The organism is Liquorilactobacillus mali (genome assembly GCF_001437155.1).
GTDB lineage: Bacteria > Bacillota > Bacilli > Lactobacillales > Lactobacillaceae > Liquorilactobacillus > Liquorilactobacillus mali_A.
Genome location: NZ_JQAR01000017.1, coordinates 1,721 through 47,080, shown reverse-complemented (window position 1 = coordinate 47,080; position 45,360 = coordinate 1,721). Strand labels below are relative to the sequence as shown.

The 45,360-nt window shown below is 37.2% G+C and carries 55 protein-coding genes and 4 tRNA genes; 2 read left to right on the top strand and 57 right to left on the bottom strand.

Annotated features, from left to right (window positions below; translation table 11 throughout):
• Positions 1-215: 215 nt before the first annotated feature.
• The 46 genes from IV36_RS08075 to rpsJ all read right to left on the bottom strand — a co-directional run bounded on the left by IV36_RS08075 (position 216) and on the right by rpsJ (position 28,927).
• The gene (locus IV36_RS08075; protein WP_056991632.1) at positions 216-509 is read right to left on the bottom strand and encodes a DUF4176 domain-containing protein; all 294 of its coding nucleotides are present in this window, start codon (positions 507-509) and stop codon (positions 216-218) included.
• Positions 502-699, bottom strand: a complete 198-nt coding sequence (locus IV36_RS08070) for a hypothetical protein (protein WP_056991631.1) — start codon at positions 697-699, stop codon at positions 502-504. The genes IV36_RS08075 and IV36_RS08070 overlap by 8 nt, the downstream gene beginning before the upstream one ends.
• A 115-nt stretch (positions 700-814) precedes the next feature.
• Positions 815-1,252 carry a hypothetical protein gene (locus tag IV36_RS08065; protein ID WP_156648646.1) on the bottom strand — a complete coding sequence of 146 codons (438 nt, stop codon included), beginning with the start codon at positions 1,250-1,252 and terminating at the stop codon, positions 815-817.
• Positions 1,221-1,409, bottom strand: a complete 189-nt coding sequence (locus IV36_RS08060; protein ID WP_056991629.1) for a hypothetical protein — start codon at positions 1,407-1,409, stop codon at positions 1,221-1,223. Before IV36_RS08060 ends, IV36_RS08065 begins: the two co-directional genes overlap by 32 nt.
• Positions 1,410-1,588: 179 nt before the next feature.
• Positions 1,589-1,744, bottom strand: a complete 156-nt coding sequence (locus tag IV36_RS12055; protein WP_156648645.1) for a hypothetical protein — start codon at positions 1,742-1,744, stop codon at positions 1,589-1,591.
• Between the two features lie 6 nt (positions 1,745-1,750).
• The gene (locus IV36_RS08055) at positions 1,751-2,233 is read right to left on the bottom strand and encodes a hypothetical protein (RefSeq protein WP_156648644.1); all 483 of its coding nucleotides are present in this window, start codon (positions 2,231-2,233) and stop codon (positions 1,751-1,753) included.
• Positions 2,191-2,931: a T7SS effector LXG polymorphic toxin gene (locus tag IV36_RS08050; RefSeq protein WP_056991627.1), complete on the bottom strand. Its 741-nt coding sequence runs from the start codon at positions 2,929-2,931 to the stop codon at positions 2,191-2,193. The genes IV36_RS08055 and IV36_RS08050 overlap by 43 nt, the downstream gene beginning before the upstream one ends.
• Complete coding sequence (locus IV36_RS12050; protein WP_235810282.1) at positions 2,921-3,103, bottom strand: hypothetical protein; 183 nt, start codon at positions 3,101-3,103, stop codon at positions 2,921-2,923. The genes IV36_RS08050 and IV36_RS12050 overlap by 11 nt, the downstream gene beginning before the upstream one ends.
• A gap of 17 nt (positions 3,104-3,120) precedes the next feature.
• Entirely contained in the window at positions 3,121-3,342 is a 222-nt protein-coding gene (locus IV36_RS08045) for a hypothetical protein (protein WP_056991626.1), read from the bottom strand.
• Positions 3,343-4,130: 788 nt separating this feature from the next.
• Entirely contained in the window at positions 4,131-8,678 is a 4,548-nt protein-coding gene (locus IV36_RS08040) for a hypothetical protein (protein ID WP_056991625.1), read from the bottom strand.
• 294 nt (positions 8,679-8,972) lie between these two features.
• Positions 8,973-9,200: a hypothetical protein gene (locus IV36_RS08035; RefSeq protein WP_056991624.1), complete on the bottom strand. Its 228-nt coding sequence runs from the start codon at positions 9,198-9,200 to the stop codon at positions 8,973-8,975.
• Between the two features lie 975 nt (positions 9,201-10,175).
• Positions 10,176-10,568 (bottom strand): 30S ribosomal protein S9, encoded by a 393-nt coding sequence (rpsI, locus tag IV36_RS08030; RefSeq protein ID WP_003689359.1) that lies wholly within the window; start codon positions 10,566-10,568, stop codon positions 10,176-10,178.
• 12 nt (positions 10,569-10,580) lie between these two features.
• Positions 10,581-11,024 carry a 50S ribosomal protein L13 gene (rplM, locus tag IV36_RS08025; protein ID WP_056991623.1) on the bottom strand — a complete coding sequence of 148 codons (444 nt, stop codon included), beginning with the start codon at positions 11,022-11,024 and terminating at the stop codon, positions 10,581-10,583.
• A 126-nt stretch (positions 11,025-11,150) separates the two neighbouring features.
• Positions 11,151-11,918 (bottom strand): tRNA pseudouridine(38-40) synthase TruA, encoded by a 768-nt coding sequence (truA, locus tag IV36_RS08020; protein ID WP_056991622.1) that lies wholly within the window; start codon positions 11,916-11,918, stop codon positions 11,151-11,153.
• A 24-nt stretch (positions 11,919-11,942) separates the two neighbouring features.
• Positions 11,943-12,740, bottom strand: coding sequence for an energy-coupling factor transporter transmembrane component T family protein (locus IV36_RS08015; protein WP_056991621.1), 798 nt, complete (start codon positions 12,738-12,740; stop codon positions 11,943-11,945).
• Positions 12,733-13,608, bottom strand: coding sequence for an energy-coupling factor ABC transporter ATP-binding protein (locus tag IV36_RS08010; RefSeq protein ID WP_056991634.1), 876 nt, complete (start codon positions 13,606-13,608; stop codon positions 12,733-12,735). The genes IV36_RS08015 and IV36_RS08010 overlap by 8 nt, the downstream gene beginning before the upstream one ends.
• Positions 13,584-14,417, bottom strand: a complete 834-nt coding sequence (locus tag IV36_RS08005) for an energy-coupling factor ABC transporter ATP-binding protein (RefSeq protein WP_056991620.1) — start codon at positions 14,415-14,417, stop codon at positions 13,584-13,586. Before IV36_RS08005 ends, IV36_RS08010 begins: the two co-directional genes overlap by 25 nt.
• Before the next feature lie 462 nt (positions 14,418-14,879).
• Entirely contained in the window at positions 14,880-15,263 is a 384-nt protein-coding gene (rplQ, locus tag IV36_RS08000; protein ID WP_056991619.1) for a 50S ribosomal protein L17, read from the bottom strand.
• Between the two features lie 25 nt (positions 15,264-15,288).
• Positions 15,289-16,233, bottom strand: a complete 945-nt coding sequence (locus IV36_RS07995) for a DNA-directed RNA polymerase subunit alpha (RefSeq protein ID WP_056991618.1) — start codon at positions 16,231-16,233, stop codon at positions 15,289-15,291.
• Positions 16,234-16,318: 85 nt separating this feature from the next.
• Positions 16,319-16,708, bottom strand: coding sequence for a 30S ribosomal protein S11 (gene rpsK, locus IV36_RS07990; RefSeq protein ID WP_003689375.1), 390 nt, complete (start codon positions 16,706-16,708; stop codon positions 16,319-16,321).
• 25 nt (positions 16,709-16,733) lie between these two features.
• Entirely contained in the window at positions 16,734-17,099 is a 366-nt protein-coding gene (rpsM, locus tag IV36_RS07985; protein ID WP_056991617.1) for a 30S ribosomal protein S13, read from the bottom strand.
• A 25-nt stretch (positions 17,100-17,124) separates the two neighbouring features.
• Positions 17,125-17,238, bottom strand: a complete 114-nt coding sequence (gene rpmJ / locus IV36_RS07980) for a 50S ribosomal protein L36 (RefSeq protein WP_003689393.1) — start codon at positions 17,236-17,238, stop codon at positions 17,125-17,127.
• A gap of 34 nt (positions 17,239-17,272) precedes the next feature.
• A complete protein-coding gene (infA, locus tag IV36_RS07975; protein ID WP_003689399.1) occupies positions 17,273-17,491 on the bottom strand; it encodes a translation initiation factor IF-1 in 219 nt (72 codons plus the stop codon).
• A gap of 182 nt (positions 17,492-17,673) precedes the next feature.
• On the bottom strand, positions 17,674-18,327 hold the full coding sequence (locus tag IV36_RS07970) for an adenylate kinase (protein WP_056991633.1): 654 nt from the start codon (positions 18,325-18,327) through the stop codon (positions 17,674-17,676).
• Positions 18,328-18,429: 102 nt separating this feature from the next.
• Positions 18,430-19,725: a preprotein translocase subunit SecY gene (gene secY / locus IV36_RS07965; protein ID WP_056991616.1), complete on the bottom strand. Its 1,296-nt coding sequence runs from the start codon at positions 19,723-19,725 to the stop codon at positions 18,430-18,432.
• The gene (gene rplO / locus IV36_RS07960) at positions 19,725-20,159 is read right to left on the bottom strand and encodes a 50S ribosomal protein L15 (RefSeq protein WP_056991615.1); all 435 of its coding nucleotides are present in this window, start codon (positions 20,157-20,159) and stop codon (positions 19,725-19,727) included. Before rplO ends, secY begins: the two co-directional genes overlap by 1 nt.
• A gap of 46 nt (positions 20,160-20,205) precedes the next feature.
• On the bottom strand, positions 20,206-20,388 hold the full coding sequence (gene rpmD, locus IV36_RS07955) for a 50S ribosomal protein L30 (protein ID WP_056991614.1): 183 nt from the start codon (positions 20,386-20,388) through the stop codon (positions 20,206-20,208).
• Positions 20,389-20,403: 15 nt separating this feature from the next.
• Complete coding sequence (gene rpsE, locus IV36_RS07950) at positions 20,404-20,904, bottom strand: 30S ribosomal protein S5 (RefSeq protein ID WP_003689409.1); 501 nt, start codon at positions 20,902-20,904, stop codon at positions 20,404-20,406.
• Positions 20,905-20,925: 21 nt separating this feature from the next.
• The gene (gene rplR / locus IV36_RS07945; RefSeq protein WP_003689410.1) at positions 20,926-21,282 is read right to left on the bottom strand and encodes a 50S ribosomal protein L18; all 357 of its coding nucleotides are present in this window, start codon (positions 21,280-21,282) and stop codon (positions 20,926-20,928) included.
• Positions 21,283-21,329: 47 nt separating this feature from the next.
• Entirely contained in the window at positions 21,330-21,866 is a 537-nt protein-coding gene (gene rplF, locus IV36_RS07940; RefSeq protein ID WP_056991613.1) for a 50S ribosomal protein L6, read from the bottom strand.
• Between the two features lie 31 nt (positions 21,867-21,897).
• Positions 21,898-22,296, bottom strand: coding sequence for a 30S ribosomal protein S8 (rpsH, locus tag IV36_RS07935; RefSeq protein WP_003689414.1), 399 nt, complete (start codon positions 22,294-22,296; stop codon positions 21,898-21,900).
• A gap of 28 nt (positions 22,297-22,324) precedes the next feature.
• Positions 22,325-22,510 (bottom strand): type Z 30S ribosomal protein S14, encoded by a 186-nt coding sequence (locus IV36_RS07930; protein WP_003689416.1) that lies wholly within the window; start codon positions 22,508-22,510, stop codon positions 22,325-22,327.
• A 13-nt stretch (positions 22,511-22,523) separates the two neighbouring features.
• On the bottom strand, positions 22,524-23,066 hold the full coding sequence (gene rplE / locus IV36_RS07925) for a 50S ribosomal protein L5 (protein ID WP_003689418.1): 543 nt from the start codon (positions 23,064-23,066) through the stop codon (positions 22,524-22,526).
• Positions 23,067-23,093: 27 nt separating this feature from the next.
• A complete protein-coding gene (gene rplX, locus IV36_RS07920) occupies positions 23,094-23,405 on the bottom strand; it encodes a 50S ribosomal protein L24 (protein ID WP_003689421.1) in 312 nt (103 codons plus the stop codon).
• A gap of 33 nt (positions 23,406-23,438) precedes the next feature.
• Positions 23,439-23,807 (bottom strand): 50S ribosomal protein L14, encoded by a 369-nt coding sequence (rplN, locus tag IV36_RS07915; RefSeq protein WP_003689422.1) that lies wholly within the window; start codon positions 23,805-23,807, stop codon positions 23,439-23,441.
• Positions 23,808-23,875: 68 nt separating this feature from the next.
• Positions 23,876-24,142 carry a 30S ribosomal protein S17 gene (rpsQ, locus tag IV36_RS07910; RefSeq protein WP_003689424.1) on the bottom strand — a complete coding sequence of 89 codons (267 nt, stop codon included), beginning with the start codon at positions 24,140-24,142 and terminating at the stop codon, positions 23,876-23,878.
• A gap of 25 nt (positions 24,143-24,167) precedes the next feature.
• Positions 24,168-24,362 (bottom strand): 50S ribosomal protein L29, encoded by a 195-nt coding sequence (gene rpmC, locus IV36_RS07905; RefSeq protein ID WP_003689426.1) that lies wholly within the window; start codon positions 24,360-24,362, stop codon positions 24,168-24,170.
• On the bottom strand, positions 24,352-24,786 hold the full coding sequence (gene rplP / locus IV36_RS07900; RefSeq protein ID WP_056991612.1) for a 50S ribosomal protein L16: 435 nt from the start codon (positions 24,784-24,786) through the stop codon (positions 24,352-24,354). Before rplP ends, rpmC begins: the two co-directional genes overlap by 11 nt.
• Before the next feature lie 3 nt (positions 24,787-24,789).
• The gene (gene rpsC, locus IV36_RS07895; RefSeq protein ID WP_056991611.1) at positions 24,790-25,446 is read right to left on the bottom strand and encodes a 30S ribosomal protein S3; all 657 of its coding nucleotides are present in this window, start codon (positions 25,444-25,446) and stop codon (positions 24,790-24,792) included.
• 13 nt (positions 25,447-25,459) lie between these two features.
• The gene (rplV, locus tag IV36_RS07890) at positions 25,460-25,807 is read right to left on the bottom strand and encodes a 50S ribosomal protein L22 (protein WP_003689433.1); all 348 of its coding nucleotides are present in this window, start codon (positions 25,805-25,807) and stop codon (positions 25,460-25,462) included.
• Between the two features lie 14 nt (positions 25,808-25,821).
• Positions 25,822-26,103: a 30S ribosomal protein S19 gene (gene rpsS, locus IV36_RS07885; protein WP_003689435.1), complete on the bottom strand. Its 282-nt coding sequence runs from the start codon at positions 26,101-26,103 to the stop codon at positions 25,822-25,824.
• Between the two features lie 46 nt (positions 26,104-26,149).
• Positions 26,150-26,980 carry a 50S ribosomal protein L2 gene (gene rplB, locus IV36_RS07880; protein ID WP_056991610.1) on the bottom strand — a complete coding sequence of 277 codons (831 nt, stop codon included), beginning with the start codon at positions 26,978-26,980 and terminating at the stop codon, positions 26,150-26,152.
• A gap of 25 nt (positions 26,981-27,005) precedes the next feature.
• Entirely contained in the window at positions 27,006-27,290 is a 285-nt protein-coding gene (gene rplW / locus IV36_RS07875; RefSeq protein ID WP_056991609.1) for a 50S ribosomal protein L23, read from the bottom strand.
• A 1-nt stretch (position 27,291) separates the two neighbouring features.
• On the bottom strand, positions 27,292-27,915 hold the full coding sequence (gene rplD, locus IV36_RS07870) for a 50S ribosomal protein L4 (protein ID WP_003689441.1): 624 nt from the start codon (positions 27,913-27,915) through the stop codon (positions 27,292-27,294).
• Positions 27,916-27,938: 23 nt separating this feature from the next.
• Complete coding sequence (gene rplC, locus IV36_RS07865) at positions 27,939-28,568, bottom strand: 50S ribosomal protein L3 (RefSeq protein ID WP_056991608.1); 630 nt, start codon at positions 28,566-28,568, stop codon at positions 27,939-27,941.
• Between the two features lie 50 nt (positions 28,569-28,618).
• On the bottom strand, positions 28,619-28,927 hold the full coding sequence (gene rpsJ, locus IV36_RS07860) for a 30S ribosomal protein S10 (RefSeq protein ID WP_003689445.1): 309 nt from the start codon (positions 28,925-28,927) through the stop codon (positions 28,619-28,621).
• 265 nt (positions 28,928-29,192) lie between these two features.
• On the opposite strand from rpsJ, the gene IV36_RS07855 reads away from it, so the two are divergent.
• Positions 29,193-29,741 carry a cysteine hydrolase family protein gene (locus IV36_RS07855; RefSeq protein WP_056991607.1) on the top strand — a complete coding sequence of 183 codons (549 nt, stop codon included), beginning with the start codon at positions 29,193-29,195 and terminating at the stop codon, positions 29,739-29,741.
• A gap of 108 nt (positions 29,742-29,849) precedes the next feature.
• Here the strand turns inward: IV36_RS07855 and fusA are convergent, their stop codons facing one another.
• The 3 genes from fusA to rpsL form a co-directional block, all read right to left on the bottom strand.
• Positions 29,850-31,943 carry an elongation factor G gene (gene fusA, locus IV36_RS07850; RefSeq protein WP_056991606.1) on the bottom strand — a complete coding sequence of 698 codons (2,094 nt, stop codon included), beginning with the start codon at positions 31,941-31,943 and terminating at the stop codon, positions 29,850-29,852.
• Between the two features lie 110 nt (positions 31,944-32,053).
• Complete coding sequence (rpsG, locus tag IV36_RS07845) at positions 32,054-32,524, bottom strand: 30S ribosomal protein S7 (RefSeq protein ID WP_003689451.1); 471 nt, start codon at positions 32,522-32,524, stop codon at positions 32,054-32,056.
• A 29-nt stretch (positions 32,525-32,553) separates the two neighbouring features.
• A complete protein-coding gene (gene rpsL / locus IV36_RS07840) occupies positions 32,554-32,967 on the bottom strand; it encodes a 30S ribosomal protein S12 (protein ID WP_003689453.1) in 414 nt (137 codons plus the stop codon).
• A gap of 271 nt (positions 32,968-33,238) precedes the next feature.
• On the opposite strand from rpsL, the gene IV36_RS07835 reads away from it, so the two are divergent.
• On the top strand, positions 33,239-33,925 hold the full coding sequence (locus tag IV36_RS07835) for a prepilin peptidase (protein ID WP_056991605.1): 687 nt from the start codon (positions 33,239-33,241) through the stop codon (positions 33,923-33,925).
• A gap of 52 nt (positions 33,926-33,977) precedes the next feature.
• Here IV36_RS07835 and rpoC read toward each other — a convergent pair whose 3' ends face one another.
• From rpoC to IV36_RS07795, 8 genes are all read right to left on the bottom strand, one after another.
• A complete protein-coding gene (rpoC, locus tag IV36_RS07830; protein WP_056991604.1) occupies positions 33,978-37,646 on the bottom strand; it encodes a DNA-directed RNA polymerase subunit beta' in 3,669 nt (1,222 codons plus the stop codon).
• Positions 37,647-37,708: 62 nt separating this feature from the next.
• Positions 37,709-41,305 carry a DNA-directed RNA polymerase subunit beta gene (gene rpoB / locus IV36_RS07825; RefSeq protein ID WP_156648642.1) on the bottom strand — a complete coding sequence of 1,199 codons (3,597 nt, stop codon included), beginning with the start codon at positions 41,303-41,305 and terminating at the stop codon, positions 37,709-37,711.
• Between the two features lie 389 nt (positions 41,306-41,694).
• Positions 41,695-44,160, bottom strand: coding sequence for an ATP-dependent Clp protease ATP-binding subunit (locus tag IV36_RS07820; protein WP_056991602.1), 2,466 nt, complete (start codon positions 44,158-44,160; stop codon positions 41,695-41,697).
• 17 nt (positions 44,161-44,177) lie between these two features.
• A complete protein-coding gene (locus IV36_RS07815; protein WP_010078206.1) occupies positions 44,178-44,645 on the bottom strand; it encodes a CtsR family transcriptional regulator in 468 nt (155 codons plus the stop codon).
• A gap of 214 nt (positions 44,646-44,859) precedes the next feature.
• Positions 44,860-44,933: transfer RNA gene (locus IV36_RS07810), tRNA-Pro, on the bottom strand.
• A 97-nt stretch (positions 44,934-45,030) separates the two neighbouring features.
• Positions 45,031-45,120 (bottom strand) — tRNA-Ser (locus tag IV36_RS07805).
• Positions 45,121-45,165: 45 nt separating this feature from the next.
• A tRNA-Ile gene (locus tag IV36_RS07800) sits at positions 45,166-45,239 on the bottom strand.
• Positions 45,240-45,259: 20 nt separating this feature from the next.
• A tRNA-Met gene (locus IV36_RS07795) sits at positions 45,260-45,333 on the bottom strand.
• Positions 45,334-45,360 lie beyond the last annotated feature (27 nt).

The window sequence follows — 45,360 nt, the reverse complement described above, 5'->3', positions numbered from 1 at the left end:
GGTTTAATTTTACAGGGGAAAGGTATTCCCATTTACACAAACTTCTTGACACTCCCAGAAAAGTTATTATGATTAATTCCACATCAAAAACAGAATGTAAAAACAAACTATTAACCATATTATTTGTATTTATTGATTATGGTGAAATTTATTCGACTTACTCTATATGTAACGGACAGGGACTAAATAATATTGATAACACAGAATTTCTTAATCTATGCCCGCAACTTTTTGATTTCCAATCCAGCTTTCCATTTCTTATAAACCTTCATATAGTGTTCCTCTTTCTCATCTACAAAGCCTTTAAAAACAACTTGATCAATATTTTCATGATTGAAATAAATTGTATCTTTGGGATTGATTCCCTTAGGGTAACCAACTCCAACATAGTCGGTATAAACTGTTTCTCCATCTGATTCGAAAACAGCTCCTCGGCCGACAACCATTAACTTGGCTGTCCCCTCTTCTAAATATACAACACTGCCTAATGGTAATAATTCTTCATTCATGTGAATCCCTCTTTCTTTTATTTGCTTTTTTATTCAATCTTCTAGCTTTTCGTTTCCCGTACCATTCTTCATCTGAGAAATGTAAGGATTCCCTGAATTGTTCATCATACTTTGCAAAATAGTAAGTACTGGCGGTTTGTCTGAATACCATTTTGATAAAAATAACCACTGCAATCGACCAAACTAACACACCTCACCCATATATTAAGCTGTACAAGGATGCATCAAGCGGATGTCCTATCTTAAAAAGATATTGATTTAACACGATTACGACGAACATGCTTAAGAGGACACACCGAAGAGCTTTAGGACCCCGGTTCTTTTGCTGAACTCTCACTACTCACACCGTATAGTTCACTTTTTAAGCTATCTACACTTCCCCTAAATGCAGAAAAAATAAAGTAACATGCTAATAGGGACTGTAATATAAATCCGATTGGTCCAAATCCACCTAAGGTAAGTCCAAAACAAAACGGAATTGAAGCAGTATACAGAAGTAATATAAACGATACCACGGTAAGTGTTCCAAAAAATAACTGTCTTGCAAAACTTTTCTTGGGAAATATCAACAAAAAAGATATTAACATGTAAATACCCCAAACAAATAGTTCAATTGGCTTAATGAATATTCCAATTAGTCCAATCGCCTTAGCGGTATCTAATGAGATATAGTTAACATCTGAGGCTGTAAGACTAGAGGATGTAAAACCCTCAGCCATACCTATTCCAATTGCATAACTCATTATCCCAAAAAACTAATAACACCGCGCTACCAAATAATCTCTTAGAAAGTTTTAATGATGAACCGACTCCAATATTAAATGCATATCTATATATATTTTTCTTGGTTAATATCTTACCAATTTCTCCATAAGATGCTTTTAATAAATTTTTACTCATAACTTATGCTCCTTAGATTATTTGAGCCCTTGAAACTCCTCCAACTTTTAGAGAAAATTTACCAAAGATTCTCAATTTATCCCAACCCTTATCTAAATTATCTTCGAAGCCATTGTATATTTCATCTTTAAGTTTGGGCTTAACTATACCCAAACCAACAGCTGCACCCCAAGGACCAGCTAGTGCTGCACCAGCCAGTGCGCTCCCTCAATCGGACCAGCACTCTTCATTTGTTCAACTCCTGCATGAATTACCGATTTACCAGGATTCTTGTAGCTTTGGCTGCCTTTATCATTATATACTTGATAGGTACTAACTCCTGCGTCAATTGCCATTCCCGCTCAGCCTGCTTTAATGGCTAGCTTGCCTAAAGGCTTTATGATTTTTAATTTAGATCCATTTTCAATAGCGGCTTTAAAAACTGATTTTGCTGGCTTCTCCACACAGAAAGTTACCGTATCCACTTTTTTGACTATTTTGCCAAACTTACTTTCTTCATTGAAATGTAGCTTATGATTCAAGCGATTGAGGTTATGTCTAAAGCTGCCATCCATTTTTGGGGTCAATCCTTTATACTTTGTTCCACGCAGATACTTCTTAACATCTCGCCAATCTTGTTGTAAGTATTCAATTGTTTTGGTTCCATGTTTACCATAAATTCCCTTTGCTCCCGGTTTACCGCCAAGTTTCTTATCAAACTTTGCTATTTCTCGAATTAATGATACAGTATTACTACCACGCTCCTTAAGCATAAGGAAATTTTGGACATCATTTGCCCAGTTCACAAAGCCACTGACACTTGCGAACTTGAATATTGTTGCCAAATATACTTGTCCTGATAATACGTCTTAAGATATTTGTTCTCAGCATTCTTCTCTGCAAGCAATTCTTTGGCAACTTGCTTCTTAAAGCTAGCATTCTTATAAAGTCCTGTCGCCGCTGTCGCTGTATAGTCAATCTTTCCAACCGAATTCAATTGCGTTAATTGGTTATTTTGTTGTGCAAGTAACTCGGTCACACGCGAACTGTTTTTGCGTGCATTGAAATCCGCCATCCACGTTCTAGTATTCGTTAAAACCTTTTTGGCTTTCGCTAGTTGTTCTGTGAATCTGGAACTGCCGACATTTGATACCGCAACTAGGTCGTCAATTGAAGCATAAACTTGCTTTGTTCGTGATGCAATTTCAGTGAAATTATTAGCTATACCACTGAGTTTTTCTTCAAGTCGAGTAAGTTCATCTGTATCAATTACAGCAGTCATACTATTTTCTTTAACAATCCCTTTAAATGCTTCGTATTGATTATTAAATTCCTGGCTGATATAAAAGGCGGCCATTTTATACTCTGTCAACAAAGGTATCTGATGGTTGACAATTTTATTTTTAATTGCTGTCTTAACTTTTCCTGATAAGGCTTCAGAGTCAGCTACTTCTCGTAAATAATCTAATTCTGATTCTATATGACTGCGAGAACTCTCCAGCGTCTGCCTTGCCTCAATCACTTCTAGGACATCAATCCTCATATGACCATCTCCCATCTTGATTAGTATACATAATAGATATTTGCTTCTTCGCCACTAGTTCATGTTTTAGTACTTGATTAACAAATTGTTTTTCTTCATCATTTGTCAAACCAGCAGAAACTACACGTTTAACTAACATATTATTAATCAACAGCGGCGTTACATCCACCATCAACCCAAAAGGCCAAACTAATCAATATAATTTTTGTCATCTTTTGACAGGATTCTATGTGCATGCAGCAACACCAACAATTCTGGTCGTTTATTTTTAAACAACCCTTTAATCTCACCTGGAAGTCTTTCTTGGTCTAACTCAACGACTGAGCCTAACGGGTAAACTTCGCTGAAAATTAGATCAATAAGGCCCATATATCGTTGAAATTGATTTTCAGTCAGTAAATATTGTATCAAAAAATATATTTTATCTCGGTATCCTATATTATTCCAAATAAATAAGTTTTATAAATCAAATTCTCCGTTTAATTTAACTTCGCTTTACTCATAGTAAAGCATTCACTATATTCATAATTTTAAATTAGTACTCAAATTTTATGGCTTTGTACTCCCTTAAAAAATTAATGCTTTAATTTTTTGATTATGAATCTATTTGTTTCCACAATCTGCTGGCTTTATTCCATCATTTTTTTAAGTGTACTTAAAAATTACCAATGAAGCATCTAAAATAAGTTTTAATCATGTACATAAATAAATTATATCAATAGTATATAGAGACAAATATAATCTAACAACGTTACTTTCCAACATAAATCCGATCGATGGCATTCTTGCAAAAAATAGAAAAACACTCCCTGATAAAATTCAAGAAATGTTTACAGACATGTAAATCAAGAAGTTCAAAAAAGCTATCAAACATCTAGATAATTATCAACAAAAACAAGTTGAGAAAATAGTCGTAACCAATCTTATAACCAAAATAAAAAAACACCTTCCCAAAAATGGAAAGTGCTTGAAATCATTGATATACCAACGATTAATGTTTTGAAAATTGTGAAGCCTTATGAACTTGCTTAAGACCTAGTTCTGTGACAGAGATTTTTAAAAAGTTAGAAAACCCTTTAATAGCAATAGATCGAGTGACTTCTCAACAGGTACAGTCTTAATGGATTTCACCAAATTTTAAGACCTTCGTACCTAAATACGCACTCAAAAAATATGCGTGAATCAGAACAATATTTTAACTATCTTTCCATTATTTTTTGACTCAAACTCCTAATAGAACCAATTTGTTTCTCAAACATTAAATCCCAAAGATTAAGACATTCCTCTGCTACTATTTTCATTTCATCTAATGATGAACTGGAAGTTTCATCGTATAATCCGATTATTAATTTAGAGATTTCATCGTCAATACCCCAAACATAGTTATTAATATTACTATTTTCTATTATTTGATAACTTATTGAGAGAACAATATCTTTATAATCAATTATTGATTTTGATTCTTGTTCCAGATAATGTACAAAACCACGTACCGTTCTACCATTCATATTTGAGTCCATTATTTCAAGCAAAAATTCTTTATCTCGATTCAAATCAATACGATTATTATGGAAAAGAGACGAGAATGGTACTTCTAAATCTAATTCACTATTTTTAAAATTTAAAATTATTTCTTTTGCAATATTATTAAATCCATCCTTATTAAAATAAAGATTTGCCATTTCAAGAATGCACTTAGCTTGCTCTTTACTCATAATATCAATATTGTCTAATATATTTTCAAATTCATTGTGAAGAATATACATTTCACAAAGACAATATGACCCCATTTTAATAATATCTTTATCTTCTGATTCATAGCAACCCATAATAATTGATAATACTCGTTCACGATATTTAGGATATAAATAAAATAGCATATCTTTTGTTCCAGAAAAGCCAGCAAATTTACAATCTTGTTCATATAAATCCAAAATTTGGGCTGACGCCCAATCTCTATCAATATTATAGGATGGCCATAGAGCATATAAAGATGCCAATTTCACTGCTGGATTTTGATCGGAGACTAATGATTCGATTGCTGTTTTAAATGAACCAAATAAAGTCTTATGATCCCACAACAATCTCCCTATAGTTTGAGCAGCTGAACCTCTTACACAATTAATTGAATTGCTTTGTAGCATATTAAAACTTTTCATTTCTTTATCATCATAAGTAGTTACATTTACTTTACCAACTTCAGGATTTCTATGATTAATTGCTATATCCACAATAATATCTATGATACTTGAAGACCAGACATTATTACTTTTTTTACTTATAATCTCACAAATATCATTTGCCCTATATGAGGTATAATCATATGAAAAGGTTAAAATCGGTTTTTCTAAAAGCTCAACCGATACCTCTTCAATATTCCCACTAGAAGCAACTCCACTAAACAATGCATCGATATACTCAACAAAAATTCCTTCCTTATGATGAATAACCAACTCTATGAATCTCTTAGGATCTTCTGATACTACACTTCTAAAACTACTAGAAAATCCGTTAATAGAGTTGTCTACAAAATCATCATTCCAAAATGAGCGATCACGACCCTTAATCTTTTTATTTTTTAAAATTTCTAACCACTGTTTCTCACCAAGTTTTTTCCCAGAAATTGGAGATACTACACTACCTGATTGAATTCCATGCTGTGTATAATAATTTGTACCATCAGGAAATTTTCGCTTTAAAACCTTAACCATATCAATAGCTTGATTACTCATACGATTAGTGGGTAAAACCTCTAAAAGTTCTTTTTGTAAGTCTCCGTAAAAACTCCAATAAACTCGTACACCATTTTCTTCTTTATTATATTCAATTCTTCTTTTATAACGCTTTTTCGCATTTGAAGGTAAATACTTCAAAATTTTATTCTCTAATTTACTAAAAACTTCTTGATTACAATGCTTAGCATGTTTAACTAATACTTTTTTAGCAAGTGATAACTTATTCTTGCTTCCATCTGTTAATACAAAGATATTATCATCAAAGTTCTGAATTAAGTATTCTATTACCGGATCACTATATGATTTGGGTAAATGCACAAATCCATCTAAAAGAATTTCATTAAATAAATAAAATCCCTGTCCCATAAATTTTTGATAATATTTCCAAAATATTGAGGGATCAGAAGAAATAATATTTGCATTTGCTTTTTTTACAATCTGCATACAGGATCTTTCTAACCCATTGTTATGCTCATAAAAACCAGACCATTCATTGATAGTTAATGCTCCATCTTTTTGGGCTGGAATATATGGAACCATTAAATCAATAATTTCTATTCCATTACTTATACTTATTTCAGACACACTATCCAAAAATTTTTCTTCATATCTGTAGATACTTTTCCCATGCTTACTAAGCTTATTTTTAAGAAAAAATTCCAATATTCTTATAGTTCTCATTTCGGTATTTTTCATCATTTTTCCTATATCAATATAAGCTTCCGATTTTTCTGGATATTTTTCATAGAATTTCATTCTCAATTCAAATAATTCGTCTGTGTCTTTATTCAAATCATATGGAAAACATCTTACAAATCTATTGTCATCTTCTTCGGATTTAAAAGTATTCTTTTTAATAAATAACACTTCTTGTGAACTATATTTTGGAGATATACTTTCTAATAAGTTAAATACATTCTCTTTTCTTTTAGAATCTTTAAACCATTTATCCAAAATCCCCTCTTTTTGCAACAACCTAACATACTGGGGCTTATTCATAAAAACGCTTCTAGTAAAATGTTCTTCATATAATTTATTTTCACATTTATCAAGAATAAACCTTTGTATATTTTCATCTAAAAATTCTACTTGATTCAATACTTCTAAAAAAACAAATTTTATAAAATATCTGATTTTGTCAGTTTCAAAAATTTTTTGCCCTACTTCTAAAAAATCCCCACTATCATATTCCAACAGCATTTCTAAAAACATTTGAATTTGATATCTCTTGCTTGGAGTCTGTTTATCCTTAGGTCCAATTAGGTCTATTATACTCTCTCCATCAAAATATCTTTTTACTAATTCCTCGGCAAGAAAGCAATCTAAAATAGATTGATGGGCAAAAGCTACTTTATTACCTTGAATAACAAAAAAAGAATTTGATGCTAAAAAGTCTATATATGATTTACTTATATTAAGTGCTTTTAAAGGGAAATATATTCTACCATTTTTTTCTAACCAACTTACTATATCTAACTTTATTTTATTTAATTCTATTTCATCAAGCCCTGAAATAGAGCACTTTTCAGATATTTGCTTCCACCATTCTGATACTAAGTTACTAGTAGAAGAACATTCGGCATAATTATTTCTAGGATCTAACTGCTTCCATATATAAAGATTGCTGGGTATCTTTAATACTTCCTTCAACTTATTTGTTATTTGATTATACCTTTCTCCAATAATAGGACGAACAATTTCCTCGCTTAAATCATTAATTTGTATTTTATTCCATTTAATTGAATTAACTCCCACATCTGACTCTCTAAATAATAAATTAATGTTATTATCATTATCCAAATCGTAGGTGCGACAAACAAAAACAATAGAAATATTGTGCTTTCTTTCAGAATTTAATTTCATCACTTGGTCTATAATTTGTTCACATACTAGTAATGGCTCTCTAGAATGAGCCTGTGTCCACCGTAACGCATCCAACTGATCTAAAATAATAACAGCATGTTTATTTTTTGAAATACTATGCATGCAATGTGCAATAGATGCGGGTAAACCTATCTCTTTCCCCCAATTTTCAGCAGTTCCTTTAGGAATTCGCTTGTCTAATTTAATTGCTAAATATGGTATCTCTTTATCTTGACAATAATTTATAATATCTACTGTACAGCCACTTTTCCCACGACCAGCTCTTCCATGTATTATAATAGATTCTCCTGCATCTATCTTTCCTCTACATAGCGAAAATTCCTCTCTAATAATCAATTTGTCATCAATTTTTGAGAACCCTTTTTCATATTCCTTATTTAATTCATTGATTCTAGGTAGTATTCGCTTATCCGCAGTCAAATTTCTTAATTGTATTTTTTTACTTTCAAGAAATGAATATATATTAGAATAGTTAATTTCTTTCCCTAAAATATCACCTTCAACTACCCAAGAAATGAATAAATCATATATTTCTTCTTCGTTTCCTATTAAAAGATAGCTAATTTTATCTAATATGTTTCCCTTTAAACTAGCATCTGGAGTTTGTCGATAATAAATTCTATTTAAATAAAGAATACATCTAGCTAGTTCTGACTCTATATTTTTATTTATAGACATTGCTTCACAAAAGTTATTAAAAAATTTAATGAACTCTTTACTAGAAGTTAGTATTTGTCCTCTATAAAAATCATTTAGGTTATTTCCTGTAGTTTTTGCTCTTTCAATCAAATCTTCTAATTGAGTAAAAGCTAAAGGGGAAACTAAAGAAACCTTATTCAATCTATCTCTATCTAAATGATATTTCCAATTGGCAAATATTCCTTTTGCATTAACACTGCCATAATCCCAATACTCCTTACTTCCATTTCTACCTTTACATTGTTGTCCTTCCTTAGTACCATCTTTATTCCCTACCCATATATCAATGCCTCTTTCATCTTCCCCAAGAGCTTCTAAAATAACATATTCAATTTTCTCTTCTAAAATTTGTAACAATTGATAAACTACCCATCTTATTTCAAATCTATTACCATTCTTGTCTGCTCTTCCACCTTTTTCATACGGCATACAGTAACTCACCCTCAATATAATTTATAGTAATTTTCCATCATAATACAATTAGTATTTCTAATTCGCAATCTTCACTCGCATAAACAAAAGTCAAATAGTTAGGAACCTTCCTATTTCTTGTCTATATTTAGATATATCTTACCTTATTCTGTGAGTTATATCACATTATTAAGGTCCAACAAATAATGCACCATAAATTTATCTTAAATAAGTACTTCAAATTTTTGAAGTACTCCCATTTGCCATTAATACTTATTTCACGAGTATTTCCGTTTTTAGTGATTGATCAATTTAAAAATCACTATCATATTTGTTTGCCTTATGCTCTTTAAATTCGTGTACAAACCCATACTTGTCTTTGTGCTTACGGTAAACATAAAAACTAAATCTAACTCCTTGCAGATCAAGAAAATAATCATCTTTAGAATGATACGCCCATTTCATGACTTTACGGTTATCACTTTCCCATTTGCGACTATTTTCTTTCAACATTCTGCTTTCTTTATTAACAATTTTCATTTTTTATCTTTACTAGTTGCTAAAATTCGCTTTTTTTCAGTCCATTAAGTGGATTGTTTCGAAATATACCCCTACTATTAGTAGACATATCGCTAGGCCTACCTTTTTTATATTCATTATCGCATTTCTTCATTACGAATTAGTTACCACGCTTGAGATACCACTAATGATCAGCAAGTCTAAAAGCTTATCAAAAAAATCATTTAAAAACTGCAAAACGTGATGAAGATAAATATCTTAGTGATACTAAACTGCTTGCTTGATTTCAGGGTGTTCAAGAAGACTTAGATAATGAATTACTTTCATATCAAAACTACATGTTATTTTAGACGACCTTCTTCTTATCTGATCGAAAATCGAAAACGTACACCTTACAATGAAAGCATGTTAACTTTAGCAATAAGACGATCTATCTCACTCATGCGCTAGACAAATTTGGTAACGTTAAAAATACAAAGGAAAGTAAAAATACGCAATTTCTACTACCAGATCATTTAGAAAGAATGCTTATCGAATGGAAGAAACACCAGAAAGATAAGCTTGCAAAACTAAATATCACACAAACGCAGGAACTGTTAGTGTTTACCTATTGTGATTGCCATGGTAATTTAAATCAACGACTTCATACGGGGTTATTTAAATTATCGGATGAAATCTACCATCCACCATCGTTATTCTAATTTAAAGCCTTGGTCATCGCATAAATTATGTCATACAACATCAACTCTAGCAAAAAAGACACGATATGTCTCTTGAAAAAATATAAGAAGTACTAACACATTCATATCTTGGAACAACCCGTATTTATGTTAATGTTAATGTCAACAATGTTGTCACATTGACTCTAGCCAACTTTGCTTATGACAATTTAAATAAAATAGACATGGGGATTCGGTGGGGACTTTGGGTAGGGATTTTTACAAAAAAAGACACCCACAAAAAGTGGATGCCTTGTAAACATTGATATATATAATATTAACGTTTTGAAAATTGTGAAGCCTTACGAGCTTTCTTAAGACCTGGCTTCTTACGTTCTTTCATACGTGCATCACGAGTCAAGAGACCAGCACGTTTGAGGACGCCGCGGAAATCAGGATCTACTTCAAGCAATGCACGTGCAATACCATGACGTGTTGCACCAGCTTGACCAGAGAAGCCGCCACCATCAACGTTAACAAGAACATCATATGAATCCTTTGTTTCTGTAACGTCAAATGGTTGAACCATAACTTCGCGTAAGTTTGCAAATGGAACATATTCTTCTGCAGGCTTGCCGTTCATAACAATCTTACCTGTACCTGGTACTAAACGTACACGAGCAACAGAATTCTTGCGACGGCCAGTGCCTTTATATTGTACTTGAGCCAATTAAGTTTCCTCCTAGATTAAGTTTGTGATATCCAATACTTCTGGTTGTTGAGCTTCATGCTTGTGATCTGCACCACGGTAAACATGTAACTTCTTAGCTTGAGCTTTACCAAGTGTACCCTTTGGAAGCATTCCTTTGATGGATAAAGCAATTAACTTCTCAGGATCTTTTTCACGGTAATCACCAGCTGTACGGCTCTTCAAACCACCTGGATGGTCTGTATGATGATAATAAATCTTTCTTGTTGCTTTACGACCTGTCAAAGCAACTTTTTCTGCATTGATAACAATAACAAAATCACCTGTATCAACATTTGGTGTGAATACTGGTTTATTTTTACCACGTAAGATAGAAGCAACAGTTGAAGAAAGACGTCCCAAAGGAACATCAGTTGCATCCACTACGTACCATTTACGTTCTATTTCGCCTGGTTTTGCAATATATGTTGTACGCACGTTTATTTCCTCCATTTACATATGCTTGTTTGACACAAAATAAGTTTCCGGGGCCTACTGTGGGGCAAACAATACCAAATATTATGATACTTTTTTTTGAGTCCAAAGTCAATTAAAACTAGTTACTTATTTATTATTTTCTATATCATAATATACTTTTTTTAAATAAAGCCCGCTTGCTGGTGCAGTTGCACGACATTCATTGCGATCTTTAACTTCATACAGGCGTAGAAAATCATGTACTGGCCGCTTACCATTTCCTATTTCGAGAAGCGCTGCAACCATGATTCGTACTTGATTGTATAAAAAGCCATTACCATAAAATTCAAAAATTATTTCATTATTTTCAAGATCTTCCCTAACAGTTGCATCATAGATAGTTCGCACATGACTCTTAGTTTGACTACCGGATGCCACAAAACTTGAGTAATCATGTGTTCCAATTACATCCGGAATTGCTTCCCTAATTAATTCAATATTTAATGGATACTTGTAATGTCCTGTATAAAACCTCTTGAAAGGATCAACGAAACGTCCGCGACTTACCCGATACATATAGCGTTTGCCATGTGCTGTAAAACGTGCATGAAATTCTTTCGAAACAATTTTTGCATCCACTACTTGCATATCAAGTGGCAGCATACTATTCAATCCATTCACAATTCCTTGTGCAGGTATATCATTCTCAAGATCAAAATGAACAATTTGACCAAATGCATGTACACCAGCATCTGTTCTTCCTGAACCGAAAATATGCACAAATTCTTTTGCCGTACTCATCTTATTGACTGCTTTTTCTAAAACATCTTGCACAGTCCGTTGATTTGGCTGACTCTGAAATCCCGCAAAGTTTGTTCCATCATACGCCAGCGTTATCATATACCTCTTTGACATCTAATTCCCCACATTCATTCATAATTACCAATGGCGCAAGAACAACAAGATAATCAGTACCGCCACAAAGACAGCACATCCTACTGTGTCACCTGTCTGCCAATAATGTACGCGATACTTAGTTCTTCCTTCACCGCCACGATATCCCCGAGCTTCCATTGCAGTTGCCAAATCCTCAGCACGATTGAATGAACTAACAAATAATGGAACAAGTAGTGGGACAACTGCCTTTATCTGCTGCATAATACTTCCTTCACCAAAGTTCACCCCTCGTGAACGCTGTGCATTCATAATTTTCGCTGTCTCATCCATCAGCGTCGGCACGAATCTTAAAGCAATTGACAGCATCAAAGAAATCTCATAGACTGGAACCTTGATTTTCTTCAAAGGCATCATTAGCTTCTCAAGTGCATCCGCAATTTCAAGAGGTGCCGTTGTTAATGTTAATAGCGTTGACATAAAAATGATTAGTACAAATCTGCAGAAAACATATGCCCCATTGATCAAACCGTAATAAGATAAGTTAAACGGTCCCCATCTCCAAAAGACAGTTCCTCCACTACTAAAAAAAATCTGTAATAGGACCGTAAACAATATTAACCAAATTAATGGACGAACACCCTTAATAAAAAAGGCAAAGTTTACCTTGGCAGCTAAAATACTTCCGATTGTTAAAGCAAATAACAGAGCATACGACTGCCAATTATTTGCTAAAAAGATAATAACAATAAAGAAAAAGCTCAATATTAGTTTTGCTCTAGGATCCATACGGTGCACAATTGAATCACCAGGAACATACCTTCCCAATAACACTTTACCCATGGTGCACACCACCCCCATGTAATAAAGATGCAATTTGTTGAGCTAAAGAAACTTCCGTCAGCGGTAAAGTTGAAAACTTATATCCGGTCTTCTTTTCAAACTCCAACGCAAATTCACCCGCCTTAGGCAATGCAAGGTGATGCTCGACAAGCCAATTGGGTTGCGCAAAAATCTCACTGGGAGTTCCACTAGCAATCAGTTTACCCTTTTCCAATACAATTACGTTATCAGCATACTTGGCAACATCATCCATTTGATGGGTAACCAAAACAACTGTTAAGTTTTGTTCTTCCTTTAACCTCTTGAACATTTCCATCATTTCAAGTCTTCCTTGTGGATCAAGTCCAGCTGTCGGTTCATCCAGTACCAAGATCTCAGGCTCCATCGCAAGAATACCAGCAATTGCAACACGCCTCATCTGACCACCTGATAATTCAAATGGTGATTTAGATAACAATTCGTCATCTAATCCGACTTGTTGAGCCATTCTGCGAGCTATTGTCTCAGCTTCTTCTTCACTTTTACCAAAATTTTTCGGAGCAAATGCAATATCTTTAATTACTGTTTCCTCAAATAACTGTGCCTCAGGAAATTGAAATACAATCCCAACATGTTTGCGAAGTTCACCTAATTGCTTGTTTTTAGTTTCGGGTGTAATTGCTTGTTTACCAACTTGAATTACACCGCTTGTAGGGCGCAACAATCCATTTAAATGTTGCAAAAAAGTAGATTTTCCACTTCCAGTATGTCCAATTAATGCAGTATAACTCCCAGTGGGAATTTCAACTGATATATTTTCAAGTGCTTGCTGCTCAAAAGGTGTATTTGGCTGATACATATAATTTACTGCTTTGAAAATAATTGCCATAGCCAATCAACCATTCCTTCTTTTGTAAGATATTCATCAGGTACTTCGATTCCTTGCTTTACAAGTTCTTCCTTTAATTTCTCAGAAAAAGGTGGTTCAAGCCCAATCTTAACTAGGCTTGCTCCATGTGAAAAAATTTTTGCAGGAATATCATCTTGAACAATTTTGCCGTCATCCAGCACAACCACCCTCTGTGCATTAGATGCTTCATCGATATCATGCGTAATTGATATAACAGTCAAGTGTTCTACTTGATTCAATTCACGAATAATCTCCAAGACAGCTTGACGTCCTTCAGGATCAAGCATGCTTGTAGCCTCATCAAGAATGATAATTTCAGGCTTTAAAGCAATTATTCCAGCCAATGCAACTCGCTGCTTCTGACCACCTGATAATCTAACAGGTTCATGATCAGCAAATTCCCACATTTTAACACGTTCAAGTGCTTGTCTTACTCTAATTAACATTTCTTTACGTGGAATTGCTGCATTCTCTAGTCCAAAAGCAACATCATCTTCGACATTAGCTCCAACAAATTGATTATCAGGATTCTGGAAAACCATACCAATCTTGCTGCGTACATCCCAAACTGACTCAGGTGTCAGTTTTATTCCACTTACCGTAATTTCACCACTTTCAGGAGCCAGCAAGCCATCTATTAGTCGTACTAATGTGCTCTTTCCGCTCCCATTATGACCAATAATTGCAAGCCATTCACCCTTTTTTATTTTTAAATTAAAATTATTGAAATTTTGTACTTCTTGTTGCGGATATTTAAAAGTAAGGTTTTTAATTTCAACTATATCCACTGTTTTTTACTCTCCTCAACTAGAATTTTATAACATTATCATACCATATTCAGCCTATTAAAGAAGAGGTGAATTACAACATTTAGTTGCGTAAAGCAAAAGTTACTTCTATGTAAAAATCAAAATAATATCATTTATATTACAGCATTACAGCGTCTTAACTCGTAAAATTCAACTTCTATTAAAAAAGAGGCCAAGCCAAAGTTTAATTATGACCTGCTCCTCTATTTGTTCCAGATAAATGTGTTCCATAAGCCAACTTTTCCCACATAACTCTGAATCTTATTGTTTTATGTCAAACTCCGAAATAAGGTTTTAAAGTTTTTTTACTTTAAAGCAAAAAAAATCACTTTTTATAACGAAGGTTTCCCAATTAAGGTACTTAGGACTAGACTAGGAACTACCCATCATCGTAACGCCCAGTTATCGTTATAAAAGTGACAAAATGATAGCTATTTCAAACTAGTCAACTAATTCAAGAACAACCATTTTTGCTGCATCTCCACGACGTTCATCCATCTTGAGGATACGTGTGTAACCACCATTGCGTTCTTCAAAACGTGGTGCCAACTCTGAGAAAAGCTTTTGTAATGCTGATTGAACAACAACATTATCACCATCTTCTTTAACGTCAGCAACAACATTCATCAAAAATGCGGCAGCACGACGACGAGAAGCCAAGTCGCCCTTCTTACCTAATGAAATCATCTTTTCAGCTGATTTACGAACTTCTTTAGCACGTGCATCAGTTGTCACGATTTTTTCGTTAACGAGCAAGTCAGTCGTCAAGTTACGCAACATAGCTCTACGATGTTCACTTGTTCGTCCTAATTTACGGTAACCCATGAAGTATTCCCTCCCTTAATAAAGATTAGTCATCATGACGTAATGATAAACCCAAATCAACAAGTTTATTCTTAACTTCTTCTAATGACTTACGTCCAAGATTGCGGACCTTCATCATATCAGCTTCAGACTTATTAGTTAATTCTTGAACTGTGTTTATTCCAGCACGCTTCAAGCAATTATAAGAACGAACTGACAAATCAAGCTCTTCAATCGTCATCTCAAGCATCTTTTCCTTATGTGTCTCTTCTTTTTCAACCATGATTTCAGCATTCTTAGCCTCATCAGTAAGATCAACAAATAAAGTCAAATGTTCTGTTAAAATTTTCGCAGACAAGCTGATTGCTTCGCTTGGAGTAACAGCACCGTTAGTCCAAACATCAAGTGTCAACTTATCAAAATCATCTCTTTGACCAACACGTGCTTTCTCTACTTGATAGTTTACACGTTCGATCGGGGTATAAATTGAGTCAATCGGTAACACACCAATTGGCATATCATCAGCCCTGGCCTTGTTATCATCAGCAGAAACATAGCCACGGCCAGTGTTAGCAGTCATCCGAACATGAAATGATGCTCCTTCGGCAACTGTACAAATGTACAGGTCAGGGTTAAGAACCTCGACATCACTACTTCCCTGGATATCACCCGCTGTTACTTCAATTGGACCAGCAACATTGATTTCCAATGTTTGGTTTTCTTCCGAGTCAATGCGCAAAGCAACTTTTTTAAGATTCAAAATGATTTGTGTTACATCCTCAAGGACACCCTTGATAGTCGAGAACTCATGCAAAACACCATCAATTTGAATATCAGTAATTGCTGCACCAGGAAGTGATGAAAGCAAAATACGACGAAGTGAATTACCTAAAGTAGTACCATAGCCACGTTCAAGTGGTTCAACAACAAATTTACCATAATCAAGATTTTCTTCTATTTTATGAATTTTTGGTTTTTCAAATTCAATCATTCTTATCTTTACCCCTTTCAAAACACGACGTGTAATCTGGCGAAAACATTATGAAGATTTACCTCAAAATGAATACGAAACCACATTAAACACGACGGCGTTTTGGAGGACGACATCCATTATGAGGAACTGGAGTCACATCGCGAATTGACGTAACCTCAAGACCAGTCGTTTGTAAAGCACGAATAGCGGCTTCACGACCAGAACCAGGGCCTTTAACTGCAACTTCAACACTCTTCATACCATGTTCCATTGAACCCTTTGCTGCAGCTTCTGCAGCCATTTGAGCAGCAAATGGAGTTGACTTACGGCTACCCCTGAAACCAAGAGCACCTGCAGAAGACCAAGCAATAGCATTGCCATGAACATCTGTAATCATAACAAGTGTATTATTAAATGTTGAATGAATATGTGCCACGCCGACTTCAATATTCTTCTTTACTCGACGCTTACGCGAACTTTTCTTAACTGCCATGAAATAGCTAACCTCCTTTAATTAATTATTTCTTTCTACCAGCAATTGATGCAGCTGGGCCTTTACGTGTACGTGCATTATTCTTCGTGTTTTGTCCACGAACTGGTAAATGACGACGATGACGTAAGCCTCGGTATGATCCAATTTCTGATAAACGCTTGATATCTAAGCTGACCTCACGACGAAGATCACCTTCGACCTTATACTTATCAGCAACAGCACGAATCTTATCTTCTTGATCAGAAGTCAAGTCGCGTACGCGAACATCTTCAGACACATCTGCCTCTGCTAAGATTTTTTGTGCTGTAGTATTACCGATTCCATAAATGTAAGTTAAGCCGATTACGATACGCTTGTCACGTGGTAAATCGACACCTGCAATACGAGCCATAACAATTACACCTCCTAATTTTTAATTATCCTTGACGTTGTTTGTGCTTTGGATTTGAGCAAATTACCATAACACGACCCTTGCGCTTAATTACTTTACAGTGTTCACACATTGGTTTTACTGATGGTCTTACCTTCATGAATTATACCTCCCAAATGTATTTGAAGTACAATCTATTTAAAGCGATAGGTAATGCGGCCCTTAGTCAAATCGTAAGGGGACATTTCGACAGTTACCTTATCACCAGGTAAAATGCGAATATAATGCATTCTGATTTTTCCTGATACATGAGCTAATATCTCGTGTCCATTTTCGAGCTCGACCTTGAACATCGCATTGGGTAACGTTTCTTTGATTGTACCCTCAATTTCAATCACATCATCTTTCGCCACGCAAAAGTACCTCCTTAAATGGTTTTAAAACTTTACACGCAAAACGGTAACTCCTTAAAACCAAGGAGTAACTCTTCTACGCAAGCTAATCCATCCAAATGGACAGACTAATCCTATTGAAAAGATAAACCTGGAACAGTATATCATTTCAAAGAACTATATGCAAGCAATTTCAGCAATTGCTACTTTATTTTTTCTAAAATATCCTTGATATCATCAAATACTTTGCCGATTTCTTGATTACCATCAACTTCATGTAACAAACCTTTTTCTTCATAGAATGCTAATAGTGGTGTATTCATCTTTATATTAACATCCAAGCGATTCTTAACAGTTTCTGGTTTATCATCTTCGCGCTGATAGAAGTTATGACCACCACAGCGATCACAAGTTCCTGCAACTTTTGTTGGATTAAAGACCTTATGATACGTTGCTCCACAATCACGGCAAATAAATCTTCCAGTTAATCTTTCTAATAATGAAGCTGGGTCAACATGAATATTAATAACACCGACCAATGATTTTGATAACTCAGTTCCCATTTCATCCAGAGCCTCTGCTTGAGCCATGTTTCTGGGAAAACCATCAAGTAGAAATCCTTTATCTGTATCGGATTTGCTCAAACGTTCCTTGACAATTCCATTTGTAACTTCATCTGGAACAAGCTCACCCTTATCAATAAAGGACTTTGCCTTTAAGCCCATCGGTGTTTCATTTTTTATAGCAGCTCGGAAAATATCACCGGTTGAAATATGCGGAATATTAAATTCATCGACAATTCTTTCAGCCTGTGTTCCTTTCCCTGCCCCAGGCAATCCCATCAACATTAAGTTCATTCCTGTCATTGTTCAATAACCTCCATAGAATGTGTAATTAGTTTTAAATGAAAAAGCTGGCCCCACTAAAGCGAAGCCGAACTCTCTCTCATTATCACTAACTTATCTAATGAAGCCGACATACTCGCGCTTCATCATCATACCCTTTAATTGTCTGATTGATTCAAGTGCAACCCCCACAACAATCAATAAACTAGTTCCACCTAATCCTATTGATTCATCCAATCCCCAAATGTTTGAGGCAACCAATGGAATCAAAGCAACAAGTCCTAAGAAGAGTGAACCGACTGAACTTAAACGCATCAACAGACGTGAAACAAATTTCTCTGTTTCCTTGCCTGGCCAGACACTTGGAATGTAACTGCCCTGCTTTTGCAAATTCTCCGATAACTTTTCAGGGTTAACCTGAACAAAAGCATAGAAAAAAGTAAATACAACAATCAAAACAGTATAAAGAATCATTCCGCCTGTAGCTTGCATGTTGAAGATGTTAGTCATCACCTTGTACCATGTAGCTTCAGAGTAATTTTGTGTAAATGCCATCAAAATTGTCTGCGGTGTTGCAATAAAGGAACTCGCAAAGATAACTGGAATAACTCCTGCCACATTGATTTTCAAAGGCAGATATGAACTATTAGTTGCTCCTGCAAGTCGTCTAGTATATTGAATAGGAATTTTATAACTTGCTTGCTGCACATATGTAACAAAAGCAACAATCACTAAAATAGCTACCAATAATACAACAACATACAAAATGCTCTTCCACAAATCACTAGATGACGCATCAACAAATTGATCATTGTAAATCTGGTGAACGCCAGTAGGAATTCTTGCGATAATACCAGCCATGATTATCATTGAAATTCCGTTTCCAAAACCTCTATCAGTAATCATGTCACCAAGCCATGTAGTAAATAATGAACCACCCGTTAAAATAATTCCGATACTTACATATGTCTTAATTCCTGGATCTTCGACCAAATTCAAACTGCTCAGTGCATTAAACCCAGCTGTAATTCCAATTGACTGTACAAACGCCAGCACTATTGTTAAATATCTTGTAGCCTGATTAAGCTTTCTACGACCAACTTCACCTTGTTTACTCCACTCAACAAAGCGGGGAACAATATCCATCTGAAGTAGCTGAACAATAATCTGAGCAGTAATATATGGTGAAACACCCATTGCTAAAATGGAATAGTTCTCCAAACCACCACCACTGAAAGTGTTCAAGATACTAACTAACCCTGAAGACGCAACACTACTTAGAGCTTTAGCGTTGATCCCAGGGACTGTGATATATGTGCCTAAACGAAATACAATCAAGACACCTAATGTAAATAAGATTTTGTTACGGATCTCTTTTACAGCTAAGGCGTTCTTCATTGTTTTAAGCATTAAATCACCTCTGCTTGACCGCCAGCTGCTTCAATAGCTTCCTTAGCTGAAGCAGAAAACTTATTGGCTTTGACGGTTAACTTCTTAGTCAACTCACCATTACCTAGAATTTTAATTCCATTCAATTCTTTTTTAACAACACCATTCTCAACTAAGAGTACTGGTGTAACTTCTGTACCATCATCGAATTTGTTAAGCGCGTCTAAATTAACAACTGCAAATTCTTTGCGGTTGATATTTTGGAAACCACGTTTTGGCATACGACGGAACAATGGCATTTGTCCACCTTCAAAGCCCAAACGTACCTTACCACGAGCTTTTTGGCCTTTTTGACCACGTCCAGCTGTCTTACCATTACCGGATGAAGTTCCGCGACCTACGCGATTACGTACGTGACGTGAACCTTCACTTGCTTTTAACTCATGCAATTCCATCAGGTTGGCACCTCCTTAATTATTAATTATAACATGTCATAAACGATTACTCAGCAACTGAAACATCAACCAAATGATTGATTTTCGCAACAGCACCACGTGTTGAAGCATTGTCAGGAAGAACAACTGAACTGTTGACACGACCTAAACCAAGTGCTTTAACGATATCACGCTGCTTTTGAGGACGCCCAATGACACTACGAACCAAAGTAACTTTTAAATTAGCCATAATATTGAGCCTCCTTTATTCTGCTAAGTGTTGTGCTGAAACACCACGAAGTGCGGCAACTTCTTCAGCACTCTTCATTTTTGCTAAACCATCCATTGTTGCACGAACAACATTGATTGGTGTACTTGAACCAAGTGACTTACTTGTTACATCGGCAACACCAGACAATTCCATAACGGCACGGACAGCACCACCAGCAGCAACACCAGAACCAGCTATAGCCGGTTTCAACATGATACGGCTACCACTATATTCACCAAGAACTTCATGAGGAAGCGTATCATTAACCATTGGGACTGTGATAAGGTTCTTACGAGCATCATCAACAGCTTTACGGATAGCATCAGGAACTTCTTGTGCCTTACCTGTACCAAAGCCAACATGGCCATTGTGGTCTCCAACGATAACTAAGGCAGCAAAACGTAAGCGACGTCCACCTTTAACAACTTTTGTGATACGGTTAATCGCAACAACGCGATCTTCTAAATCTAATTGAGCTGGATCGATAAAAGTCATAAATTAGTTTCCCTCCCTTTCCTAAAAGTCTAATCCATTTTCACGAGCAGCAGTTGCAAGTGCTTCAACACGTCCGTGATATAAATATCCGCCACGGTCAAAAACAACTTCCTTGATACCTTTTTCAACAGCACGTTTTGCAACAACTTCACCAACTGAAGTTGCTTGTTCTGTCTTAGAGTCACCACTGACTTCACTATCTAACGTAGAGGCACTAACTAGCGTCACACCCGCTACGTCATCAATTACTTGAGCGTAGATGTTTTTGTTTGAACGATAAACATTTAAGCGTGGGCACTTAGCTGTACCAGAGATCTTACCACGGACACGCAGATGACGCTTTTGACGTGTCTTATTCTTATCTGGTTTTGAAATCACAATTTTCACCTCTTAATTTAATTTGTATCTTTTTTCAGTTAAACTGATTACTTACCAGTCTTACCTTCCTTACGACGAACAATTTCACCCTTGTAACGAATTCCCTTGCCCTTATAAGGTTCTGGAGCACGTGTCAAACGAATCTTTGCCGCAAAATCTCCAACTGCTTCTTTTGAAATACCAGAAACAATTATTGAAGTTGCAGAAGGTGCTTCAATGCTAATGCCATTTTCAGCAACAAACTCTACTGGATGAGAATAACCAACATTCAATACGAGCGTATTACCCTTCATTTGTGCACGGTAACCAACACCTTGAAGTTCCAATTCCTTCTTGAAACCTTTGCTAACACCTAATATCATGTTGTGAAATACAGCTCTTGTTGTCCCGTGTAATGCTTTTGTCTTGCTATCATTGCTTGAACGATCAAACTTAACAACATTACCTTCGATTTCCATTGAAATCTTGTCAGAGAATTCACGAGTTAATTCACCTTTAGGTCCCTTAACAGTTACGATGTCTCCATCACGATTGACCTCAATACCAGCAGGTACAGTAACTTCTTTATAACCAATACGACTCACGGTAGTGACACCTCCTTACTTTCGAAAATTTCTACCAAACGTATGCTAATACTTCGCCGCCAATTTTCTTTGCGCGGGCGTCTTTATCTGTCATAACCCCTTCTGAGGTTGAAAGAATAGCGATTCCCAAGCCGTTTAGAACCTTAGGAACAGCATCTGCTTTAACATATGAACGTAAACCGGGTTTTGAAATACGCTTAATCCCAGTAATTACACGTTCGTTATCCTTACTAAATTTCAAGAATACACGGATGATTCCTTGTTTGTCATCATCAATATATTCAACATTGCGAACGAAACCTTCATTTTTGAGGATTTCTGCAATATCGTGCTTAATTTTTGAAGCAGGTACTTCAAGAGATTCGTGCTTTGCCATGTTTGCATTGCGAACACGTGTCAAGAAGTCTGCGATTGGATCAGTCATGACCATTAAATTTGCCCTCCTTTACTTTATTGGATTACCAGCTAGCCTTTTTCATCCCAGGAATTTGACCTTTGTGGGCAAGATCTCTCAGGCAAACACGGCATAACTTAAACTTACGATAAACTGAATGTGGACGACCACAACGTTCACAGCGTGTATATTCTTGCGTAGAGAACTTAGCTTCGCGTTTGTTCTTTGCAATTTGCGACTTCTTTGCCAATGTGAAACCCCCTTTATTTAGCGAATGGCATTCCTAGTTGCGACAATAATTCTTTTGATTCTTCATCTGAATTTGCGGTTGTAACAATAACGATATCCATACCACGAACTTTGTTAACATCATCAAAATCAATTTCAGGGAAAATTAGTTGTTCACGGATACCCAGTGTGTAGTTACCACGGCCATCAAAGGCACGCTTGCTAACACCATGAAAATCACGAACACGAGGTAGTGAAACAGATACTAATTTATCCAAGAAATCATACATACGCTCGCCACGTAATGTAACTTTAGTTCCGATAGGCATACCTTCACGTAAACGGAAACCAGCGATTGATTTCTTTGCCTTTGTAATAACAGGTTTTTGACCTGCAATCAAAGTCAATTCTTCAACTGCTTCATCCAAGTTCTTAGCGTTGCTAACTGCATCACCAACACCCATGTTGATAACGATTTTATCAACTTTAGGAGCTTGCATGATTGAAGTATAATTGAATTTTTCCATTATTGATGGAACTATTTCTTTATCATATTTTTCTTTTAAACGATTAACCATGAAGAAAGTAATCCTCCTTTCCTATTTCTACTTATCTAAGGATTCACCAGTTTTTTTAGAAACTCGAACTTTTTTACCATCAACAACTTTTACACTTATACGAGTTGTCTCATTGTTTGATGGATCAAGCAACATAACGTTGGAAACATGAATAGGTGCTTCAACCTCAACAATTCCACCGTTAGGATTTGCGTTGCTTGGTTTTTGGTGCTTTTTAATAATATTTACACCCTTAACGATTACACGGTCTTTACTAGGAAAAACTTTTTCAATAATGCCTTCTTTACCTTTGTCCTTACCAGCAATTACCTTAACTTTATCATTCTTTTTTACGAACATTTTATTTCGCACCTCCTTGCCAACATCGGTTTATTACAGTACTTCAGGTGCTAAGGAAACGATCTTCATAAAGCTTCCATCACGTAATTCACGTGCAACTGGCCCAAAGATACGTGTACCTTTTGGTGATTTGTCATCACCAATAATAACTGCTGCATTTTCATCAAATTTGATGTAAGAACCATCTGCACGGTGTGTTCCGAACTTTGTTCGAACGACAACAGCCTTAACAACATCACCTTTTTTGACAACGCCACCTGGTGTTGCCTGTTTAACAGTAGCAACAATCGTGTCACCAATATTTGCTGTACGGACGCGTGAACCACCTAAAACCTTAATTACAAGGATTTCACGTGCACCAGAGTTATCAGCAACTTTTAAACGACTTTCTTGTTGGATCACGGTATGTGACCTCCTTTCGTTAACGAATCAGAATACGAATCAAAGTACATTTAAATCCAGAATATACTCTAGATAATAACTGCCTTTTCAACGATCTCAACTAAACGGAATCTCTTTGTTGCTGACAACGGACGAGTTTCCATAATCTTTACGATGTCTCCCACTTTTGCTTCGTTATTTTCATCATGTGCCTTATACTTTTTGGAGTACTTAACACGCTTGTTATAGACTTTATGGTTCTTGTAAGTTTCAATAACAACAGCAATCGTTTTATCCATTTTGTCCGAAACAACACGTCCCTGATAGACTTTACGTTGGTTACGATCTTCAGTCATACTTTAGTTTCCTCCTCTTCGTATTCTATTTGTTCAATTCTTGTTGACGTAATGCCGTTTTTATACGCGCAATCGTCTTGCGAACTTCTTTTAAGCGAGCAGTATTTTCCAATTGACCGGTAGCTAATTGGAAGCGCAAGTTAAATAATTCCTCTTTGAATTGCTTTTCTTTATCGAGCATTTCAGCAGTGGTTAATTCATTAATTTCTTTAGCCTTCATTTGATTCGCCACCTACTTCCTCACGTTTTACAAACTTAGTTTTCAATGGGAGCTTGTGGGAAGCTAAACGCAATGCTTCACGAGCAACTTCTTCTGGAACATCGGCAATTTCAAAAATAATCTTACCGCGTTTTACTGGAGATACCCAACCTTCAGGAGCACCTTTCCCAGAACCCATACGAACACCAATAGCTTTAGCAGTGTATGATTTATGAGGGAAAATCTTAATCCAAACTTTCCCACCACGTTTCATGTAACGTGTCATTGCAACACGAGCAGCTTCAATCTGGCGGTTTGTAATCCAATGTGAATCAACAGCTTGTAAGCCGTATTCTCCAAAAGCAACAGTCTTGCCACCCTTTGCTTCGCCACGCATCTTGCCACGGAATTCGCGGCGATGCTTTGTACGTTTTGGTACTAACATAGGTTATTTCCCTCCTTTACTATTATCTTTCTTAGCAGGTAAAACTTCCCCACGGTAAATCCAAACTTTAACGCCTAATTTACCATAAGTTGTGATTGCTTCTACCCAAGCATAATCGATATCAGCGCGAAGTGTATGCAATGGAACTGTACCTTCTGAAAAATGTTCTACACGTGACATATCTGCCCCGTTCAAACGTCCAGCAACCTGTACCTTAATCCCCTTTGCTCCAGAACGCATTGTACGCTGAATACCTTGCTTCATAGCACGACGAAATGCAACACGATTTTCCAATTGTACTGCAATATTTTCGCCAACTAATTGAGCATCTAAATCAGGTTTCTTAATCTCAACAATGTTGATATGAACTCTCTTACCTGTTAATTCATTTAATTCCTTACGAAGCTTTTCAACTTCTGCTCCACCTTTACCGATAACCATACCTGGTTTTGCAGTATGGATTGAAACATTAACGCGCTTTGCAGCACGTTCAATTTCAACGGTAGAGACAGATGCATCGGCTAATTTCTTTTGAATGTATTCACGGATGTGTAAATCTTCATGTAAATTGTCAGCAAAATCTTTTTCTGCATACCATTTTGCATCCCAATCACGAATGATTCCTACACGTAATCCCGTTGGATTTACTTTTTGACCCACGCATTATCCCTCCTTATTTTACAGATACAACTACAGTAACATGACTAGTACGTTTGTTGATTGGAGAAGCAGAACCCTTTGCGCGAGGACGGAAACGTTTTAAGGTTGGTCCTTCGTTAACAAAAGCTTCACTTACTATTAAATCTTCAACATCTAAGTCAAAATTATTTTCTGCATTTGCAATTGCTGATTTTAATACTTTTTCAATGATTAGAGAGCCAGCTCTTGGTGTGAACTTTAAAATCCCTAATGCTTCAGCTACGCTTTTGCCACGTATGAGATCGATCACTAGACGTGCTTTACGTGCAGGGATTCGAACTGTTTTGGCAGTTGCTTTTGCTGATGTAACTTGTTCAGCCATTTTATTACCCTCCCTTACTTAACAACTGTTTTTTTGTCGCCACTACCATGACCACGGAATGTACGTGTTGGTACAAATTCACCCAACTTGTGGCCAACCATATCTTCTTGAATATAAACTGGGACATGCTTGCGACCATCGTACACAGCGATTGTATAACCAATGAAACTTGGGAAAATTGTTGAACGACGTGACCATGTCTTAATTACAGATTTCTTTTCTTGATCTGCTTGAGCTTCGATTTTCTTCATCAAATGAGCATCAGCAAATGGTCCTTTTTTCAAACTACGACTCAATGTGAATCCTCCTTTCGGATCATCTAATCCTTAAGCAGCCTTTTGGCTACTTGTTACGTTTACGTACGATAAATTTGTCAGATTGTGCCTTCTTAGAACGTGTCTTGTAACCCATCGTTTTCTGTCCCCATGGTGACATAGGACTTGGACGACCGATAGGAGCTTTACCTTCACCACCACCATGTGGGTGATCGTTAGGGTTCATTACAGAACCACGAACTGTAGGACGTTTGCCAGCCCAACGTGAACGACCAGCTTTACCGATTTTAATAAGTTCATGTTGTTCATTACCAACTGCACCAATTGTAGCACGGCAAGTTGAAAGAACCATGCGAACTTCACCTGAAGTCAAACGAACTAAAGCATATTTGCCTTCCTTACCAAGTAACTGTGCTGATGCTCCAGCTGAACGAACCAATTGACCACCTTTTCCAGGCTTAAGTTCGATATTATGAATAATTGTACCAACAGGGGTATCTGCTAATGTCAAAGTGTTACCTACCTTGATATCTGCTTCCTTTCCTGATTGAACAACTTGACCCACTTCAAGGCCTTTAGGAGCAAGGATATATGATTTAACACCATCAGCATAAACAAGTAATGCAATGTTTGCTGAACGGTTTGGATCATATTCGATTGCTTTAACTGTTGCAGGTACATCATCTTTAATGCGTTTAAAGTCAATTAAACGATATTGACGCTTGTGACCACCACCACGGTGACGGACAGTAATACGGCCATAACTGTTACGACCAGCTGTCTTGCTTTGTGATTCAAGCAATGATTTTTCTGGAGTTGTCTTTGTAATTTCAGAAAAATCTGAACCAGTCATATTACGACGCCCGTTAGAGGTTGGTTTAAATTTTTTGATCCCCACGTGTATTCCCTCCTATTACAAATTTTTATTCTTCAAATAATTTGATTTCTTTTGAATCTGCGCTCAAAGTAACGATTGCTTTTCTACGTTTTTTTGTGTAGCCAGCATAACGACCCATACGCTTTAATTTACCTTTAACGTTCATGATGTTAACTTTAACAACCTTAACGCCAAAAATTTCTTCAACAGCTTTCTTAACTTCAATCTTAGTTGCGCGTGTGTCAACATCAAATGTATAACGCTTTGCATCCAAGCCTTCAGTTGAAGCTTCTGTAACAACTGGTTTTAAGATAATTTTACGTGCTTCCATTTTATGCAAGAACCTCCTCTACTTGAGAAAGAGCTTCTTGAGTCATGACTAACTTGTCGCTGTTAATAACGTCTAATACATTAACGCCTTTAGCACTAACGACCGTAACATTTGGTAAGTTACGAGCTGAAAGAGCAGCTAAGTCATTGCCATCTTCAAGAACTACTAAAACTTTTGTCTTAACATCTAAGCTATTCAAAACTTCTGCGAAAGCTTTTGTTTTTGGTTGATCAAAACTTAATTTGTCAACAATCAGCAAGCTTTCATTCAATACCTTTTGTGAAAGTACTGACTTGATTGCTAAACGGCGAACCTTCTTTGGAAGTTTGTAGCTATATGAGCGTGGTGTTGGTCCAAAGACTGTTCCACCACCAACCCATTGTGGTGAACGGATAGAGCCCTGACGAGCACGACCGGTTCCTTTTTGACGCCATGGTTTCTTACCACCACCAGAAACATCACTTCTGTTCTTAACAGCATGTGTTCCTTGGCGTAATGATGCACGTTGCATAATAACTGCATCAAAGACGACATTATCGTTTGGTTCGATACCAAAAATGTTTTCGTTTAATTCAACTTCACCATTTTTGCTACCATCTTGTTTGAATAATGTAACTTTTGGCATTTAATTATCCTCCCTTCCTCTAGTTATTTTTCTTTAACTGTACCAAAGACAGTAACCAATGATTTGTTAGCACCTGGTACATTACCTTTGATTAAAAGTACGTTATTTTCTACATCAGCTTTTACAATTTCAAGGTTCTTGATCGTAACACGATCTCCACCCATACGACCTGGAAGAAGTTTACCTTTGAATACGCGGTTGATAATTACACCCATTGAACCAGGACGACGATGGTAACGAGAACCGTGAGCCATTGGTCCACGTGATTGTCCCCAACGCTTGATATTACCTTGGAAGCCATGGCCCTTTGATGTACCTGTGACATTAACGATGTCGCCTGTTTCAAAGAGATCTGCCTTAACTTCATCTCCGACTTTGTAATCTCCAAGCTCAACATCTCTAATTTCACGAATGAAGCGCTTAGGAGCAGTTTTTGCTTTTGCTGCATGACCTTTAGCAGGTTTGTTTGACAAGACTTCACGTAAATCATCAAAGCCCAATTGCACAGCTTCGTAACCATCATTTTCGACAGTCTTGATTTGCATTACAACGTTAGCACCAACTTCAACAACAGTTACAGGAACTAATTCGCCGTTATCAGTGAAAACTTGTGTCATCCCTACTTTTTTTCCTAAGATTCCTTTAGTGGTCATGAGTACACCTCCAATTAATTTATTTTACTATTGCTTTAGTAATTACTGAATTATAATTTGATTTCAATATCAACGCCACTAGGTAGATCCAATTTCATCAATGAATCAACTGTTTTAGGTGTTGGATTAACAATATCAATCAAACGCTTATGTGTGCGCATTTCGAATTGCTCACGTGAATCCTTGTACTTATGTGGTGAACGGATAACCGTGTAAAGTGTACGTTCCGTTGGTAGCGGAATAGGACCTGCGATTGTTGCACCAGTTCTCTTTGCTGTTTCGACGATCTTATCAGCAGACTGATCTAAAATGCGATGTTCGTATGCCTTTAAGCGAATACGAATTTTTTGTTTTGCCATTGTGTTCCCTCCTTCGTCTATTTTAAAAACAAGACTAGCTCCGTCGAAATTCCCAACCACCCCATGGCAAAGCTCCCGGGTGTGTCGCAACCTTCAACATCATAGCTCAAACTTCTTTTTAATGCGCGCACTTATCCCTTGGACAAGTACCTTTCTATAATACCTTGGATACACCTTCAAAGCAAGAGATTTTTCAATTTAATTTGCTTTTTTTTCAAAATATGCTTATCCTTTTTGTAAACACTTCTGAAAGGAATCGATCTCAATGAAAAAAGCCCTCTTAATAATCGACTACACAAATGATTTTGTTGATGATAAAGGTGCACTAACCTGTGGTGCCCCCGGACAAGCAATTGATACTGAAATTGCAAAACTAGCAGATATTTTTTTAGTAAACCATGACTATATAATTTTCCCGACGGATCTGCACAAAAAAAATGACCCTTACCATCCTGAAACAAAACTTTTTCCCCCGCATAATCTTGCAAATACTTGGGGACGTGAATTGTTTGGCAGTGTTGGTACATGGTTTGATCTACACAAAAATAACGATGAAGTTTACTTCTATGATAAGAACAGATACTCTTCATTCGCAAACACTAATCTCGAAAACTTCCTGCGTACACATCAAATTGAAGAACTTTATCTCACCGGTGTTTGTACCGACATTTGTGTTCTCCATACTGCAATTGACGCATATAACAAGAATTTTAAAATTACAATTCCCCAAAACGCGGTAGCTAGCTTTAATCAGATCGGACACGAATGGGCGCTTGATCACTTTAAAAACAGTCTTGGGGCAACCATTATTTGATGACCGCCAATTGGCACTGTTCATTGTTTAAAATCCACTAGAAAGAATACCTACTATATAAGAAAAGAACCAAGGCAAAAATTAGCTTTTGTCTTGGTTCTTTTTTAATTATTCGGCATTACCGCCGTTTTTCTTGATAATTTCTTCTTGAATACTCTTTGGAACTGGTTCGTAATGATCCATTGTCATTGTGAATGTTCCACGTCCCTGTGTAGCTGAACGTAATGTTGTAGCGTAACCAAACATTTCAGCAAGTGGCACAAAAGCCTTAACAACTTGTGCATTTCCACGAGCTTCCATACCTTCAACACGACCACGACGAGCATTAACATGCCCCATAACATCACCTAAGTAATCTTCAGGAGCAACAATTTCAACACGCATGATTGGTTCAAGAATTACAGCACCGGCACTCTTAGAAGCATTGCGCAATGCCAATGATGCAGCTACCTTAAATGCAGCTTCACTAGAATCGACATCATGATAACTACCATCATATAACTTAGCCTTAACATCGATCAATGGATATCCTGCAAGGACACCATTCTTCATTGATTCACGCAAGCCTTGTTCTACTGAAGGAATATATTCACGAGGAACAACCCCACCAACGATAGCATTTTCAAATTCGAAACCTTTACCTTCTTCGTTTGGTGTAAATTCAACCCAAACATCACCGTATTGACCTTTACCACCAGACTGGCGAACAAATTTACCTTGTGCAGATACTTGTTTAGTAAATGTTTCACGGTAAGCAACTTGAGGAGCACCAACTTTAGCTTCAACTTTGAATTCTCGTTTCATACGATCAACGATAATATCCAAATGAAGTTCACCCATTCCGGCGATTAATGTTTCACCAGTCTCAGGGTTAGTTTCAGCTTTGAAAGTTGGATCTTCTTCGGCAAGCTTTTGCAAAGCAACATCCATCTTATCTTGATCAGCCTTTGTATTGGGTTCGATTGATACTTGGATAACTGGATCAGGGAATTCCATTGATTCGAGAATTAATGGATGCTTGATATCAGTTAAGGAATCACCAGTTGTTGTATCTTTCAAACCGATTGCAGCAGCAATATCACCAGAGAACACTTCAGCAATTTCCTTACGATGATTTGAATGCATTTGCAACAAACGACCAACACGTTCACGTTTGTCCTTTGTGGCATTCAATACATAAGAACCAGCCTCAAGTGTTCCAGCATATACACGGAAGAAAGTTAAACGCCCAACGAATGGGTCTGTAGCAATCTTAAATGCTAAACCGGCGAATGGCTTATCATCACCAGCAACTAATTCAACTTCTTCATCTGTTTCTGGATCAGTAGCCTTATATGGCTTAACATCCAAAGGTGATGGCAAGTAATCATTAACTGCATCGAGCATCATCTGAACACCCTTGTTTTTGAAAGCTGAACCAGCTAAAACAGGGAATAACTCTAAGTTTAATGTTGCCTTACGGATAGCTGCTTTTAATTCAGCCACAGAGATTTCTTCACCTTCAAGATATTTTTCCATAATACCTTCATCAACATCTGCAATTGCTTCAATCATTGCATCTCTGCGTTTTTGTGCTTCTTCTTTATAATCATCAGGAATATCGACTGTATCCCATTTTGAACCGAGCTCATCTTCATCATAGATATCGGCCTTCATTTCAAGCAAGTCAATAACACCTTGAAATTCATCCTCAGCACCTATTGGCATTTGGATAGCTACGGCATTGGCTTGAAGACGATCTTTGATTGTACTTACAGAGTAGTCAAAGTTCGCACCAATTTTATCCATTTTGTTAGCAAAAACAATTCGGGGAACAGCATATGTTGTGGCTTGACGCCAAACATTTTCTGTTTGTGGTTCAACACCTGACTGTGCATCAAGAACAACTACAGCACCATCGAGAACACGCAATGAACGTTCAACTTCGACTGTAAAATCAACGTGTCCTGGGGTATCAATGATATTAATACGATGATCTTTCCATTGAGCAGTTGTAGCAGCAGATGTAATTGTAATACCACGCTCTTGTTCTTGCTCCATCCAGTCCATTTGTGATGCCCCTTCATGGGTTTCACCAATTTTATGGATTTTACCAGTATAATACAAGATGCGTTCTGTCGTTGTCGTTTTACCAGCATCGATATGAGCAACGATCCCGATATTACGTGTCTTTTCTAACGGAAATTCACGTTTGTTAGCCATTTGAGAGATTTCTCCTTCCAAATCTAATTAAGATTATGAACATTTTAAATAATTTCAAAAAAATGACTACTATAGGATTACTGAAATCATATAATAGCCATTTTCCAAAATTACCAGCGATAATGTGCAAATGCACGGTTCGCATCTGCCATTTTATGTGTATCTTCACGTTTCTTAACAGATGCACCAGTATTATTGGCAGCATCAATAATTTCTTTTGCCAAGCGTTCTGGCATAGTATGTTCACCACGTAAGCGAGAATAGTTAACCAACCATCTCAAACCTAATGTAGTACGACGATCTGGACGAACTTCAATAGGAACCTGATAGTTAGAACCACCAACACGGCGAGCCTTAACCTCAAGTACAGGCATGATGTTCTTCATTGCTTCTTCAAACACTTCCAATGGTTCGTTGCCTGTTTCTTCTTTAATTGAATCAAAAGCTTCGTATAAAATTCTTGAAGCTGTCCCACGTTTGCCATCAACCATCAGACGATTAATCAAACGAGTAACCAATTTAGATTTGTAAATTGGATCTGGGAATACTTCACGTTTTGTAACAGCACCTTTTCTTGGCATCTAAATAACCTCCTTAAACCGATCTATTATTATTTCTTAGGTCTCTTAGTACCATACTTCGAGCGACTTTGCTTACGGTCAGTAACACCGGCTGTATCCAAAGCACCACGAACGATATGGTAACGAACACCAGGAAGATCCTTTACACGACCTCCACGAATCAAAACAACACTATGTTCTTGTAAGTTATGACCGATACCTGGAATGTACGCTGTAACTTCAATCAAGTTGGACAAACGAACACGAGCATACTTACGTAAAGCTGAGTTAGGCTTCTTAGGTGTCATTGTACCAACACGAGTTGCAACCCCACGTTTTTGAGGAGCAGGATTGTTTGTTTGAACTTTCTTATAACTGTTATACCCAAAGTTTAAAGCTGGGGAATCAGATTTTGAACCTTTAGATTTACGACCTTTACGAATTAATTGATTAATTGTTGGCATCTAAAGCTTCCTCCTTCCTAAATTTACATTTTTTAAGTACACACATCCAGGTGGTTCATTATTTTGCAAAAAAATAAAAAAGAACCCGAATGAAACGATGTATGCTAACGTAACACAGTCAGCATGTCCCGACAACGAGAGAAACTGTCCACATAAAGCACCTTGAGTATAATAACATCTTGCTTGGTTACCTGTCAATGTTTTTTAAATATTTTCCATTTTTATTTTGAGTGCGTAATTACATTGAAATAGACAAAAGGTGGTCTTCTAAATGTATGATGTCTTAATTTTCTTACTAGGTTCAGTTTTAAGTTCTTTCATTGTGTGCTACAGCTGGAGATACGTCAATAATATATCTCAATTGCAACGACGCTCTTTTTGTGAGCATTGCCACCATCCCCTAAAAGCTTGGCAGTTAATTCCCATTCTTGGTTTCTTTTTGCAGAAAGGGCGCTGCTTTTTTTGCACCTCGAGAATTTCACCGCTGAGCACAATTATAGAACTCTTGGGAGGAAGCCTTGCAGTGTTTTGCTATTCAAATTATTCTCGTCCCTACTTTTTTGTTTTATTTTCCTTTATTATGTGGAGCCTTTGCCTTGGACTTCAAGACTATAAATTATATGCAGCTTCAAGCAATATTTTATATCTAGGCTTTTTGATATTCTCAGCATTAAATATTATATTTTTTGAATTCTCGTTCTCCTATTTCTTTCAATTTTCTTTGTTGTTGAGCGTACTTGTTTATTTCTCAATCAAAAAAATGTTTGGCTGGGCCGATGTACTCTATATAATTACCTCCTATTTTACAATTGGTTATCAATATACTTTGTATTTATTGCTTATCGCTTCAACACTTTGCATTCTATTTTTCTTAGTCACTCATTTAAAAAAAGTTCCCTTTTTACCATTTCAGGCTCTTTCTCTCATTATTATTATTGTTGTTGCTCATCCGTTGTAATCGAAGACACAAAAAAAACTGCGATAAAAATTCGCAGTTTTTTTGTGTTTAATTAGTCATTCGAAGTGGAGCCTTGTGCAGCAGCTTCTTCTTCCTTCATTTTCTTCTCTAAATCAGAAATAGAATAGACATTTTCAGAAACAGTTCCAACTTCTTTTGGCTTGATCCCACGGTAGTCAGGCATACCTGTACCAGCAGGAATAATCTTACCAATGATAACATTTTCCTTCAAACCAATGAGTGGGTCATTCTTACCACGAATTGCAGCATCCGTTAAGACACGTGTAGTTTCCTGGAACGAAGCAGCCGACAAGAAACTATTTGTTTCAAGGGAAGCTTTCGTAATCCAAAGCAATACTGGTCTTGCAGTAGCCGGAATTCCACCTTGGATAAGAGTTTTGTAATTTTGGTCTTTGAAATCGAAAATATCCATCAATGTACCTGGTAAAAGCTCTGTATCCCCTGGATCCATCACTCTAACTTTACGTAACATCTGACGAGACATAACTTCAATATGCTTATCGGAGATTTCCACCCCTTGCATACGGTAAACCTTTTGGACTTCTCTTAGAATATAGTTTTCAGTTGATAAGACATCGCGCACCTGAATAAGTTGTTTAGGATCAATCGACCCAACAGTTAGCGCATCTCCACGATGAATCTTATCTCCTTCAGCAACTTTTAATACTGAAGTGAATGGTAGACTGTAAGTTCTTGTATCAGTTTCACCCTTAACAGTGACTTCCTTTGTACGCTCAGCAGGATTTTCTTCAATGGCCTCAACAACACCTGTAACTTCAGTAATCTCAGCACGACCTTTAGGGTTACGTGCCTCAAAAATTTCTTGAACACGAGGAAGTCCTTGCGTAATATCATCTCCAGCAACACCACCGGTATGGAAAGTACGCATCGTAAGCTGAGTACCTGGTTCACCAATTGATTGAGCAGCAACGGTTCCGACTGCTTCACCAACTTCAACTTCATCGCCAGTAGCCATATTACGACCATAACAGTGTTCACATACCCCATGACGAGTATTACATGTAAATGCAGAGCGAATTGTAACCATTTCAACACCGGCGTTGATGATCTTAGTTGCTATCTCTTCGTCCATCATAACATTTGCAGGTACAATAACTTCACCCGTCTTAGGATCCTTAACTTCCTTCATTGTGTAACGGCCTAAAATACGATCATATAATGGTTCAACCAATTCATTACCTTCACGAATTGCTGTTACATCAAGCCCACGATCAGTTCCACAATCTTTTTCACGAATAATTACATCTTGTGCAACATCAACCAAACGACGTGTAAGATAACCAGAATCAGCAGTCTTAAGAGCCGTATCAGTCATACCTTTACGGGCACCGTGAGTAGAAATAAACATTTCCATAACAGACAAACCTTCACGGAAGTTTGCAATGATTGGTAATTCCATTGTCTTACCGTTAGGAGCAGCCATCAAGCCACGCATCCCAGCAAGCTGCGTAAAGTTTGAAATATTACCACGTGCTCCAGAATCCGACATCATTTGAATTGGGTTCTTAGGATTCATGTTCTGAATAAGTTTTTCTTGAATCTGGTCCTTTGCATCATTCCAGATTGCAATTACTCTTTCGTAACGTTCATCTTCGGTAATCAAACCACGACGGAACTGTTTTGCAACATTTGCAACTTCTTTATGAGCCTTGTCAATGATTGCAGGCTTTTCTTTCAAGTCAGTAACATCGGAAATACCAACGGTCAATCCGGACTTAGTAGACTCATAATATCCAGTGTCCTTCATTCTATCAAGCAGCTTAGATGTTTCAGTAACTTTAAACTTCTTGTAAACTTCGGCAACAATATCACTCAAGAAACCTGCTTTAAATGGCAAAATCAATTCGTGATCAGCAAGATATTGATGAATATCAGCACCCGGTTCGAGGAAGAACTTATCAGGTGTTTTCCCTGTAAGGTTTTCTTCTGTTGGTTCATTCAAGTATGGAAACTCTGGTGGGAGAATCTCATTAAAGATTGCTTTACCAACGGTTGTAACCATAACACGGTCTTTTTGCCAATCACTGAATGGCTTGCCCAATTTAGCAAGGGAAGCAGTCTGCAAACCAATTCGTGTGTGTAAATGGACATAGTTATTCAAGTATGCCGTACGTGCCTCATTGACATCTTTGAAAACCATTCCTTCGCCTTCTCGGCCTGCTTCTTCAACTGTCATGTAATAGTTACCAATAACCATATCCTGTGATGGAGTAACAATTGGTTTACCATCTTTAGGAGCCAAAATATGATGAGCGGCAAGCATCAGCAAGCGTGCCTCAGCTTGTGCTTCTGCAGACAACGGAACATGAATAGCCATCTGATCTCCATCAAAATCGGCATTGTACGCCTCACAAGCTAATGGGTGCAAGCGCATAGCCTTCCCATTTACTAAGGTTGGCTCAAAAGCTTGGATACCCAAACGGTGAAGTGTAGGTGCACGGTTTAAAAGAACAGGATGTTCCTTAATAACATCTTCCAATACATCCCAAATGTCTTCATCTCGACGATCAAGTTTTCGTTTAGCGTTCTTGATATTAGAAGCCATCTCACGCTGAACAAGTTCTTTCATCATGAAAGGTTTAAACAATTCGAGTGCCATTTCATGAGGAATTCCCATTTGATTCATTTTGAGCTTAGGCCCAACATCAATAACAGAACGTCCAGAATAATCAACACGCTTACCAAGTAAGTTTTGACGGAAACGTCCTTGCTTACCTTTAAGCATATGTGACAATGACTTCAATGGTCGATTACCAGGTCCAGTTACAGGACGTCCTCGGCGACCATTGTCAATCAGTGCATCAACAGCTTCTTGTAACATGCGTTTTTCATTTTGAACGATAATTCCGGGTGCATTCAAATCGAGCAAGCGTTTCAAACGATTATTACGGTTAATTACACGACGATACAGATCATTTAAGTCTGAAGTTGCAAAACGTCCACCTTCGAGCTGTACCATCGGGCGAAGATCTGGTGGGATAACAGGAATTGCATCCATTACCATCCAGCTAGGTTCATTTCCTGATTGTAGGAATGCTTCAAGAATATCAAGACGACGAACTGCACGTGTTCTCTTTTGCCCAGTTGCTTCTTTTAATTCTTCTTTTAACTCTGCACATTCCTTTTCAAGTTCGACATCTTGTAACAAGGTACGAATTGCTTCCGCACCCATTCCGGCCTTGAATTCATGCCCATATTGTTCACGTTTTTCACGAAATTCTCGTTCTGTTAAAAGTTGCTTTTTCTCAAGTGGTGTGTTCCCTGGTTCTGTAACAACATATGAGGCAAAGTAAATAACTTCCTCAAGTGCACGTGGACTCATGTCAAGCACTAGACCCATGCGGCTAGGGATTCCTTTAAAATACCAGATATGTGTAACTGGGGCTGCAAGTTCAATATGTCCCATACGTTCACGGCGGACTTTAGAGCGTGTAACCTCAACACCACAACGATCACAAACGATTCCCTTATAACGAATACGTTTGTATTTACCACATGCACATTCCCAATCTTTTGTTGGTCCAAAAATTCTTTCGTCAAACAAACCGTCTTTTTCTGGTTTAAGAGTACGATAGTTTATTGTTTCTGGTTTCTTCACTTCACCATAAGACCAACTACGGATCTTATCTGAAGAAGCCAAACCAATCTGCATACTATCGAATTTATTGACATCGATCAAGAGACCGACCTCCTTTTCTTATTTGGATGATTAGAGTAGCTGACTAGCTGATTTTGTAGCAACTAGTTCTCAGTTCTAGATTCAGTCTTTTCCACATTGACTTCTTCTTTTTGTTCTTTCTTTTCAGCTTGTTCTTTCGCTACCTTACTTAAAGCATCGACATTAACAACTTCATCGTCTTCGTCATCCATATCACGTAATTCAATCTCATTCTTAGCTGCATCCAAGACTTTCATGTCAAGTCCTAATGATTGCAACTCTTTTACAAGTACACGGAATGATTCAGGAACACCTGGTTTTGGAATTGGTTCACCTTTGACAATTGCCTCATAAGTCTTAACACGTCCAACAACATCATCAGACTTATACGTCAAAATTTCCTGTAAAGTATATGCGGCACCATATGCTTCAAGTGCCCATACTTCCATTTCACCAAAACGCTGTCCACCAAACTGTGCTTTACCACCAAGTGGCTGTTGTGTAACAAGTGAGTATGGTCCAATTGAACGAGCATGGATCTTATCGTCAACCATATGTGCAAGTTTCATGTAATACATAACACCGACAGCAATTCGGTTATCAAATGCATCACCTGTACGACCGTCATAAAGAACTGTTTTCCCATCAGTTGACATGCCGGCTTCCTTTAAAGCATCCCAGATATCACTATCACGAGCACCATCAAAAACTGGTGAAGCAACATGTATACCAAGTTTGCGAGCTGCCATACCCAAGTGAAGATCAAGAACCTGTCCAATATTCATACGAGATGGCACACCCATCGGGCTAAGCATAATATCAATTGGAGTTCCATCAGGCATAAATGGCATATCCTCTTCAGGAATAACGATTGAAACTGTTCCTTTATTACCATGACGTCCAGCCATCTTGTCACCAACTTGAATCTTACGTTTTTGTGCAATATAAACACGAACCATCATATTAACACCAGGAGACAATTCATCACCAGCTTCACGTGTAAAGATTTTTACATCTTGCACGATTCCGCCGCCACCATGAGGTACACGCAATGAAGTATCACGAACTTCACGAGCTTTTTCACCAAAGATTGCATGCAACAGACGTTCTTCAGCAGATAATTCTGTCACACCTTTAGGGGTAACCTTACCAACTAAAATATCACCATCATGAACCTCGGCACCAATGCGCACAATTCCAAATTCATCAAGATCACGTAATGTATCTTCACCAACGTTAGGAATCTCACGAGTCATTTCTTCAGGCCCAAGCTTTGTATCACGAGCTTCTGATTCATGCTCTTCAATATGAATCGATGTGTATACATCTTCTTTAACCAAGCGTTCATTAATAGCAATCGCATCTTCGAAGTTATAACCATCCCAGGTCATGAAGGCAATCAATGGATTTTGTCCTAATGCTAACTCTCCACCTTCCATTGATGGACCATCGGCCAGAACCTCATCATAGTCAACATGGTCTCCCACGCGAACAATTGGTCTTTGGTTATAGTTCTTACCACCATTAGAACGACGGAATTTCATTAATTTGTATTTATCAAGCGAACCATCAGCACGACGAACACGGATTTCACGTGCATCTACATATTCAACGGTACCTTCACTCTTACTAATTAAAGCTACCCCTGAGTCATGTGCAGTCTTATATTCAATACCTGTTCCAACAAGTGGAGCATGTGGATCAAGCAAAGGCACAGCTTGACGCTGCATGTTGGCACCCATCAACGCACGGTTAGAATCATCATTTTCCAAGAATGGAATACATGCCGTCGCAACCGCAACAACTTGTTTAGGTGAAACATCCATGTAATCGACTTTATCAACAGTTGTTTCAATATTTTCACTCTTGCTACGAGCCATAACAACATTGTCAACAAATGAACCATCTTCATTTAATGGTGAGTTGGCTTGTGCAATAACATAATTATCTTCTTCATCAGCAGTCAAATAATCGATCTTATCCGTAACCATATGTGTTGTCCATGAAACACGACGGTACGGAGTTTCAATAAAGCCATAACGGTTTACTCGAGCATATGAGGAAAGACTGTTAATCAAACCAATATTAGGCCCTTCAGGTGTTTCAATCGGGCACATCCGGCCATAATGAGTATAATGAACGTCTCGAACTTCATACCCAGCACGATCACGAGTCAAACCACCAGGTCCTAAGGCAGATAAACGACGCTTATGTGTTAATTCACCAAGTGGATTGGTCTGGTCCATAAATTGTGAAAGTTGTGAACTACCGAAGAATTCCTTGATGGAAGCAACTACAGGACGAATGTTAATTAATTGTTGTGGTGTCACAGTTGATGTATCTTGAATCGACATTCTTTCACGAACAACACGTTCCATACGTGAAAGACCAATTCTAAATTGATTTTGTAATAATTCACCAACTGAGCGGATACGACGATTACCCAAATGATCGATATCATCAACAAACCCAATTCCTTCTTGTAAATTAAAGAAATAGTTCATTGAAGCGATAATATCAGCAGGTAAAATGTGTTTAAACTTCAAATCAATGTTTCCATTACCAATCATGTTTACAACTTTTTCTGGATCCTTTGGAGAGTAAACCTTAATGATTTGAAGTGTCATAGGGTCAGTAACAACCCCTTCATCTGATGGATGGAAAACAACAGTCTTGAAATCATTCTTTTCAAGGTATGGTGTCAATTTCTCCATAACATGCTTATCCAGTACAGTATCCTTGTTAACGATAATTTCCCCTGTTTCAGGGTCTGCTAACGTTTCAGCAAGTGTTAAATTAAGCAATCTAGTCTTTAAATCAAGTTTCTTATTAATCTTGTAGCGACCAACAGGAGCTAAATCATAACGTTTTGGATCAAAAAAGCGTGCAGTTAACAAACTACGTGAACTGTCAGCAGTTTTAGGCTCCCCTGGACGTAGTCTTTCATAAATATCTTTCAATGATTCGACAACACGTGAATCATCTGCATTTTTGTGAACATCTTTTTCAAGAGTCAGCATCAGGCTATCAGAGCTACCAAGAATTTGGATAATCTCATCGTCTGAACTATACCCAAGAGCGCGAACTAATTCAGTTAAAGGAATCTTACGTGTACGGTCAATACGAACGTATGCAATATTTTTTGCATCCGTTTCATACTCTAACCATGCACCTCGATTAGGGATTACCGTTGTACCGTAATTCTCACGCCCATTTTTGTCCAATTCAGAGTTATAATACACTCCTGGTGAACGTACTAACTGAGAAACAATTACACGTTCAGCACCATTGATGATAAACGTACCCTGTTCAGTCATTAACGGAAAATCACCAAAGAAAACATCTTGTGCCTTGATTTCACCGGTTTCATGGTTAATCAAGTTAAGTGTTACATGGAGTGGAGCTGAATAATTTGCATCATGTTGTCTTGCTTCTTCTACAGTGTACTTAGGTTCAAGCAACTGATAGTCGACAAATTCAAGCGATAAGTTACCCGCAAAATCCTCAATTGGCATAATATCTTCAAACATTTCGCGAAGACCTTCATCCAAAAACCACTTGTAGGAGTCGCTTTGAATCTCAATCAAGTTAGGCAAGTCAAGTACTTCCTTGATTCGAGCATAACTTCTACGTGTACGGTGTTTACCGTATTTTACTATATGTCCTGCCAAGTTGTTCACCTCTCAAAATTTTTCTGTGACAGCCAACAAATATTACATTTGTGTTACAAATTGCTAAAAAAACATTTTTTTGGCAAAAAAAAACCAAAAACAGGTCACATCGTAAAACGAATTAACACTATTTTTGCTTCTATAAGGGGATCCTATGGACAATAGATCACAGTCTCCCCATTTCACAGTTTTGCAATTACTTATATTAACAATAAAATTTTATTATGTCAAGAATAAGACTAACGGAAGTCAAAGTTACTTCAGCTAATCCCATAACAATATAAACTAAAGCATAATAATAGAGAAACCATCACAAAACAATTGCTTTGCAATGGCTCCTCTACAATTAATTGGCTACATAATAAACAAATTTTAAATCATCTGCCTTAGGAACGACATCACTGTTTTGTTAATTCTTTTTTATTTTCATTTTCAGTAACAGTGATATTGATTTTACCCTTAGATGCTCCGATCGTTACCTTGCTTCCTACCCTAACTTGTCCAGTAATCAATAACTCACTCAATTTATCTTCAACTTCGGTCTGTAAAGCCCTTCTAATTGGTCTTGCACCATATTCAGGATCAAAACCATTTTTCGTGATTACATCAACAGCAGCAGGCGTGATTTTAATCGAAACATTCTGCGCCCTTACGCGATCCAGCAATTCATTTGCCATGAGTTTAACAATTTTATGCAGTTCCTCTTTTTTAAGTGAATGGAAAATGATTGTTTCGTCAATTCTATTAAGAAATTCAGGCCTAAATGTTTTCTTCAAGACTTCATTAATCTTAGCCGACATCTTAGTGAAATCATTTGCCGAGTCAGTACTGCCAAAACCAACTTCCTTTTCATCCCTAAGTGCAGTTGCACCAAGGTTTGATGTCATTATGATGATTGTATTCTTGAAATCAACTTTTCTGCCCTTTGAATCTGATAGATATCCATCATCTAAAACCTGTAACAGAATATTAAACACATCCGGATGAGCTTTCTCAACTTCATCAAAAAGAATAACTGAATACGGATGCTGTCTTACTTTCTCAGTTAGTTGGCCGCCTTCCTCATAGCCAACATATCCTGGTGGTGAACCGATAAGACGACTGGTTGCATATTTCTCCATGTATTCACTCATGTCTATACGAATCATGGAATCCTCTGAACCGAAAATCACTTCTGCAAGGCTCTTAGCAAGTTCCGTCTTTCCAACACCTGTAGGACCAAGGAACATAAATGAACCAATTGGGCGATTTGGATCCTTCAACCCACTTCTTGCACGTCTAATAGCACGAGAAACAGCCGAAACAGCTTCATCTTGCCCAATAACACGCTTGTGCAAGACCTTTTCAAGATCAATTAAGCGGTTCGTTTCCTTCTTTTGCATCTGTGTAACCGGTACACCAGTCCATTCAGAAACAATTTTTGCGATATCTTCAGCCTCGACACTCAAAGCATATCCAGAATGCTTTTCATTAGACTCTGATAGTCTCTCAACCTGTTTCTTGATTTTTAATTCTTTTTCCCTAATTTCAGCAGCTCCAGCGAAGTTTGCTGAACCCAATGCTGCAACTTTTTGTTCCGCTAGGTCCTTTAGTGCATTCCTCTTTTCAGCAATTTTATTTATTCCATTGCTATTTTCAATTCGTACACGTGCAGCAGCTTCATCCATTAAATCAATTGCCTTATCCGGTAAAAAGCGGTCTGAAATATAACGTACACTTAATTGCACAGCACTCTCAACTGCCTCATCTGTTATCTCAACTTGGTGGTGCTCTTCATAACGAGAACGCAAGCCTTTAAGAATTGCAACTGTATCCTCACTTGAAGGTTCCTCTACCATTACCTTAGCAAAACGACGTTCAAGTGCAGAATCAGACTCAATATACTTTTGAAACTCATCAAGTGTCGTTGCTCCAACAACTTGAACTTCTCCTCTAGCCAATGCAGGTTTCAAAATATTTGAAGCATCAATTGCCCCTTCTGCACCACCAGCACCAATCAAGGTATGCAATTCATCGATAAACAAGATAACATTGCCATCTGCATAAATCTCATCAATTATTTTCTTAACGCGATCTTCAAATTCACCACGATATTTGGTCCCAGCTACTAACGATCCCATATCAAGCATCATTACCCGCTTATTCTGCAATGAGTCAGGAACATCTCCAGCGATAATTGCTTCTGCAAGTCCTTCTGCTACCGCAGTTTTACCAACTCCAGGCTCACCAAGTAGAACAGGATTATTTTTTGTTCTTCGACTTAAAACTTGGATCAATCGCTTAACTTCTTTTTCACGCCCAATTACTGGATCTATTTTCTTATTTTGAGCCAAATCAGTTAAATCTCGCGCCAAAGAATTAAGTGTTGGTGTTCCATTTGCCTTAGTTGACTTTTTCTCATACTTTTTCATCTGGGCTTCACTCAAACCCAATTTATGGACTATTGACTGGTACATTCTCCTTGTATCGACATTAAGTGCCTGTAAAATACGTGAAGAAAGAATATCGTTATTTCTCAAAAGAGCAAGTAGAAGATGCTCAGTCCCGATTTTTTGTGCATTGGTTCTCTTAGCCTCATCGCCAGCCAATGCAAGTATTTCTTTTGCCCTAGGAGAATATGGAAGATAACCGATTTTATCAGTTTTTTTCAACGTCCCATATCCAGCGATTCGTTCAATTTCTTCTCTAACATCCGTTTCAGTAATTATAAATTGTTTTAAAACTTTTGCTGCTATACCATGTTCTTCGAGGGTCAAAGCAAGTAATAAATGTTCAGTTCCAATTGCTTGATGGCGAAAATATTTAGCTTGTTCCTGTGCCAAAACTAAGACTTTTTTCGCGCTTGGTGTAAATAAATTATCCATATATAACCCCTCACTTTCTAGTCGTCGTATCTTAAGCGATTCAATATGCTGATTAAAATTCTTGCCCTAACGATCTTTTCAATCTGTCTATTCTCAAAGGCAAGAGTCCGCTTATCAATACTAGAAATAATCAAATTAGATTCCCTTCTTGTAAGCATTCCTTCTTGATATAAACTTTGAATGATTTGAAATGCCTTATTAAAGTCAATTTCATCCCCTACCATATTAATCAAATCGTCTATAACATCCGAATCATCTAATAAATTTACTTTAACAATTCTGATATAGCCACCTCCACCACGCTTGCTTTTCACGACATATCCATTCTGAATTGTAAACCTAGTATTGATAACATAATTGATCTGTGATGGTACACAATTGAAAAGCTCAGCTATTTCGGAACGCTTGATTTCAATCTGTTGCGAATCAGCTAAAATACTTTTTAGATATTTTTCAATAATATCTGAAATATTTTGACTTTGCATGCAATCATCCTTTTTAATTTGACTAATATTGACTTTTATTATACGGAAAAAAATCACAATTGCAAAGTTAATGACATACTTCCAAACTATTTTATCTTTGTTACAGATTAAACCACAAAAAAATTTTTTATCAACCTAAATATTAAAAAAAACAAAGAACACAAAAAAAGTTATGGCAGAATTCCATAACTTTATTGTCTATTATGTCCTCAAGTCGGGAAAACAAGATTTGAACTTGCGACCCCTACGTCCCGAACGTAGTGCTCTACCAAACTGAGCTACTTCCCGATTAACAAATCCAAAGAAATAAGTCCATCAACTCTCAANACCTTCGGGTTATGAGCCCGACGAGCTACCAGACTGCTCCATCCCGCGATATTAAAAAAGGAGGATAAGAGATTCGAACTCTTGCGTGGTTTTACCCACCTGACGGTTTTCAAGACCGTTCCCTTCAGCCAGACTTGGGTAATCCTCCATATAAAATTTAAAAAATCCAATATACAAAAAACTTTTAGCACAATGGACCTTGTAGGACTCGAACCTACGACCGGACGGTTATGAGCCGTCTGCTCTAACCAACTGAGCTAAAGGTCCAAGTTCTATAACATTGCATATCGCGGTGAAGGGGATCGAACCCCTGACCTCCCGGGTATGAACCGGACGCTCTAGCCAGCTGAGCTACGCCGCGATTAAGACAAACAAAACTATCTATCTT

Coding starts and splice junctions, on each gene's coding strand:
- IV36_RS12050 (WP_235810282.1), bottom strand. CDS start 3,103: ATGGTGGATGTAACGCCGCTGTTGATTAATAATATGTTAGTTAAACGT.
- rpsQ (WP_003689424.1), bottom strand. CDS start 24,142: ATGACTGAAGATCGTAACCAACGTAAAGTCTATCAGGGACGTGTTGTT.
- rpmC (WP_003689426.1), bottom strand. CDS start 24,362: ATGAAGGCTAAAGAAATTAATGAATTAACCACTGCTGAAATGCTCGAT.
- IV36_RS08015 (WP_056991621.1), bottom strand. CDS start 12,740: ATGGGTAAAGTGTTATTGGGAAGGTATGTTCCTGGTGATTCAATTGTG.
- secY (WP_056991616.1), bottom strand. CDS start 19,725: ATGCTTAAAACAATGAAGAACGCCTTAGCTGTAAAAGAGATCCGTAAC.
- truA (WP_056991622.1), bottom strand. CDS start 11,918: ATGTCAAAGAGGTATATGATAACGCTGGCGTATGATGGAACAAACTTT.
- rpsM (WP_056991617.1), bottom strand. CDS start 17,099: ATGGCTCGTATTGCAGGTGTCGATTTACCACGTGACAAGCGTATCGTA.
- rplP (WP_056991612.1), bottom strand. CDS start 24,786: ATGTTAGTACCAAAACGTACAAAGCATCGCCGCGAATTCCGTGGCAAG.
- rplC (WP_056991608.1), bottom strand. CDS start 28,568: ATGACCACTAAAGGAATCTTAGGAAAAAAAGTAGGGATGACACAAGTT.
- rplO (WP_056991615.1), bottom strand. CDS start 20,159: ATGGAATTGCATGAGTTAAAAGCAAGTGAAGGTTCACGTCACGTACGT.
- rplQ (WP_056991619.1), bottom strand. CDS start 15,263: ATGGGTTACCGTAAATTAGGACGAACAAGTGAACATCGTAGAGCTATG.
- rpsL (WP_003689453.1), bottom strand. CDS start 32,967: ATGCCAACAATTAATCAATTAATTCGTAAAGGTCGTAAATCTAAAGGT.
- IV36_RS07815 (WP_010078206.1), bottom strand. CDS start 44,645: ATGCAAAGTCAAAATATTTCAGATATTATTGAAAAATATCTAAAAAGT.
- rpmD (WP_056991614.1), bottom strand. CDS start 20,388: ATGGCTAATTTAAAAGTTACTTTGGTTCGTAGTGTCATTGGGCGTCCT.
- rpsE (WP_003689409.1), bottom strand. CDS start 20,904: ATGACTTTTATCGATCCAGCTCAATTAGATTTAGAAGATCGCGTTGTT.
- IV36_RS08075 (WP_056991632.1), bottom strand. CDS start 509: ATGAATGAAGAATTATTACCATTAGGCAGTGTTGTATATTTAGAAGAG.
- rpsH (WP_003689414.1), bottom strand. CDS start 22,296: ATGGTCATGACTGATCCAATCGCAGACTTCTTGACACGTGTTCGCAAT.
- IV36_RS08035 (WP_056991624.1), bottom strand. CDS start 9,200: ATGAAAATTGTTAATAAAGAAAGCAGAATGTTGAAAGAAAATAGTCGC.
- IV36_RS08010 (WP_056991634.1), bottom strand. CDS start 13,608: ATGGCAATTATTTTCAAAGCAGTAAATTATATGTATCAGCCAAATACA.
- rplW (WP_056991609.1), bottom strand. CDS start 27,290: ATGGAAGCACGTAAAATTATCTTAAAACCAGTTGTTACAGAAGCTTCA.
- IV36_RS07855 (WP_056991607.1), top strand. CDS start 29,193: ATGAAAAAAGCCCTCTTAATAATCGACTACACAAATGATTTTGTTGAT.
- rpmJ (WP_003689393.1), bottom strand. CDS start 17,238: ATGAAGGTAAGACCATCAGTAAAACCAATGTGTGAACACTGTAAAGTA.
- rpsK (WP_003689375.1), bottom strand. CDS start 16,708: ATGGCAGTTAAGAAAAGTTCGCGTAAGCGTCGAGTAAAGAAGAATATT.
- IV36_RS07820 (WP_056991602.1), bottom strand. CDS start 44,160: ATGGATAATTTATTTACACCAAGCGCGAAAAAAGTCTTAGTTTTGGCA.
- rpsG (WP_003689451.1), bottom strand. CDS start 32,524: ATGCCAAGAAAAGGTGCTGTTACAAAACGTGAAGTATTCCCAGATCCA.
- IV36_RS07970 (WP_056991633.1), bottom strand. CDS start 18,327: ATGAACTTAATGTTGATGGGATTGCCTGGGGCAGGGAAAGGAACACAG.
- fusA (WP_056991606.1), bottom strand. CDS start 31,943: ATGGCTAACAAACGTGAATTTCCGTTAGAAAAGACACGTAATATCGGG.
- rplV (WP_003689433.1), bottom strand. CDS start 25,807: ATGGCTGAACAAGTTACATCAGCAAAAGCAACTGCCAAAACAGTTCGA.
- IV36_RS08060 (WP_056991629.1), bottom strand. CDS start 1,409: ATGAGTAAAAATTTATTAAAAGCATCTTATGGAGAAATTGGTAAGATA.
- IV36_RS07995 (WP_056991618.1), bottom strand. CDS start 16,233: ATGATTGAATTTGAAAAACCAAAAATTCATAAAATAGAAGAAAATCTT.
- IV36_RS12055 (WP_156648645.1), bottom strand. CDS start 1,744: ATGGCAATTGACGCAGGAGTTAGTACCTATCAAGTATATAATGATAAA.
- IV36_RS07835 (WP_056991605.1), top strand. CDS start 33,239: ATGTATGATGTCTTAATTTTCTTACTAGGTTCAGTTTTAAGTTCTTTC.
- rplD (WP_003689441.1), bottom strand. CDS start 27,915: ATGCCAAAAGTTACATTATTCAAACAAGATGGTAGCAAAAATGGTGAA.
- IV36_RS08065 (WP_156648646.1), bottom strand. CDS start 1,252: ATGAGTTATGCAATTGGAATAGGTATGGCTGAGGGTTTTACATCCTCT.
- IV36_RS08050 (WP_056991627.1), bottom strand. CDS start 2,931: ATGAGGATTGATGTCCTAGAAGTGATTGAGGCAAGGCAGACGCTGGAG.
- rpsJ (WP_003689445.1), bottom strand. CDS start 28,927: ATGGCAAAACAAAAAATTCGTATTCGCTTAAAGGCATACGAACATCGC.
- rplX (WP_003689421.1), bottom strand. CDS start 23,405: ATGTTCGTAAAAAAGAATGATAAAGTTAAGGTAATTGCTGGTAAGGAC.
- IV36_RS08040 (WP_056991625.1), bottom strand. CDS start 8,678: ATGCCGTATGAAAAAGGTGGAAGAGCAGACAAGAATGGTAATAGATTT.
- rplE (WP_003689418.1), bottom strand. CDS start 23,066: ATGGTTAATCGTTTAAAAGAAAAATATGATAAAGAAATAGTTCCATCA.